This window comes from Methylobacterium sp. C25, assembly GCF_021352225.1.
Lineage (GTDB): Bacteria > Pseudomonadota > Alphaproteobacteria > Rhizobiales > Beijerinckiaceae > Methylobacterium.
The window spans coordinates 56,000-111,838 of sequence record NZ_JAAUVI010000012.1; the positions used below are offsets into that span (position 1 = coordinate 56,000).

Annotated in this window: 54 protein-coding genes and 3 pseudogenes (2 of these 57 only partly in view); 32 read left to right on the forward strand and 25 right to left on the reverse strand. The window is 66.2% G+C overall.

The genetic code is table 11. The features are described 5' to 3' along the window. On the reverse strand, window positions 1-549 hold the 5' portion of the coding sequence (locus tag HCU64_RS21330; RefSeq protein ID WP_233386280.1) for an SGNH/GDSL hydrolase family protein. 408 nt of this gene lie to the left of the window's left edge; only the first 549 of its 957 coding nucleotides appear in the window; the start codon lies at window positions 547-549; the stop codon falls past the left edge of the window. Window positions 550-1,275: 726 nt separating this feature from the next. On the opposite strand from HCU64_RS21330, the gene HCU64_RS21335 reads away from it, so the two are divergent. Both HCU64_RS21335 and HCU64_RS21340 read left to right on the forward strand, forming a co-directional pair. Continuing rightward, window positions 1,276-2,439, forward strand: coding sequence for a nucleoside triphosphate pyrophosphohydrolase family protein (locus HCU64_RS21335; protein ID WP_233386281.1), 1,164 nt, complete (start codon window positions 1,276-1,278; stop codon window positions 2,437-2,439). Further along, window positions 2,436-3,134, forward strand: a complete 699-nt coding sequence (locus HCU64_RS21340) for a uracil-DNA glycosylase (RefSeq protein WP_233386282.1) — start codon at window positions 2,436-2,438, stop codon at window positions 3,132-3,134. Before HCU64_RS21335 ends, HCU64_RS21340 begins: the two co-directional genes overlap by 4 nt. Here HCU64_RS21340 and HCU64_RS21345 read toward each other — a convergent pair. From HCU64_RS21345 to HCU64_RS21365, 5 genes are read right to left on the reverse strand one after another with little or no spacing between them, the layout of a single operon-like run. Further along, the gene (locus tag HCU64_RS21345) at window positions 3,107-3,877 is read right to left on the reverse strand and encodes a hypothetical protein (RefSeq protein WP_233386283.1); all 771 of its coding nucleotides are present in this window, start codon (window positions 3,875-3,877) and stop codon (window positions 3,107-3,109) included. The two genes, HCU64_RS21340 and HCU64_RS21345, sit on opposite strands and share 28 nt — an antisense overlap. Beyond that, window positions 3,849-4,535, reverse strand: a complete 687-nt coding sequence (locus HCU64_RS21350; RefSeq protein WP_233386284.1) for a C1 family peptidase — start codon at window positions 4,533-4,535, stop codon at window positions 3,849-3,851. The genes HCU64_RS21345 and HCU64_RS21350 overlap by 29 nt, the downstream gene beginning before the upstream one ends. Continuing rightward, on the reverse strand, window positions 4,532-5,503 hold the full coding sequence (locus HCU64_RS21355) for an ImmA/IrrE family metallo-endopeptidase (protein ID WP_233386286.1): 972 nt from the start codon (window positions 5,501-5,503) through the stop codon (window positions 4,532-4,534). Before HCU64_RS21355 ends, HCU64_RS21350 begins: the two co-directional genes overlap by 4 nt. A gap of 47 nt (window positions 5,504-5,550) precedes the next feature. Then, window positions 5,551-5,922, reverse strand: a complete 372-nt coding sequence (locus HCU64_RS21360; RefSeq protein ID WP_233386288.1) for a helix-turn-helix domain-containing protein — start codon at window positions 5,920-5,922, stop codon at window positions 5,551-5,553. Further along, complete coding sequence (locus HCU64_RS21365) at window positions 5,922-6,320, reverse strand: hypothetical protein (RefSeq protein WP_233386290.1); 399 nt, start codon at window positions 6,318-6,320, stop codon at window positions 5,922-5,924. Before HCU64_RS21365 ends, HCU64_RS21360 begins: the two co-directional genes overlap by 1 nt. Window positions 6,321-6,431: 111 nt before the next feature. Here HCU64_RS21365 and HCU64_RS21370 point away from each other — a divergent pair, with 111 nt between their 5' ends. Beyond that, window positions 6,432-8,657 carry a metallophosphoesterase gene (locus HCU64_RS21370; protein WP_233386291.1) on the forward strand — a complete coding sequence of 742 codons (2,226 nt, stop codon included), beginning with the start codon at window positions 6,432-6,434 and terminating at the stop codon, window positions 8,655-8,657. 402 nt (window positions 8,658-9,059) lie between these two features. On the opposite strand, the pseudogene HCU64_RS21375 reads toward HCU64_RS21370, so the two are convergent. After that, window positions 9,060-9,478 (reverse strand): annotated as a pseudogene (locus HCU64_RS21375) (hypothetical protein). 400 nt (window positions 9,479-9,878) lie between these two features. Between HCU64_RS21375 and HCU64_RS21380 the strand changes: the two are divergent. The 4 genes from HCU64_RS21380 (at window position 9,879) to HCU64_RS21395 (ending at window position 16,323) form a co-directional block, all read left to right on the forward strand. Then, window positions 9,879-10,253, forward strand: a complete 375-nt coding sequence (locus tag HCU64_RS21380) for a hypothetical protein (RefSeq protein ID WP_233386293.1) — start codon at window positions 9,879-9,881, stop codon at window positions 10,251-10,253. A gap of 154 nt (window positions 10,254-10,407) precedes the next feature. After that, window positions 10,408-11,382 carry an ArdC family protein gene (locus tag HCU64_RS21385; protein WP_233386295.1) on the forward strand — a complete coding sequence of 325 codons (975 nt, stop codon included), beginning with the start codon at window positions 10,408-10,410 and terminating at the stop codon, window positions 11,380-11,382. Window positions 11,383-11,981: 599 nt separating this feature from the next. Then, complete coding sequence (locus HCU64_RS25470) at window positions 11,982-13,775, forward strand: tetratricopeptide repeat protein (RefSeq protein ID WP_233386296.1); 1,794 nt, start codon at window positions 11,982-11,984, stop codon at window positions 13,773-13,775. Window positions 13,776-14,178: 403 nt separating this feature from the next. Further along, entirely contained in the window at window positions 14,179-16,323 is a 2,145-nt protein-coding gene (locus tag HCU64_RS21395; protein ID WP_233386297.1) for a ParB/RepB/Spo0J family partition protein, read from the forward strand. 5 nt (window positions 16,324-16,328) lie between these two features. Here the strand turns inward: HCU64_RS21395 and HCU64_RS21400 are convergent, their stop codons facing one another. Continuing rightward, window positions 16,329-16,802 carry a MucR family transcriptional regulator gene (locus HCU64_RS21400; RefSeq protein WP_233386298.1) on the reverse strand — a complete coding sequence of 158 codons (474 nt, stop codon included), beginning with the start codon at window positions 16,800-16,802 and terminating at the stop codon, window positions 16,329-16,331. Window positions 16,803-17,177: 375 nt separating this feature from the next. On the opposite strand from HCU64_RS21400, the gene HCU64_RS21405 reads away from it, so the two are divergent. Further along, window positions 17,178-17,345, forward strand: a complete 168-nt coding sequence (locus HCU64_RS21405; protein ID WP_233386299.1) for a hypothetical protein — start codon at window positions 17,178-17,180, stop codon at window positions 17,343-17,345. Window positions 17,346-17,419: 74 nt separating this feature from the next. On the opposite strand, the gene HCU64_RS21410 is transcribed toward HCU64_RS21405, so the two are convergent. The 3 genes from HCU64_RS21410 to HCU64_RS21420 are packed head-to-tail and all read right to left on the reverse strand — an operon-like array spanning window position 17,420 to window position 18,098. Further along, a complete protein-coding gene (locus tag HCU64_RS21410) occupies window positions 17,420-17,674 on the reverse strand; it encodes a hypothetical protein (protein ID WP_233386300.1) in 255 nt (84 codons plus the stop codon). A gap of 11 nt (window positions 17,675-17,685) precedes the next feature. Continuing rightward, window positions 17,686-17,862, reverse strand: coding sequence for a type II toxin-antitoxin system MqsA family antitoxin (locus tag HCU64_RS21415; protein ID WP_325170008.1), 177 nt, complete (start codon window positions 17,860-17,862; stop codon window positions 17,686-17,688). Then, window positions 17,838-18,098 carry a hypothetical protein gene (locus HCU64_RS21420; protein WP_233386301.1) on the reverse strand — a complete coding sequence of 87 codons (261 nt, stop codon included), beginning with the start codon at window positions 18,096-18,098 and terminating at the stop codon, window positions 17,838-17,840. Before HCU64_RS21420 ends, HCU64_RS21415 begins: the two co-directional genes overlap by 25 nt. Window positions 18,099-18,803: 705 nt before the next feature. Here HCU64_RS21420 and HCU64_RS21425 point away from each other — a divergent pair. The 14 genes and pseudogenes from HCU64_RS21425 to HCU64_RS21490 all read left to right on the forward strand — a co-directional run bounded on the left by HCU64_RS21425 (window position 18,804) and on the right by HCU64_RS21490 (window position 37,631). Beyond that, window positions 18,804-19,124 carry a DUF736 domain-containing protein gene (locus HCU64_RS21425; protein WP_233386302.1) on the forward strand — a complete coding sequence of 107 codons (321 nt, stop codon included), beginning with the start codon at window positions 18,804-18,806 and terminating at the stop codon, window positions 19,122-19,124. A gap of 252 nt (window positions 19,125-19,376) precedes the next feature. Beyond that, window positions 19,377-23,741: a strawberry notch family protein gene (locus HCU64_RS21430; RefSeq protein ID WP_233386303.1), complete on the forward strand. Its 4,365-nt coding sequence runs from the start codon at window positions 19,377-19,379 to the stop codon at window positions 23,739-23,741. Continuing rightward, on the forward strand, window positions 23,741-24,814 hold the full coding sequence (locus HCU64_RS21435) for a DUF7146 domain-containing protein (RefSeq protein WP_233386305.1): 1,074 nt from the start codon (window positions 23,741-23,743) through the stop codon (window positions 24,812-24,814). Before HCU64_RS21430 ends, HCU64_RS21435 begins: the two co-directional genes overlap by 1 nt. Before the next feature lie 346 nt (window positions 24,815-25,160). Further along, complete coding sequence (locus tag HCU64_RS21440; protein WP_233386307.1) at window positions 25,161-26,105, forward strand: DUF2493 domain-containing protein; 945 nt, start codon at window positions 25,161-25,163, stop codon at window positions 26,103-26,105. Window positions 26,106-26,736: 631 nt separating this feature from the next. Continuing rightward, on the forward strand, window positions 26,737-27,957 hold the full coding sequence (gene repA, locus HCU64_RS21445; RefSeq protein WP_233386308.1) for a plasmid partitioning protein RepA: 1,221 nt from the start codon (window positions 26,737-26,739) through the stop codon (window positions 27,955-27,957). Then, the gene (gene repB, locus HCU64_RS21450; protein WP_233386309.1) at window positions 27,954-29,009 is read left to right on the forward strand and encodes a plasmid partitioning protein RepB; all 1,056 of its coding nucleotides are present in this window, start codon (window positions 27,954-27,956) and stop codon (window positions 29,007-29,009) included. The genes repA and repB overlap by 4 nt, the downstream gene beginning before the upstream one ends. 190 nt (window positions 29,010-29,199) lie before the next feature. Next, on the forward strand, window positions 29,200-30,474 hold the full coding sequence (gene repC / locus HCU64_RS21455) for a plasmid replication protein RepC (protein WP_233386310.1): 1,275 nt from the start codon (window positions 29,200-29,202) through the stop codon (window positions 30,472-30,474). A gap of 542 nt (window positions 30,475-31,016) precedes the next feature. Then, entirely contained in the window at window positions 31,017-31,202 is a 186-nt protein-coding gene (locus tag HCU64_RS21460) for a hypothetical protein (protein WP_233386311.1), read from the forward strand. Between the two features lie 242 nt (window positions 31,203-31,444). Then, window positions 31,445-32,197, forward strand: a complete 753-nt coding sequence (locus tag HCU64_RS21465) for a ParA family protein (protein ID WP_233386312.1) — start codon at window positions 31,445-31,447, stop codon at window positions 32,195-32,197. After that, on the forward strand, window positions 32,194-33,201 hold the full coding sequence (locus HCU64_RS21470) for a ParB/RepB/Spo0J family partition protein (RefSeq protein WP_233386313.1): 1,008 nt from the start codon (window positions 32,194-32,196) through the stop codon (window positions 33,199-33,201). The genes HCU64_RS21465 and HCU64_RS21470 overlap by 4 nt, the downstream gene beginning before the upstream one ends. 400 nt (window positions 33,202-33,601) lie before the next feature. After that, a complete protein-coding gene (locus HCU64_RS21475; RefSeq protein WP_233386314.1) occupies window positions 33,602-34,150 on the forward strand; it encodes a plasmid mobilization protein in 549 nt (182 codons plus the stop codon). A gap of 167 nt (window positions 34,151-34,317) precedes the next feature. Further along, complete coding sequence (locus HCU64_RS21480) at window positions 34,318-35,196, forward strand: relaxase/mobilization nuclease domain-containing protein (protein ID WP_233386316.1); 879 nt, start codon at window positions 34,318-34,320, stop codon at window positions 35,194-35,196. Between the two features lie 512 nt (window positions 35,197-35,708). After that, a pseudogene (locus HCU64_RS21485) lies at window positions 35,709-36,386 on the forward strand (2,3-bisphosphoglycerate-dependent phosphoglycerate mutase). Between the two features lie 147 nt (window positions 36,387-36,533). Continuing rightward, complete coding sequence (locus HCU64_RS21490; protein WP_043765941.1) at window positions 36,534-37,631, forward strand: YeiH family protein; 1,098 nt, start codon at window positions 36,534-36,536, stop codon at window positions 37,629-37,631. A gap of 26 nt (window positions 37,632-37,657) precedes the next feature. Here the strand turns inward: HCU64_RS21490 and HCU64_RS21495 are convergent, their stop codons facing one another. Beyond that, window positions 37,658-38,809: a TDT family transporter gene (locus HCU64_RS21495; protein WP_012752395.1), complete on the reverse strand. Its 1,152-nt coding sequence runs from the start codon at window positions 38,807-38,809 to the stop codon at window positions 37,658-37,660. 214 nt (window positions 38,810-39,023) lie between these two features. Here HCU64_RS21495 and HCU64_RS21500 point away from each other — a divergent pair, with 214 nt between their 5' ends. The 6 genes from HCU64_RS21500 to HCU64_RS21520 all read left to right on the forward strand — a co-directional run bounded on the left by HCU64_RS21500 (window position 39,024) and on the right by HCU64_RS21520 (window position 43,655). After that, on the forward strand, window positions 39,024-39,257 hold the full coding sequence (locus tag HCU64_RS21500; RefSeq protein WP_012752396.1) for a hypothetical protein: 234 nt from the start codon (window positions 39,024-39,026) through the stop codon (window positions 39,255-39,257). Window positions 39,258-39,335: 78 nt separating this feature from the next. Further along, window positions 39,336-39,470: a hypothetical protein gene (locus HCU64_RS25325; RefSeq protein ID WP_012752397.1), complete on the forward strand. Its 135-nt coding sequence runs from the start codon at window positions 39,336-39,338 to the stop codon at window positions 39,468-39,470. Window positions 39,471-39,748: 278 nt separating this feature from the next. Next, window positions 39,749-40,972, forward strand: coding sequence for a molybdopterin-dependent oxidoreductase (locus HCU64_RS21505; RefSeq protein ID WP_233386318.1), 1,224 nt, complete (start codon window positions 39,749-39,751; stop codon window positions 40,970-40,972). Window positions 40,973-40,983: 11 nt separating this feature from the next. Next, window positions 40,984-41,322 (forward strand): c-type cytochrome, encoded by a 339-nt coding sequence (locus HCU64_RS21510; RefSeq protein ID WP_012752399.1) that lies wholly within the window; start codon window positions 40,984-40,986, stop codon window positions 41,320-41,322. A gap of 185 nt (window positions 41,323-41,507) precedes the next feature. Continuing rightward, a complete protein-coding gene (locus tag HCU64_RS21515) occupies window positions 41,508-42,491 on the forward strand; it encodes a beta-propeller fold lactonase family protein (protein ID WP_012752400.1) in 984 nt (327 codons plus the stop codon). 78 nt (window positions 42,492-42,569) lie between these two features. Then, window positions 42,570-43,655, forward strand: coding sequence for a molybdopterin-dependent oxidoreductase (locus tag HCU64_RS21520; protein ID WP_012752401.1), 1,086 nt, complete (start codon window positions 42,570-42,572; stop codon window positions 43,653-43,655). A 3-nt stretch (window positions 43,656-43,658) separates the two neighbouring features. On the opposite strand, the gene HCU64_RS21525 is transcribed toward HCU64_RS21520, so the two are convergent. From HCU64_RS21525 to HCU64_RS21550, 6 genes are all read right to left on the reverse strand, one after another. Further along, entirely contained in the window at window positions 43,659-44,030 is a 372-nt protein-coding gene (locus HCU64_RS21525) for a YidH family protein (RefSeq protein WP_012752402.1), read from the reverse strand. After that, window positions 44,027-44,917, reverse strand: a complete 891-nt coding sequence (locus HCU64_RS21530) for a LysR family transcriptional regulator (RefSeq protein WP_012752403.1) — start codon at window positions 44,915-44,917, stop codon at window positions 44,027-44,029. Before HCU64_RS21530 ends, HCU64_RS21525 begins: the two co-directional genes overlap by 4 nt. After that, the gene (locus tag HCU64_RS21535; RefSeq protein ID WP_056382354.1) at window positions 44,914-45,705 is read right to left on the reverse strand and encodes an SGNH/GDSL hydrolase family protein; all 792 of its coding nucleotides are present in this window, start codon (window positions 45,703-45,705) and stop codon (window positions 44,914-44,916) included. The genes HCU64_RS21530 and HCU64_RS21535 overlap by 4 nt, the downstream gene beginning before the upstream one ends. A gap of 112 nt (window positions 45,706-45,817) precedes the next feature. Beyond that, window positions 45,818-46,621 carry an anti-sigma factor family protein gene (locus HCU64_RS21540; RefSeq protein WP_012752405.1) on the reverse strand — a complete coding sequence of 268 codons (804 nt, stop codon included), beginning with the start codon at window positions 46,619-46,621 and terminating at the stop codon, window positions 45,818-45,820. Continuing rightward, entirely contained in the window at window positions 46,618-47,127 is a 510-nt protein-coding gene (locus tag HCU64_RS21545; protein WP_012752406.1) for an RNA polymerase sigma factor, read from the reverse strand. Before HCU64_RS21545 ends, HCU64_RS21540 begins: the two co-directional genes overlap by 4 nt. Window positions 47,128-47,170: 43 nt before the next feature. After that, window positions 47,171-47,566, reverse strand: coding sequence for a COG4315 family predicted lipoprotein (locus HCU64_RS21550; RefSeq protein WP_012752407.1), 396 nt, complete (start codon window positions 47,564-47,566; stop codon window positions 47,171-47,173). Between the two features lie 182 nt (window positions 47,567-47,748). On the opposite strand from HCU64_RS21550, the gene copM reads away from it, so the two are divergent. The 3 genes from copM (at window position 47,749) to HCU64_RS21565 (ending at window position 50,269) form a co-directional block, all read left to right on the forward strand. Then, complete coding sequence (gene copM, locus HCU64_RS21555; protein WP_012752408.1) at window positions 47,749-48,204, forward strand: CopM family metallochaperone; 456 nt, start codon at window positions 47,749-47,751, stop codon at window positions 48,202-48,204. Then, on the forward strand, window positions 48,201-49,637 hold the full coding sequence (locus tag HCU64_RS21560; RefSeq protein WP_012752409.1) for a YncE family protein: 1,437 nt from the start codon (window positions 48,201-48,203) through the stop codon (window positions 49,635-49,637). Before copM ends, HCU64_RS21560 begins: the two co-directional genes overlap by 4 nt. A 275-nt stretch (window positions 49,638-49,912) precedes the next feature. After that, window positions 49,913-50,269, forward strand: coding sequence for a hypothetical protein (locus HCU64_RS21565; RefSeq protein ID WP_233386320.1), 357 nt, complete (start codon window positions 49,913-49,915; stop codon window positions 50,267-50,269). A 201-nt stretch (window positions 50,270-50,470) separates the two neighbouring features. Here HCU64_RS21565 and HCU64_RS21570 read toward each other — a convergent pair whose 3' ends face one another. The 4 genes and pseudogenes from HCU64_RS21570 to HCU64_RS21585 form a co-directional block, all read right to left on the reverse strand. Next, a complete protein-coding gene (locus HCU64_RS21570; protein ID WP_233386322.1) occupies window positions 50,471-50,764 on the reverse strand; it encodes a hypothetical protein in 294 nt (97 codons plus the stop codon). A gap of 171 nt (window positions 50,765-50,935) precedes the next feature. Next, window positions 50,936-52,046: pseudogene (locus HCU64_RS21575) on the reverse strand (IS3 family transposase). A gap of 46 nt (window positions 52,047-52,092) precedes the next feature. After that, window positions 52,093-52,311 carry a hypothetical protein gene (locus HCU64_RS21580; RefSeq protein ID WP_233386324.1) on the reverse strand — a complete coding sequence of 73 codons (219 nt, stop codon included), beginning with the start codon at window positions 52,309-52,311 and terminating at the stop codon, window positions 52,093-52,095. 3 nt (window positions 52,312-52,314) lie between these two features. Continuing rightward, window positions 52,315-52,878, reverse strand: coding sequence for a LexA family protein (locus HCU64_RS21585; protein ID WP_233386325.1), 564 nt, complete (start codon window positions 52,876-52,878; stop codon window positions 52,315-52,317). A 176-nt stretch (window positions 52,879-53,054) separates the two neighbouring features. On the opposite strand from HCU64_RS21585, the gene HCU64_RS21590 reads away from it, so the two are divergent. Beyond that, window positions 53,055-54,722 (forward strand): hypothetical protein, encoded by a 1,668-nt coding sequence (locus tag HCU64_RS21590; RefSeq protein ID WP_233386326.1) that lies wholly within the window; start codon window positions 53,055-53,057, stop codon window positions 54,720-54,722. 18 nt (window positions 54,723-54,740) lie between these two features. Here the strand turns inward: HCU64_RS21590 and HCU64_RS21595 are convergent, their stop codons facing one another. The 3 genes from HCU64_RS21595 to HCU64_RS21605 form a co-directional block, all read right to left on the reverse strand. Continuing rightward, the gene (locus HCU64_RS21595) at window positions 54,741-55,034 is read right to left on the reverse strand and encodes a type II toxin-antitoxin system RelE/ParE family toxin (protein ID WP_233386327.1); all 294 of its coding nucleotides are present in this window, start codon (window positions 55,032-55,034) and stop codon (window positions 54,741-54,743) included. Further along, a complete protein-coding gene (locus tag HCU64_RS21600; protein WP_233386328.1) occupies window positions 55,027-55,302 on the reverse strand; it encodes a type II toxin-antitoxin system ParD family antitoxin in 276 nt (91 codons plus the stop codon). Before HCU64_RS21600 ends, HCU64_RS21595 begins: the two co-directional genes overlap by 8 nt. A 79-nt stretch (window positions 55,303-55,381) precedes the next feature. Continuing rightward, window positions 55,382-55,839, reverse strand: the 3' portion of a protein-coding gene (locus HCU64_RS21605; protein WP_233386329.1) for a tyrosine-type recombinase/integrase. It continues 106 nt past the right edge of the window; the window shows 458 of its 564 coding nt (coding positions 107-564); its start codon lies beyond the right edge, outside the window — the gene reads right to left on this strand; the stop codon is at window positions 55,382-55,384.

The window sequence follows — 55,839 nt, forward strand, 5'->3', positions numbered from 1 at the left end:
ACGCAGGGCGAACAGACTGAAGTAGCAAGCCTCGACCATGCCAAGTGCCTTCTCGAACCGATCCTTGTTCAGGCCTGGATGACGCCCGTCGTTGAAGTCGAGGAAGATGCAGAACTGGTTGCCGGCGATGTCGTTGCTACCGGCCGAGAACAGGATGGCGTCGGGCTTGCCGTTCGGCCAGTTCGAGGCGGCGCGGAGCTGCGCGATCAGCCGCTCCTGCTTGGGAAGCGACATCTCCTCCGTGGCCGCGTCGCCGCGATGGGCAAGGTTCAGGATTGTCGGCGGCATCGGCCCGATCCGTCGCAACTGCGCGATCACGTCCGTGTCCACCAGGGGGAGGCCGTTGCCCGTGAGCGGGTAGTCGAACCAGGAGTCGCCTTGCGCCAGCAGGACGAGGGGGCGGTTGCGAACGGAGACGCTCAGGGTGTGAGTGCTCTCGTGCGCTGCCTGCAACCGGGCGACGTTGGCCTTGTGAACCGCCACCCGCTTTTCGATGTCGGCATCGATCTGCCGCTCGACGTCGGGCAGGCCGAAAGTCAGCTCGTCCATGGATCGGAACCTCCGACGGCAGCTTTTGTCGAGCCTCATCCAGAGTATTCGCCGGCGCCAACATCCGCGCAAGTGGAGTTCCTGAAATTGCCGGAGGTGCGCCCGCGAGACGGGTCTTGCTTAGCAATGCCGGGCTGCAGTTCCGAGAAGTATCCGCCTCCGGGCTACGATGCATCGGTGCGATGGAGGGCGCGCCTGCGCGATGGAGGTTTCGGGCGGGCCGCTCGTTCCGAGCGGACGGCTCTATGCGCTCGCGCGCACCAAACCCGCTAGCGCGGTTTCGTCCGATCGCGGTGACGATCCTCCCGCGGCATCGCGGCACCATCGGGCTTCACCGACGCCCGACACCGCAGACGAAGCCAGCCGGATAAATGCCGCGGTGATGGTAGCCTTGCACAGCGATTCAGCCTCAGACATCGATCTCCGAACCGTCCGTCCGGTGATCCAGAACGTAATCAGGGGATCGAGTTCGACGGCGATCCCGCCCGCCTGTTCCTGGAATACGATCCTTTCGTCTGACTGGTGAGGGCAAAGGTGTGCCGTGCCCGGCGGCACCACCTGATTGCCACAGGTTGCGTCTTACCGGATCGGCAGGAGACGTTGACGCCCGGCCGATGTGTCTGCCAACGTCGAGGCTGGCGAAGGCAACGGTTGCCCGGGGCGAATAGGTAACAGCGTCGGCGATGTCTGGGCCGGAAAAACCGTGACCAAGCGAGCGTTTGTTGCATGACCGATGAGGCCTTCGCTCCCCTCACCATCGCGGACTACGCGGCTCAGGCGGCGCTCACCGACCAGCACAGTGACGGCGGTTCCCTGGCCTTCCCGCTGCTCGGTCTCTTCGGCGAGGCAGGGAGCCTCCTTAGCGAGGTCAAGAAAAAGCAGCGCGATCGTGCCTCTTACCGTGGCTACGCGGGCGCTGTCGTCGAGGAGCTCGGCGATGTCCTATGGTATCTGGCAGCGGTGGCGTCCCGTGTGAACGTTCGTTTGACCGACGTCTTCGTCGAGGCTGCATCCACGATCGGCGCTAGCGGCACGATCACGCTGGCTGCATTGCAGCCCGATATCATGCCACGGGCGAATGAGCCGACGATCGCTTTCGAGCGCACGCTGCTGAAGCTGGCGGGCGAAATCGGGCTCCTCGTGATGGATGTCCAAGAGCGAGGCACGGAGAAGTGCGATAACCTTCCAAGCAGCCGTTTGGCGGTCATCGCACGGACGCTTATCCAAGCGGCCAACGAGGCCGGTGTTACGCTTGAGGCGGCAGCGGTCAAGAACCTCGCCAAGATCGCCGACCGCTGGCCGCGCGAGCGGCACTATCCGGCACCTCTCGACGCGATTGCCGAGCCAGAGGAACGCCTACCACGCAGGCTCACCGTCGAGATCTTCGAGCGGCAGGTTCGAGGGCGGACCTTCGTCTTCCAGCGCTGCAACGGCATCAACATCGGAGATCGGCTGACCGACAACGCGATGGCCGCCGACGACTACCGATTCCACGATGCCTTCCACTACGCCTACGTTGCCGTGCTGGGCTGGTCGCCAGTCACCCGCGCGCTCTTCCGCTTGAAGAGAAAATCCGCCCCGAAGGTCGATGAGGCGCAGGATGGCGCCCGCGCGACGCTGATCGAGGAGGGGATCACCACCTGGATCTTCGGGCAGGCGATTGAACTCGACCTGTTTGCCGGTATGAAGCCGGGCGACCTGCCGTTCGACCTGCTGAAGCACGTCCGGCAGTTCGTGGCGGGCTACGAGGCCGAACGATGCCCGTTATGGCTTTGGGAAGAAGCCATCCTTCAAGGCTATGCGGCGTTCCGCTTTCTGCGCGAGCACCGACGCGGACGTCTCATTCTCGACCTGGACGAGCATCAAATGACAATCGAGCCGCTTTCGTGAAAACGCCTCGCGCCTTTGCCGACGCTCTCGCCGACACGGCGCTTAAGTCGGTGTTCAACCCCTATCGCGATCACTGCGTTCTCCACGACCGCGATGACGGTGCGCACGTCCGCAAGCGCAATCTGGTTCATTGCCTGGAAGCGGCGATCGAGGCGAAGGTCGACACGATCTGGATCGCCCGTGATCTCGGCTATCGCGGTGGTCGCCGAACCGGCGTGCCACTCACCGACGAGGTTCACCTGACGTCCGCGAGCGCGCTCCTCGGCGGGATCGTGCTCGACCGCGCTACGCGAGGCCCCGTCGTCGCCGAGCGCACGGCCGCGGTCGTTTGGCGGGTTCTCACGCAAATCGAGGCGCCGGCCGTCCTCTGGAACATCTTCCCGCTGCATCCACACGAGCCGGACGATTCTCTTTCCAACCGTTGCCACACTCGCGCGGAGCGAGACGCCACTTGGCCCTTTCTGACCGCGCTCATTGCGATGATCGCGCCGCGTCGGATCGTGGCGATCGGGCGCGATGCCGGCTTGGCACTCTCCCGGATCGAAATCCCGGTGATGACGGTCCGCCACCCGAGCTATGGCGGGCAATCGGAATTCATCGCTGGCGTGCATGCGATCTACGGGTTGGATAAAGACGATCCCGCTCCGGAGCTACCCTTTCTGGCATCTCAGGCCGCGAGCGGGGCGATGGCCTGATCGAACTGCGCGAGGAGAGCCTTAATCTCCCCGCGCGTGGCGCCTCCAGGCTGGTCGATCTTCGCGTGGGTCGACACTACGGTCAGTGGACCGACTTCCAGCCCGGTCTCGCGGGCAACGAAGGCCATCAGGCGCCCCAAGCCGATCAGATTTCCGAGCAGCTTCTCGACATAATAATGGTTCCGGTACTGAGCCGTCAGCGTCACCTTGCGCGGTGAACCAGGAACGATCTTGAAGCTCATAAAGCTCAGGCACTGACCGCCGTAGACGGAGTTGTCGACGTCGCGGATGGGATCGAACAACGAGAGCTCGAACTTGTTGAGCGCCCGCACGCTGTCGTCGTTCATCCGCTCGACGATGTCCCAGAGCTGGTTTGGCGGAGCGCCAGCAGTTCCCTGGTAGGCGATCATCCGCTCGAAATAGTAGCCGGACCACCGACCGCCGCGGCGCACTTTCGGCAAGACCCGATCATTGAACACGTCGAAGAACGCTGGCGCGCCGTGCCGCAGGTACAGCGAAGCCGGAAAGATCGTGTTCGCGACCGTATCGATCGGTTTTGCCCGGTCGGTGAGGAAGCCGTTTACGACCGCCACGCCCGGATGCGCGATCGTCGATGCCGCCGTCGGATCGTCGATGTCTACGATCACGTTATAGGCTTCGTGGTCGCGCGCGGCGTCAACGGCGCGCACCGCTTCGCGCCACGCGCTCGCGCAGTCAGGCTGCGAGGGGACGGGCAGATACATCGACATCCTCCGTAAGCAGCGCGGCCGCGAACAGGCGCGGCGCGATGAACCCTTCGGTCAGCCAGCCATGGCCGCCGATGCCCCATCCTGGTCCCCAGCTGTTGCGCACGAGGATTGCCCGCGCGCCCTGAACCTTGCCGTGACCGACCGCGACCACGGCGTGTCGCCGTGCCAGCTCGGGCGTTTCGCCAGGCGCCGGCTGAATCACCCCTTCAGGCGTAGGCATGTAGAAGGATCGCGACAACGTCAGCAGCAGGATGACCGGCTGCTCTGTGTCGAGCTCGGCAACGATCACATCGACTGCGTGAGCATGAGGGGCACTGGCCCGGCCGTACCGCGGACCGACGGCCGCTGGCGGTGACCACAGCGTGGGATCGGCAGGAGGTGCCGCGAGATACGGCCACCCGGACTCCTCCGGTTGCCCCTCCTGACGCAGTGTCGCCAGCATCGCTGACAGCGTCGCGCCATGGTCCGGCAATCGTCCGGCGCGTCGTTGCGCATGGTAGAAGGCAAACTCACAAGACAGCGGCGACCACCCCGGCCGCAACGCGGCGTGCGCGTCGCTTGCTGCGAAGGCAAGGCAGGTCGGGCGCGAACCCTGGTTGCGAGCCAATCCGAATTCGGAACGCAAGTCCTTGAGGATGGTCACGGAGGTCATGCGGCTTCGAGCAGCCTCCGCCGCTCGGCCCGCGAGAGGCCTTCCTCCTCCGGTCCCGTCAGATCGAAGTCAAGCTGCAACCGGGACAGCGGCGGATCGGGTTCCCAGGGCCGGCGCTCGTCGAGCTGCAACGATCCGCGGCCGCCGTCCTCGGGCGCCGCGGTCACGCAACGGATGACCGGGCCGCCGATACCATCGCCATCAATAGCTTCCGTTGCGTCGCGGACAACCGCGAAACCGCTCGCCGCGAGCTGCTCGATGTTCCAGAGATAGCCGCCCCCGCTATGCTCCTTGAGGCGGAGCACGAAGAGGTCGTTCCGGCTCCCATCAATGCGAGTGCCGGCGTCGCGCTCAGTCAGCAGCCAGACATCGCCCCGATAATCCTGGGGTCGATAGTCCTGCAGCAACGCGACCTTCAGTTCGCGCGGCTGCGTCTGCTGAAGCTCGCGTGCCAAGGTTGCCGTGATTATCCGATGGCGCACGAGCGTCCAGCATGTCGCCTCGTAGCTAGCACCGAGCCGCATAGCGAGCTGATACACCCGGTTTGGTCGCCGAAAGTCGTCCACCGTCCAGCCCTGGCGCGCGGCGTGCCATTGGATCAGCCAGCGTGGCATCATGAATCCAACCGCGAAGGCGTCGGCCTCGACTTCCTGGAAGTCTTCCGCTGGTGCACCTGCCATCGGCATGCGCCGCAGGATGCTCTCGTCGTCGAGGCTCGGCAGATGTTTCATAGCGTAGTGGCCGAGTTCGTGCGCGGCGGTGAACCGCTGGATTGCCATCGACCGCTGCGTCGTGACGAGAATGCCCGGCGCGGGATCGCTGAGATAGGCGCCGAGCAACCCTTGCAGAGGGCGCAGCAGCAACGGCAGATCGAGCGCCTGGATCGCGCCGAAAACGTCGACGGATCCTCCACGCGCCTCGACCATGACACGCATGTCGAGCGTTTGATGGAGGCGCGCGGCCGCCATGGTCCCGGCCCGCACTGCGCCAGCATAATCGGCGGCGGCCATGCGCGTCAGCCCCGAGCGGTTTGCGCGCGCGTCCGCAGATAGTCCGCGAAGCGGCCGAGCTCGTCACGATCCTGCATCGACAGCGCGGCGGCCCGACGGGCAAGATGAGCGACATCGACGGGCAAAGCCGCCGCCTCGTCCTCTCCCGTGAAGAATGCGGCCGGCTGCCGATAGAGCTTAGCCAAGCGCGTCAGCTCGATCGCTTCCACCCGCCGCTGGCCATTCTCGATGTCGGTCAGTGCGGTGCGCGGGATCTTGAGATAAGTCGCGACCTCCTCCTGCTTCAGGCCGAGATATTTGCGGGCTTCGCGCAGCCGTTCGCCGAGCCGGCGACGCTCGGCGTCGTCATCGTCTTGCTGGATCGCGGCCTGGGTCATCACTTGCCTCCTGTGCGCTTCTTCCAACAGGCCTCAATCTTCGGCAGCAGATGCGCCACCGCCTGGTCGACCGAGCCATAGCCGCCTGTCCGCACCACGCTGTCCGGGAGCTCGATGCCGAGGATCGGCTCGACGACGCATAGGATCGACACCACCACCAAAGAGTCGATCTGGAACGACGAGCTTCCGATCGCCGTCAATGTTGGCGGCAAAGCGACACCTTTGATCGAGGCCTCGCCCTTGACCACCTCGATCAACTCGCTGCGCAAATCCTTCGCGACCGCTGCCGAAGGGAACGGTGCGACGGTCGGAGCCGAAATGGGTGGCGCGAGCGTAGCGGTGGTCATGGCGTCCCTTTCAAGCACTTGCAACCAACGTAATGTCGGATTTGCCGACATTCAAGGACGTACCAGCAGACCGCTTGCTTTGGTGCTTCTGGCTGGTCGCTTCGCCCGACACGGTCACCGGTTGAGTGTGTTCAGCAGCGGCGCGGCTGGCTAAACAGGAATATGGCTGATCGCGCGACCTTCCTTCACATCACCGATGCTCATGTGTCCGCATCCGGCGCCCCGTTCGAACGGGATGACCGGAAGGTCGAAGTCGGGGGCCTCCTTACCGCTACCCGCCAAGGGCTGCTCGAGCTTCTGTTCCGACGCTTGGCCGAGCGGTTGACCAGAGACAGCCGCACGCTCGACGGCGTGTTCTTCTCTGGTGACGCGCAGAGCAAAGGCGCAGCGGGTGGTCATGAACTCGTCTTCAAGCTGATCGCAGAACATCTCGGCGTTGCGGCCGACCACATCGTCTCTGTCCCAGGCAATCACGACGTGCCGCGCGACGCCGATCCCGGCACCGCCGAACGCTACAAGGATTTCGTCCGCGTCTGGAGCGCTGCGGGCTGCGTCGTGCCGTGGCTCGACGGCATCGACGGCTGGCCGGCAATCGCGGAGCCGGAACGGCATCGGCTGGTCGCCGCCGACCGTAGCTGGGCGGTGTTCCCGATCAACACCAGCAACTGGTCGCACGTCAGCTCAGTCCTGCCCGAGCCGCTGCGGGGCCATTGGAACACGATCCCCGAGATGCTTGCGCCCGGCGATGCGACCGTGGCGGCGCAGTTGCGGTCACAGCTCCAGGCTCTGGCTCGGTACGACATGGCCCGCGTATCGGAGCACCAGCTTGAGGCCTTGCGAGCGCTCGTCGCATCGACGCCTCAGCCGGATCGCGGCCGCCAGTTGCGTATCGCGGTGATGCACCACCATCTCCGCTCGCCCAGCTTGCGAGAGGAGTTGAAGCCTTTCGCAGATATGTCGAACCTCGAACAGGTCCGCGCTTTCCTGCGCGGAAGCGGCATCGGCATGGTCATCCACGGGCACAAGCACGAGCATGCCGCCTATTTTGACCACATCTACGCCGGCGATGCCGATGACATGCATCGCATTCTCGTCATCTCCGGCGCGACCTTCGAGGTCGGACGCGAGACGGACGCGGTCCGGCTCATCACGCTCGACGGCCTCCCGCACACGCCCGAGGTGAAGATCGAAGCGATCCCGCTTCCGCGATCGGGCACCGAAGACCTGCGGCCGGCACCAACCATCCGCCGGCTCTGGACGACGGGCGTCCGCCCCGCTGAGACCGTCCTTGTCTCGCCCGGCGCGCCTGTGATCGTCGAGGGAGCGGACCTCGATGAGGTCTACGCGCGCGCGCTCGCCATCGCCGGGACGAACGCGAAGCGGGGCACCCTGATCGTCCACCTCGATCTGCCCGACGACGACGGCAAGACGCTGCCGTTGCCCAGCGCCTATGCCGTTCCAGACGACCTGCAAGGTGATGAGCGACAAGCTTGGCTGCGCGAACTTGTTGAGTGGTGGCAGCTCGACCGATCGCAGCTGGAACCGCGCATTCCCTACCTCCACGGGGCACGTCTGCGGCGATACGGCGGCAAGATCGACCAGATCGCGCGCATCATCGCGCTCCTCAGGACGAAGCCCAGCACCAGGGCAATCGCCGTTCTCGTTGACCCATTCCGTGACTTTGCGCCGAACGGCGCGGGCGAGGAGTTTGCATCCTTCTGCCTCATCGAGTTTCGTCGAAGGGACGCCGACGCCGGCCGCATCGCCGTCGATGCGATCGCCTTCTACCGGGCGCAGGAATTCGAACGCTGGTGGCCGATCAACATCGCCGAACTGCGCTTCCTGCAACGAGAGATTTGCGAAGAGCTCGGCTATCGTCCAGGGCGGATCACCACCATCGCCGCTGACGCTCGAACGATCTCCCGATCGCCCACGCAGGTCGCGATGCCGATCGTCGATCGATGGCTTGACCAAGCGCCCGAGCGGCTTCACCTCCTCGCTGACGCCCTCGTGCACAAGGCCGCGCGGGGCGACGCCCAGGCGAGTGCCATTCGCGAATGGCGGCGCTCGCTGGCAGAACTGCGTACGGCGACCAATGGGTTCAATTCCGATGGCATTCCCGTCGCGATCGAAGGGCTTCTCACGCTTGCTGCCTACATCGAGGCGACCGCGACGGTTGGCGATGCGGAGCTTCCAATCCTGGCTCGAAACCTGGGTGACCTCGCCCGAGTCAACGAGACGTTCGAACATTCGACGCGCTCCCGTGCCGCGTTCAACCGATGGTCGCCCGTGGCGCAGAGTCTCGTGACGGCGTTGGAGCGCATGACCGACACACGCTTGCCCGACAATCGTTCAAATGCCGCCGGGGGAGGGGACGGAGCTGCATGAATCCGACAAAAGCGCCCTGCCCTTCTGCATCGGTGGCCGCACAAAACAGATTATTTCCTGGGCAAAGCCAAATATTCGATAAAAATTATCCTTTCCTGAGCGTTGGAGGATTGATAGGATGGACTATAGTTCCATAGGCTATTATGCGAACATCGCCTGTGGGCCAATAATAAAGATGGCATCCCCTGGCAAAGTTCAAAAGGGTCCCCTCTCCTACTGAGGTTGACGGAGGGCGTACTCGATGGGGGTTGATGACGATGAACGGTATGGCACAGGCTCGTCCGGTGCCGTAGTGTCGGCACTTCCCTGCGGGACCGGGCTCTACGCGTTGCGCGCGCCGACCTCCTTTGGGTAATGATGCCGCGCGCGGTGGCGCACCTGAAACCGTGCGCGTCGCCGCCCCTACCGGATTGGGTAGGGGCCGAGGAATAGGTCGCCGAGCGTGCGGCGCCGCAGATAGGTCAGCCGCTGCAGGTGTTGGGGCCGGTCGTGGATCAGATGACAGCGCTGGCACCATGCCGCGAAATCCCGGCCGCCGTTGCGGCTGGTGTCGTGCCCGCGGTGGCAGGTCGCCAGGATCGGCTGGGTCAGCCGCGCCCCGGCCAGGGCAGCCAGCCCGGCGATCGCCGCAGCGGCAGGCCGCGGCGGTTGCGCCAGACCTCGGCATAGGCGTCGTACCATGTCCCCGCGTCGAGGCAGACGATGACCTGCCCATGCGGCCGGCCGCAGGTCTCTCAGCGCCCGCCGGCCCGCCCGAAGCGGATCGCGGCCGAGAGCTGCGGCCAGTCGATCGGGTAGAAGTGGCGGTGTTGGGGGCGGATCGGCCACGCTAGCCCGGCCGGACAGCGCGCGAATCCCCCTTCGGCGGCCGTCCAAGAGCAAGAGGAGGGCGAGAGCCCCGTGACTGGGGAATGCCGGAGAGAGCCGCCGGCGCCCGATGCTTCCCGCGCGCAGGCACCCCGATCGAGCGGGCCGCATCGACAGGCGAGGGCCAAGGCCATGGCGACGAAACCCCGAAAATCCCATCTCGTTCGCCAGGACGTGCCCCGCTTTCAGCTGGGAATCGAGGCGCGCTGGCGGGCCTAGTATCGTCAGGCGCAGTACGAGCGGGCGCTGATCGGCATCCAGCCCGATCTGTTTGGCGCACTCGCCGTCGAGGTGTTCCGCCCCTCGCTGAGGGTGACGGCACCCGAGACCTGGACTCCGGGATACGAGGTGGAGATGTTCCACGCTCTGCCGCCGGGAGAACAGGCGCTGCGGCTCGCGGCCGATCCGCAGACGCCGTTCGCCCGCACGACGCGCGGCAGACCAACCGAGGCCGAGAAGGCGGCCCTGATCGCGAGCGCCGCGAACTGGCTGCGCGTCGGACAGCCGGTGCGGATCGCCGGCGCGCCGCTGACCCTCGATGGCGACGCCGGACAGCGCATCGGCCGCACCGGCGTCGTCTGGCGCCTGTGCAGCCCGGTCTTCGCCGATCAGGTCGATGTCAATCTCGACCTGATCGCCGCCGAGCGCTCGGAAAAGGTCGTGTTCGTCGAGCTGTGCGACGTCGAGCCCATCGAGGTGGCCGCCTTGCACGCCACACGACCACGGTAGCCTGGCCGTGAGGTGCGGGTTTCCGATCGATGGCGGCGAACTGAGACCAGGACCGGGGGCGCCCGGCCCATCCCAGAGTCGGAGGAAGGCAGGGGCTTTGTGACGGGAAGATCGATCGGAGAGAGGCTCCGGCGCCCGTCGCGAAGGTTTTCCGATGGCCAGACACGCAGCCGCCCGCCGAGCTCCGACCGAGCGGGTCAACCTCTACCGGGAGATCGCCGAACTCATCATCGCCCAGCTCGAGGCCGGCTGCGTGCCCTGGGTCCAGCCCTGGAGTGTCGGGCCCGGTACCGCCGCAGTGGCCATGCCTCGCAACGCGGCCACGGCCCGCGCTTATTCCGGCATCAACGTCATGCTGCTCTGGGCCGCCGGCATTGAGGCCGGCTACTCGACCCAGCGCTGGCTGACCTTCCGCCAAGCCCTTGGCCTCGGGGGCTGCGTGCGCAGGGGCGAGCGCGGCACCGCGGTCGTCTACGCCGACCGCTTCATGCCCGAGGACGAGCGCAAGCGTGCCGACCGTGACGGCGACAAAGCTCGGCAGATCGCCTTCCTGAAGCGCTTCACGGTGTTCAACGTCGCCCAGGTCGAGGGCCTGCCTGAGGCTTTCACCGCCCCGCCGCCCCCGCCGCGGGAAGAACTCGTCGTGCCGCGTTTCCGCGCCCTGATGGAGGCCTCCGGGGTCGCCATCCGGATCGGCGGCGGCATGGCCTTCTACCGTCCGGCCGACGACGTGGTCGTGCTGCCCCCGCCGGAAGCCTTCCACGAGCCGGTGAATTTCCATCGGACCGCGGCCCATGAGCTGTCGCACGCGACGGGTCATGGTTCGCGCCTCGCTCGGGAGATGAAGGGCCCGCGCGGCGGCGTTTGCTACGCCCGCGAGGAACTCGTCGCGGAAATCTCCGCCGCCTTCGTCTGCGCCAGCCTCGGCATCGTGCCGACGGTGCGCCACGCCGACTACATCGGCTCCTGGCTCGATGTCCTGCGTGGGGACGAGCGGGCGATCGTGCGCGCTGCCTCGCAGGCCAGCAAGGCCGCCGACTGGCTGCTCGGTCGCCTGCCGGACGCTGAGCCGCCTGCCTCGGCCGAGGACGGCGACGACGCGCCACCTGCCGCGGCGGAGGCGGGGTGATGCGCTTCCGCCGCACGCCCCGACCCGAACGCTACCGAGAGACCTCGCGCAACCGCGCGGCCTTCCTGCGTAGGCAGCGCCTCGAACGCGAGGCCCTGCCGCTCTTCGCGGAGACGATCGCCGCCGATCAGCACGGCGACGAGGAGGAGATGGTGGTGGTGCTATCTGACCACGGCGCCCGATCTGCAAGGCTCGGTTCCGGATGGCGGGGTTGGGTGGATTTGCGACGGTCTGCTTTGGGGCGGCGAACGTGTTGAAGCGGACGTTGCTGCCTCAACCGCTCCCGACCCTTCTCGGAAGCTCAGAAGGTCCACTCACAGGCGGGCGGATTGACCGTGGCTGGCCGAAGCCGCTGGTCCGCCTCCGAGAAGGAATCGTGAGGAAGCGGACTCTCGCAGCTACACGCGAAAGTCCTGTAAGTTCGTTCGCTGACCCCACGCGATGCGGTCACCGCTTACCTTGGGCCTCGCCGCATGGAGTAATGCCGTTCCAGATGTTGTGATAGAGGCTCGACACCTGCCGAGCGTCGCCATTTGTGATTGTGCTAGGGCTTTGGTTCGTTAGGATAGTACTCGAATTGCCAAGTCGGGGGGGCATCGGTGGCTCGTGGATCGCTCGTTGGCGCACAAGCTTATTCTTGGCGGCTTTCTGGACTTTATGCGGTCGGCGGGTTGATTTTTATCTGCCTCCAGATCCACTGGATGCTGTGGTATTATTTTGATCTAGAATTCGATGCTCAAAAGATCTTGGCTGAGACAGCCACTGGCGGTCTCGTTGGCATCGCTTACGCTGCGCTGCCGACCCTCAACCAACGATATCTTCGGATGAGCTTGCGACGTGTCGTGGCTCAACCGCGCACCCTCGTAATCATGGTAACCGCGATCAGCGCAATCCTGATCGTCGGCGTCACTCTCAATCGAACCCGGATCAGATGGCCTGCTGGGCAAGCGGAGGTCTGGATCGACGATACGCAGCTAACCTCGGAGAAATGGACTGACGCCACCTCGAACTCGCTTTCTGTGTTGGGGAACTTCCTCCGGCCGAAAATACTGAGGGTCGGCGACTTCTCCCAGACCGTGGACTTTCGACCCTTTGTGCCGCTGACCTATGACGTGCCGGAATTCGCGATCTTCTCAACGCGTGGGGAATACAGGCACATCACAAGATTGCTGGCGTTAGCATTTTATCAATTGATTGAAAATCATTTCCTGTCTGAGGCTCGAACCCGTCTCGCGACCGACGAGGGCAAGAAATATATTGACTTGGCCGCGGTGCGTCCGATCGTGGAGCTCTGCTTCAACGGCATCGATGTAGCACGAAGCGGTGACACATTGCTCGGCGCCCTCCATCAGAACCGACGGGCCTCGCCCTGGATCCCGCTCCTTCAAGCGTGTTTGCACTACGCCCACGGTGAATTCGGCGCAGCCGTGGTTGACCTGAGCGCAGCGCCGAAAGTCTCGCCCCCGCCGCTTCGCAACACGGCCGTGTTTTTCGGCGCGGTCAATCAACTCCGCGACTACATCCTGAGGTCGAACCGCGGCGACGTCATCGACCCATCTCTCCTCGAGTCGGCTATTGCCGGTTTTAGGGAAGCGGCGGCGATGGCGGAAAGCCTCGATGATCCCTATTTCAAGGAAATTGCGCGGGGGAGCGCCAACATTTTTCGTGGAATATCCTTCGTGTACAAGCACGACAATGATGCCGCGTTCGAGGCGTTCGAGGTCGCCGCGAAAAGTTCCTATCCCGAGATCCAAGCTCGTTCCCTGAGCGATCTCGGCTACGTCGCTTTACTACGGGGTAGTCTTGCGGACGCGAGGACTTCCTTCACGAGGGCGCTGGAGGTCGATAGGAAATTTCCATACGCCCGAACGAACCTTGGATACCTGCTCCTTGCTGAGGGGCGCTACGACGAGGCGCGCGATCTTTTCATTAAGCTGACGAACGATGACGAACTAAGGAAGGAGAGTCTGCGCGATGTCATCCTTTCTGAGCTGGCCGTCGCGCACATAGAAGCCGAGAAGGGAGGAGTCTCGGCGCCGAACCCTGCTGCCTACGACGCGCCGCTGAAGGAGTTGGGCATCTTCGACTACGTGGGCACTGCGCCCCCGCTACTGCGCCTCGTCCAGATCAGACTCGCGCTGGCGGACAGGATTTACATGAGCCATGACTACTATGGACTCGAGATGTTCGCCCTAGCCATGTATGCGCGTGCCAACGCGGAGGCGCGAACGATGCCCGGCAATGCCGAAGCGATGGCGGCCGCCGACCGGGCCGTAGCGTCGTTTCGAACCGTCTCGCGGACTGTGGACCCACGATGCTTCATCTTTCATGTGCGCGACGGGTTTTTTGGACCTGTCGGCGCCCTTACCTCGGAGTTGCGCGCAAAGGGATAAGCCGACCTGCCCGCGTCGACCTCCGAACCATTTCGCCAGCCATAATATTGGCGTTCAGAGTGGCGAGCGAGAGTATTTACAACCTGAATGGGCGCTGATCCGAAGGCCCGCTTCCGAGCAAGTCGCCAACTTCTGCTTCCCATCGCCGGAAGAAAATGCCGGACGGTCGATGAATGGCTGCTTTCGGGAAGCTCTTACGGCTATCGGCACGACTGACGTGGTGCTTCCCGCCGCTTGAGCATCGGATCACGCCGTAACGATGATCCGACGCGTCAATGAGTTGAGACGGCACTTGACGAGGTCGTCCGGTGGAGCCCCGGAGAGGAAGAGAGCGGAGCGCCGCTTCGCGACGGATCTGAAGGTCGAGAGAGAGGCTCTCGGCCCCCGTCGCGGAGACATGACGATGGTCAATGCGGTTCAGAAGATCACCCTCGCCCCGGCCCGGCTGATCCCCTTCAACAAGCTCGTGCTGAGCCAGGCCAACGTCCGGCGGGTGAAGGCCGGCGCCTCGGTCGAGGAACTCGCCGAGTCGATCGCCCGGCGCGGCCTAATCCAGAGCCTGCACGTCCGGCCGGTGCTGGATGGTGAGGACCGGGAGACGGGGATGTACGAGATCCCGGCCGGCGGGCGCCGCTACCGGGCCCTGGAACTGCTGGTGAAGCAGAAGCGGCTGGTGAAGACGGCGCCCGTGCCCTGCATCGTGTCGGAGGCCGGCAGCGGCATCCTGATCGACGAGATCTCGCTGGCCGAGAACGTCGAGCGGAGGCCACTCCATCCGCTCGACCAGTTCCGCGCCTTCCAGGCCTTGCGCGGGAAGGGCATGACCGAGGAGGCGGTCGCGGCCGCCTTCTTCGTACCGGTCAACGTGGTCAAGCAGCGCCTGCGCCTCGCCGCGGTCGCGGCGGCGCTCCTCGACGTCTACGCCGTCGACGGCATGACGCTGGAGCAGCTGATGGCCTTCACCATCACCGAAGACCACGCCCGCCAGGAGCAGGTCTGGGAGGCGGTCCGCAACAGCTGGTCGAAGGAGCCCTACCAGATCCGGCGCCTGCTCACCGAGAGGACGGTGGCGCCGACCGACAAGCGGGCGCTGTTCGTCGGGATCGAGGCCTACGCGGAGGCGGGCGGGACCGTGCTGCGCGATCTGTTCCAGGAGGATCAGGGCGGCTGGCTGCAGGATGTCGCTCTCATCGACCGGCTCGTGGAGGAGAAGCTGAAGCGCGAGGCCGAGGCGATCGCGGCCGAGGGCTGGAAGTGGATCGAGGTGGCGCTGAGCTTCCCCTACGGGCATCAGTTCGGCCTGCGGGCCCTCGCAGGCGAGCCCGTCGCGCTGACTGAAGAGGAGCGCGCGGCTATCGATGCCCTCACCACCGAGCAGGAGCGCCTGATCGCCGAGCACGAGGCGGACGACGAGATGCCGGAGGCGGTCGACGACCGGCTCGGCGAGATCGAGGCGGCGCTGGAGGAACTCGGTGACCGCCCGCTGCGCTACGATCCGGCCGAGATCGCCCGCGCCGGTGCCTTCGTCTGCATCGGCCATGACGGCCGCCTCCGGGCCGAGCGCGGCTACGTGCGGCCCGAGGACGAGGCGCCGGTCGTGGGCGAGCCGGATGGAGAGGACGGGACTGACGGCACCGGGGACGCCTCGGATCGTGACCCGTCCGTCACGGGGCCGGCGGTGCAGCGAGCGGTGATCACCATCGGCGGCTCACCGGTCGCGGCCGAGCCTGATGAAGAGGACGGCATCCGCCCCCTGCCCGAGCGGCTGATGGCGGAACTGACCGCGCACCGCACGCTGGCGCTGCGCGACGCTGTCGGCAACGATCCACAGGTCGCTCTGACGGTGTTGCTGCACAAGCTGGTGCTCGACACTTTCCGGCATCGCTCGGGGCAGGGTTGCCTGGAGGCCTCCGTCCGGGAGGTCTACCTCGTCGCCCAGGCGGACAACCTGAAGGACAGCGCCTGCGCCCGGGCGGTGGCCGAGCGGCATGCGGGCTGGAAGGTCGAGTTGCCGCAGGACGACGAGGTGCTGTGGGACTGGCTCGCCGGTCTCGACGAGCCGAGCCGCTTGGCGCTGCTGGCGCACTGCGTCAGCTATGGCGTCAACGCGCTGCACGAGAAGCCGAATCCCTACGGTGGCGCGGGCGTGTCCGAGCAGGGGCTACGGCAGCGCCTCACCCAGGCCGACCGGCTGGCGCGGGCGACCGGCCTCGACATGGCGGCAGCCGGCTGGCGGCCGACGGTGGGCAACTATCTCGGCCGGGTGACCAAGGCGCGCATTTTGGAAGCGGTGCGCGAGGGGGCGGGCGAACAGGCGGCCCAGCTCATCGACCATCTCAAGAAGGGCGAGATGGCCAGGGAGGCGGAGCGGCTGCTCGCCGAGACCGGCTGGCTCCCCGAGCCATTGCGCCATGCTGCCGATGGTGCGCCGGCCCCAGCTGAGGAGCGCGACGCCGAGGCCGACGAACTGCCGCCCTTCCTCGCCGCCGATACCGAGGTGGACGAGGCCGGCCCGGTGGGCGACGCTCACGCCATCGCCGCGGAATAGGCGGCCTACGCCACCGGCTGCTTATCGCGACCGCGCCGCTTGGGTGCGGTCGCCTCAGCGGAGGCGGCCTCGGGCTCCGGCGCGTCGACGTGCTTCCGGCCGAGACCGAACGAGCGTGCCAGCGCGGAGCGCTGCTCCGAATAGACCTGCGCGGTCATCGGGTAATCGGCCGGCAGGCCCCACTTGGCGCGGTAGGCCTCCGGAGTCAGGCCGCGAAGCGTCAGGTGGCGCCGCGGCGTCTTGTACGGCTTGCCGTCCTCGAAGCTCACCAGCGCCTCGTGTGGGATCGAGCGGCGGATCTGAGCGGGCATCAGCTTCGATGCGGCGGGCTCCGCGGTCGGCACTGGCTCGCCGAGGCCGACAAGCGCGGCTCGAACCGCGGCGATTAGGCCGGGCAGTTCGACTGGCGGCAGGCTGTTGCGCGACACATAGGCCGCTACGATCCCGACCGTCAGGGCAAGCGTCTCATCCGTTCCCATCTCGACCCGATTGCTCCGGCACTTCGGCTACGTCACGAGAGGACGCGCGGCGGCCGGCCAGGTCGATGCCACGGGCGGCCAATGCTTGAGGAAACCTCGGTCGTGTGGTCTCGCCAAGACAAGGCGTGTGCTGGAACGGCAAGGTTTCGACGACAGGTCCAACCTCACCTCGGCCGAGCACGTGACCACCCCGCTCTCATCGGCGCTGACCCTTGGTCACGCCCGCGGCCTTCCACGATCAACCCTCGGGGGGTCCGCTCCGCATGCGCGGGCGGCCGCTCCCGGCTTCGCCTCCCGCGGTGATCGCGGCCGCGTCCGGACACATCGGGCGCCCGTCGAGCGGGGATGGCCCCGCCGCAGGACGGGAGCCGGACTATGGCGCACGATCTCACCCTCGCCCGCAGCCACGCCTACCACCTCGCCCGCACCCTGATGGTGTGCATCCTCCTGTTCCAGTCCGACAGCGGCTACGGCGTCATGCCCTCCGACGAATTCGACGGCGATCCCGCCAGCGTCATCCTGGAATTCGATCCCTTCGCCTGACCACTGAGGTGACAGGGGCCGCCGGCGACGGCCCCTTCCCCCTTTGCGAACCCGCCAGACGCGGAAGACCTGGCTCAGTTCGTCCCGGGCTCCGGCGGAATGCCGGCGAGATCCTCGACCGCGGCCTTCAGCCGATAACGCCGCTCGGCGCTGTCCTGGAACCACATCTCGATCGCGACCAGGTCGAGGGTGTCGATATAGGCGGAGGTCGGTACCGCGCAGCCGGAGGCGCGGATCGCGCGGATGTTGTGCTGGTAGCGCCGGACCCGCTCGGCCATCGGCAGGTCCGGGCCGTGCTGCAACAGCTTGTCCTTGGGCCAATTCGGCATCGGACCTCTCCCTACCGGAGTTCGTCGGCGAGTTCGGAGTGCCGGTCGAAAACCTGGATGAGTTGGACCGTCGGGCCGCCCGGCTGCACCAGCCCCCACTCGTACTTATCGAAGGCGGTCGCGCCGACCTGCAGCAACGCACCCTCTTGCCGCTGGCACAGCTTCAGCTTCGTCCGAACCCGGCGGATTGTCGCCGGCGTTGGTACGCCGTCGACCTTTCCTTGAGGATACGCAGGGCGGTCTCGACCACGCTCATGTCGTTGCGGAAATGCACCCCCTCCCCTCTCCCGTCCGGGTAGTAGCCCGGCAGTGCGGCCAAGAGAGTCTCGTCCTTGTAGGCGACCATGAACCGACGGAAGCCACGCGTCAGCACCAATCCGGTCTCCGGCGACGGCATGGTGTCGGGCAGCGCGTCCGGCGGCATCCTCATCGCTCCTTGAACGACATGACCCGGTTCTCCGTGACCACGTCGGCCTGGCCCGCCATTCATACGATCAGCCCGGCGGCGAGGACACGATGGACCACCCGTCGGACTCGGCGGTGGGCGATGGTGACCATCGACATCACGATCGTCGTCCACCTGAGGCCCGCGGATCGTGGCGGCAATGCCGTACCGGTCGACGCCGAGAGGGCTATCGCATCGCACAGGACCGATGATCGCAGACCGACCGTCTCCATTTTTGCCTCGGCTCGTTCTGGGCCCATTGAGGTGGTAGAGCAACGTTTCAGCCGCCGGCCTCGCGGCGGGGACGACGGCGGTGGACCGCATCCGGCAGGACCTTGAGCGACTGCAGCTTCCGTCATGCGTGGCGTAGAGCCGACCATCGCCAAGGTTCGTCCGTGGTAGCCCTGCCGAACTGCCCGCGAATCGCGCGGCCTCTCACATGGCCTGATCTGGCCGGGGACGGCTGACGCCTCGACCGGCTAGCCGCAACCGCGGCCGTTCGGGTTTCTTCCCCTGCTGCGCTGACGCTCCGCATTCCTCGCGAGGCAACAAACCCGCCCGTCCGCCGTCCTGCGCTGACGCTGCGGCCTGCAAGCAGGTGCGGCGCCGGCCGCCTCCGGCCTCACCGATCGCCATCGAGGCCGCGGCGGTCGCGGGCTCGGGAACAGGACACGGAGACATCCCATGGCGACCATCGGCACCTTCACCAAGATCGAGGACGGCTTCATCGGCGACATCGTCACCCTCTCGGTCCAGGCCCGCAATGTCCGCATCCTGCAGGACGGACGCGTGACGGCCGAGAACGCACCGAGCCACCGCGTCTACGTCGGACGTGCCGAGATCGGGGCGGCCTGGACCAAGCGCTCCGGTGAGGGCCGCGACTACCTCAGCCTCAAGCTGGACGATCCGAGCTTCACCGCGCCGATCTACGCCAACCTCTTCGACGACGAGGAGGGCGAGGGCTACTCGCTGATCTGGTCCCGGCCCAGCGGCCGGCGGGACTGAGTTCCTCGGCGATACCCCGCCCGGTCGTACCGGGCGGGGCCAGATCGCTCCGGTCCGCCTCCCCCTGCGGCGGCGGCCCCTTGGGCCAATGGTGTCCGGGCGTTCCGCCATCGCACGAAGTGGTGGCTCGTCTCTCGCCGGCCGTGTCGCGGCGAGGAGAGGCAGAGGAGGCCGTGACGGGATCGAGCCTGAGCGGTCGGAAGAGAGAGCGCCGCCTGGGCCCGGTCCGTCCCGCTCTCCCGAGATCCGTCCATGACCGCCCTCCCCGCCCCCGTCACCGCGAGTCTTGCCGCGACCGTCCTGCCGCGTGTCCCTGCCGATCCGGCCGCCGCGATCCTCGCCGCCGCCCGGTTGCTGCTGCCCCGCCTGGAGCGTGGCGAGCGCGTCGACACAGCGATCCTGCGCAACGCGATGGAGGCCGCCTTCGGTGCCTCCGACGCGACCGGCGCCTGGAACTGGAAGGACGCCTACGAGGCCGGCGAGGCTGCCGCCGTTCTGCTCCTGCGCAAGTATGGCAGGGCCCTGTTTCGAACGGCCCCCTCCCCCGCTGCGCGCCTGTCCCTGCTCGCGAAGATCGCCGGCCTGCTGCCCGCGCACACGCGCCGATCCGAGGAGGCGCAGCGCCTGCAGCAGTTCTCGACCCCCCTCCCCCTTGGACTGGCGGTGCTGACCGCGGCGGCGATCACCCCGGCCGACCACGTGCTCGAACCCTCGGCCGGCACCGGATCGATCGCCGTCCTGGCCGAGATCGCGGGTAGCGCCCTCACCCTCAACGAACTGGCCGCGACCCGGGCAGGCCTGCTCTCCGCCCTGTTCCCGGCCGCCCCTGTGACGCGCTTCGACGCTGCGCAGATCCACGACCACCTCGATCCCGGGATCGTTCCGAGCGTGGTGCTGATGAACCCGCCGTTCTCGGTGCTGGCCAACGTGTCGGGCCGCACGGCCGATGCCACGCTCCGTCACATCGGCTCGGCTCTGGCGCGTCTGGCGCCCGGCGGCCGGCTGGTGGCCGTCACCGGAGCTGGCTTCTCGCCCGAGGCACCCGCCTGGCGCGAGGCCTTCATCCGATTGCAGGAGCACGGCAGCGTCGTCTTCACCGCCGCGGTCGATGGTGCGGTCTACGCGCGCCACGGCACCACCGTCGAGACGCGGCTGACCGTGATCGACAAGCGTCCGGCCAACGATCCGTCCGTCTTCTCGGCCTCGCGCGGCACCGCGCCGGACATCGCCACCCTGCTCGCCTGGATCGCCCAGGGCCTGCCGCCCCGGCTGCCCGTGACGCTGCCGCCCAGCCCACCGGCTTCACCTTCCGGTGGCGGCAGGGCTCCTGCGTCCTACAGCCCCAGCCGCGCCGTCGTCCGGAGCATGGCACCGGCAAGCGGCCGAGCCGAGCCCGAAGGCGTTGAACTGGCCTACGAGACGATGGAGTGGACACCGGATGAGGGTGCGCGGCTGAGCGAGGCGCTGTACGAGCCCTACGTGCTCCAGGCGATCCGCATCCCGGAAGCCAAGCCACATCCGACCAAGCTCGTGCAGTCGGCCGCGATGGCCTCCGTTGCCCCGCCCAAGCCCGCGCACCGGCCGATGCTGCCGGCGCGCGTGATCACCGACGGCCTGCTCTCCGACGCCCAGCTCGAGACGGTGATCTATGCCGGCGAGGCCCACGCCGCCCACCTCGCCGGTGCCTGGACCGTCGACGACACCTTCGACGCCGTCGCCGCGGCGCCCGATGACGCCGAGAGCGCCATGCGCTTCCGCCGCGGCTTCATGCTCGGCGACGGCACCGGCTCGGGCAAGGGCCGCCAGGTCGCCGGCATCCTGCTCGACAACTGGCTCTCCGGCCGGCGCAGGGCGGTCTGGGTGTCGAAATCCGACACCCTGATCGAGGACGCCCAGCGCGACTGGTCGGCACTGGGCATGGAGCGCCTGCTCGTCACGCCACTGTCGCGCTTTGCGCAAGGGATGCCGATCACCCTGCCCGAGGGCATCCTGTTCACCACCTACGCCACCCTGCGCTCGGACGAGCGCGGCACGAAGGCCTCGCGGGTCCGCCAGATCGTGGAGTGGTGTGGGGCCGGCTTCGACGGGGTGATCGTCTTCGACGAGAGCCACGCCATGCAGAACGCCGCGGGCGAGAAGGGCGAGCGCGGCGATGTGGCCGCCTCCCAGCAGGGGCGTGCGGGATTGCGCCTGCAGCACGCCCTCCCCGACGCCCGCGTCGTCTATGTCTCGGCCACCGGAGCCACCACGGTCCACAACCTCGCCTACGCCCAGCGCCTCGGCTTGTGGGGCGGGGCCGACTTCCCCTTCGCCACCCGGGCGGAATTCGTCGAGGCGATCGAGGCCGGCGGCGTCGCCGCGATGGAGGTGCTGGCGCGGGATCTCAGGGCCCTCGGTCTCTACACCGCCCGCTCGCTGTCCTACGACGGCGTGGTCTACGACCTCGTCGAGCACGCGCTGACGCCGGAACAGATCGCGATCTACGACGCCTATGCCGGCGCCTTCGCGGTCATCCATAACCATCTCGACGCGGCGATGCGGGCGGCCAACGTCACCGGCGCGTCCGGCACGCTGAACCGGCAGGCTAGGTCCGCGGCGCGCTCGGCCTTCGAGGCGACCAAGCAGCGCTTCTTCGGTCATCTCCTCACCAGCATGAAGACGCCGACGCTGATCCGGTCGGTCGAGGCGGATCTCGCGGCGGGCCACGCCGCGGTGATCCAGATCGTCTCGACCGGCGAGGCCCTGACCGAGCGTCGCCTCGCCGAGATCCCATCCGTGGAGTGGGGCGATCTCCGTATCGACGTGACGCCGCGGGAATACGTGCTCTCCTATCTCCAGCACGCCTTCCCGGTGCAGCTCTACGAGCCGTTCAGCGACGCCGACGGCAACCTCTCCTCCCGGCCGGTCAGCCGCGACGGCCAGCCGGTGCTCTGCCGCGAGGCGGTGGCAAGACGCGACGCTCTGATCGAGCGACTCGCCGCGCTCGACCCCGTGCCGGGGGCGCTCGACGCGATCGTGCAGCACTTCGGCACGCAGGCCGTCGCCGAGGTGACGGGCCGATCGCGGCGGATCGTGCGGAAGCGGGGGACGGACGGTGTCGAGCGGTTCGCGGTCGAGACCCGGGCCGGTGGCGCCAATCTCGCCGAGACCGCGGCCTTCATGGACGACATGAAGCGCATCCTGGTGTTCTCGGACGCGGGAGGCACAGGGCGCTCGTACCATGCCGAGCTGTCGGCGAAGAACCGGCGCCTGCGCGTGCATTACCTGCTCGAGCCCGGCTGGAAGGCCGATGCGGCGATCCAGGGCCTCGGGCGCACCAACCGCACGAACCAGGCCCAGCCGCCGCTGTTCAGGCCGGTCGCCACCGACGTGAAGGCCGAGAAGCGCTTCCTCTCGACCATTGCGCGGCGCCTCGACACGCTCGGCGCGATCACCCGGGGTTCCCGGCAGACCGGCGGCCAGGGCCTGTTCCGGCCGGAGGACAATCTGGAGAGCGTCTATGCCCGCGACGCGCTGCGCCAGCTCTACGGGCTTCTCGTGCTCGGCCGGATCGAGGGCTGCCCGCTTGGCACCTTCGAGGCCGCGACCGGTCTGTCGCTCACGGGCGAGACCGGCGGGCTGCTCGACGAGCTGCCTCCGATCACCACCTTCCTCAACCGGCTGCTGGCGCTGACCATCGCGCTGCAGGGCGTGCTGTTCACCGCCTTCGAGAGGCTGCTCGCGGCCCGGATCGAGGGCGCCATCGCCGGCGGCAGCTACGACGTCGGGCTGGAGACGTTGCAGGGCGAGAGCTTCGCCGTCACCGACGCCCGTGTGATCCACGTCCATCCCGGCACCGGCGCCGAGACGCGTCTGCTCACGATCATTCGACGCGAGCGCAACAGGCCGTTGACGCTGGCCGAGGCGCTCGACCTGTCGCGCGAGCGCGGTGGCCGGCTGCTCCTGAATCAGCGCTCCGGTCGCGCCGCGGTGCAGGTGCCGACGCTCGGCATCATGCTCGACGACGGTTCGATCGAGCGCCGCGTGCGCCTGATCCGGCCGATGGAGTCGCAAGGTTTGCCCGAGGCGCTGATGGCGGAGACGCACTGGGTCGAGGCCGAGCGCGACGCCTTCGCCGCGGCCTGGGAGGCGGAACTCGCCGAGGTGCCGGCCTACACGGACTCGACGATCCATGTCGTCACCGGGCTGCTGCTGCCGATCTGGAAGCGTCTGCCCTCCGAATCGACCCGGGTCTACCGGCTCCAGACGGATGCCGGCGAGCGCATCGTCGGGCGCCGGGTCTCGCCCGCCTGGGCCGCCGCCACGCTGGCGAGCGAGGCTGGGATCACCCTGTCGGCCGAGGACGCGCATGCCGCGCTGGTCGGGGGCCGCGCCGTGCTCGACCTCGCGGACGGGCTCCAGCTCCGTCGGGTGCGGGTGATGAATGCCCATCGCATCGAGCTCGTCGGCTTCGCCGAGCCGATGCGTGATCGCTTGCGCGCGCACGGCCTCTTTGGCGAGATCATCGCCTGGAAGCTCCGCTTCTTCGTGCCGGCCGCCGCGAGCGGCGTGGCGGTGCTGAGCCGGCTCATCGATGCTCACGCGATCGTCCGCGTCGTCGATCGGGAGGCGGCGTGATGGCCCGCGTCGAGATCGCCGAGCTGGCGGCGTGCCTGGCCGAGAACGCCGAGGCCGTGTGTCGCCGTTACCTCCCGAACGGGCGTCGCCAGGGCCGCTATTGGCGGGTCGGCGATGTCCATGACAGTACCGGTTCCTCGCTCTACGTGCGTCTAACCGGACCGGTCTCGGGCCGGGGCCGGCGCGGCAAGTGGACGGATGCGGCCACCGGCGAGCACGGCGACCTGATCGACCTGATCCGGCTCAACCGCGGCCACGCGGACTGGCGAGAGACCTTGGACGAGGTGCGGGACTTCCTGCGCCTGCCGCAGTCGATTGCGCTCGAACCGGCGCCGCGCCGGGACAGTGGCCCGGAAGCGGACCGCGCCGCGTCGGAGGCCGCCCGCCGCCTGTTCCGGATGGGCCGGGCCCTGACGGGCACGCCAGCAGCCACCTACCTCACCGGCCGCGGACTCGGCTTCGCGTTCGGGGCGCCGGCGTTGCGATACCATCCGGGCTGCTACCATCGCCTCGCCGACGGCACGACGGTCCAGCACCCGGCGCTGCTCGCTGTCGTGACCGATCCGGTCGGGCGCATCACCGGCGTTGCCCGAACTTGGTTGGCGCGGGACGGGCACGGTAAGGCGGACCTTGCCGATCCCCGCCGATCGATCGGTGGCCTGCTCGGCAACGGTGTACGCTTCGCAGGCTCCGTTCCGGACACACTGGTAACCGGCGAGGGGTTGGAGAGCGTGCTGTCGGTCCACCGCCTGCTGCCGGCGATCCCCGCGATGGCCGGACTGTCGGCCAATCACCTCGCTGCCCTCGTCCTCCCGTCCGGCCTGCGGCGCCTGTACGTCGCTCGTGACAACGATGCGGAGGGCCTGCGGGCGTTCGAGCGGCTGAAGCACCGGGCGGAGGCGGCCGGTGTTCCGGAGGTGTGGGAACTCGTGCCGGCGGCGGACGACTTCAACACCGACCTCACGGCTCATGGTCCCGACGCCCTGGCGATGCATCTCGCGCCCCAGCTCGCTCGGGACGACGCGATGCGCCTGCCCGGCTTCGGAGTCACACAGGCTGGAGCCGCGGCCTGATCCCCTGGTCTCGAGGGCCGACGCCGATCGAAGGAGTTCGGCCGTCGGGTCGGAGGGAGCCGGCGCAGCGGCCTTCTCGAGAGGGCGACCGATACCGGGTCGGGTGGAGCCCGCAACGGCCTTCCGGCCGACGATTTTCCGCCGCCGCCCCCGGGCGGCTTTGCATCGCGAGACAAAATCGCCGCCTGCGGCCGTCCTCCGCTGCCGCTGCGGCCCTCGCGGGCCCGTCGCCTGCGATGCGACGGGGCCCCCTCCCCGCTCCGATGCGCGCCCCGTCTCGCCCCGGTCTGCCGTCGCCACGAAGGCCGCGGCGGTCGCGGCTTCCCGGATCCCGAAAGGCGATGCCATGCTTGATCGGCTCGACATTCCTTCATTCCTCACCACGGATCGCGACGGCGCAGGTCAGAGTGGCCACCTCCTGGAGGAACTGCTGACGCATCACTACCGCCCCTTCGAGCAGGAGGCCGACCCACGCCCCCTGCCCGAGGCCGGGGCCGTCGAGGGCGCGATGCTCGGGGCGATGAATGCGCTCGCCGACCTGCTCACCGACACCCGGCTGGAGGATGACGCGGCCGATCTGCTCTGGGGCTTCGTCAACCTCTTCCATCGCCGCGTGGACACTCTTGAGCGCAAGCTCGATGACAACGAGGTCGCGCAGAAGCGCGCGCAGGGCGAGCAGGACGGCTCCGAGGTGCGCTCGGTCGACCTGGAGCGGCTGATCGCCTTGGGCTTGAGCCTGACCGAGCGACGCAATGCCTTCGAGTTCGCCCGCGACGCCGCCGCCGCTGTCTACCGGGTCCAGACCGGCTCGCTCTGGCGCCCCCGGTCGGGCTCGCAGGTCAGCCACCGCACGATGACGGCGGCGATGATCGACTCACGCGACTTCCTCGCTGCCAAGCGCCGGGCGGAGACCGAGATCTTGGTGCCGCCGGGCCCGCGCATCGCCTTCACCGGCGGTCAGGACTACCAGGAGGTGGACCGGATCTGGACCGTGCTCGATCGGGTGAAGGCCAAGCATCCGACCATGGTGCTCATGCACGGCGGAAGTCCGAAGGGTGCGGAGCTGATCGCGGCGAAGTGGGCGGATGCCCGCAAGGTGCCGCAGGTTGCGTTCAGGCCGGATTGGACGAAGCACGGCAAGGCGGCGCCGTTCCGGCGCAACGACGCGATGATCGAGGCCATGCCGATCGGCGTGGTGCAGTTCCCCGGTGGCGGGATCAGCGACAATCTCGCCGACAAAGCGCTGTCGCGGGGCATTCCAGTCCAGCGGGGCGTTAAAGCCAGCGTTTAAAGTGGAGAAGGCCGCCGATTGCCGACAAGATAGCACCATGGCGATTGAAGGCTGAAATATATTAGCGCTCCAGCTAAAAACATATCGTGACCGACTTGATCTGTTGCACTGAGATCAAGCGCGGCTCTGGGAAACGCACACTGATCGACGTTGGAGGGCTTCATTATCGACCTCGCAAAGCATCATTATCATGATAGCCACTCCGCATCCCAAACATCATCATGTGCGGCGACCGCAATGCAATCCATTGCGCGGCAGAACAGAAGCACAAGTTGCCATAGGGGTGGATTTTCCGAGAAGAAGACAACGCACGGTTTGTCAGACGAACGTCCGACGCCAGCGTGAAGATCGATTTCGAAACAGCTTCGAACGTACACCAGAGCGCTTCGGGCTCGTCTGGATCAGCGGCATTAAGGCCAAGGTTGGCCACGTCCAGCTGTGCCACTCTCGGATGCCGTTCGTGTGGGGACATGCTGGAGGCTCGTGCATAAAAATCTCGGTCCGCTGATCGGCCGAATGCGCGATCCAGCTACCCTTTCGACTCGACACCCTTGGCCGAATCGTCGTTCTTGCCTAACACTTACAGTTTCTCGGTTCGATTGGCCGATTTTCTGAAAACGTGTTTGAGGCGATGAACCAGCGTGCGGTCGTAGCATCACCAGCAGAGCGGGCTATCGAGGCGCCGGGCGCTTTGATCGGCCAAGATGCCGCGACTCTGCGTAGCCGTCTGCAGTCGATCAGTTCGGGTCTTTTCCCGCCGGACGCAGCGAAGACGCTTCGGCGGTTCGCCGCAAGCGAAGCCGCCAAAATTCTCGGGGTTACGGTCCAGCGCCTCAGCCAGCTCGAAGGCGACGAGGCCGTTCCCGATCCCGAGATCTCGAACACGGGGCGCCGCTCCTACAGTCTCGATGACATACACGCGATCCGGCTGCACCTCGACAAGGTGACGAAAACCGACCGCCGTTACGATCCCTGCCGCGAGGATGGTGAGCACCTACAGGTCATCTCGGTCGTCAACTTCAAAGGTGGGTCCGGCAAAACCACCACGGCGGCACACCTCGCTCAGTCGCTGGCACTGCGCGGATACCGGGTGCTCGCGATCGATCTCGACCCGCAGGCCAGTCTGTCCGCCCTGCTGGGGGTGCAGCCCGAGATCGACGTCGCGCCGAACCAGACGCTCTACGCTGCCATCCGGTATGACAACGAGCGCCGGGCACTGAGCGAGGTCATCCGCAAGACCTACTTCGCCGGTCTCGATCTTATCCCGGCCAACCTCGAACTGCAGGACTTCGAGTTCGACACGCCGCGGGCGTTGACCAGCCGCAAGCCGGGCGAGCCGCTGTTTTTCGAAAGGATGGCGCGGGCGCTCGACGAGGTCGAGGCCGATTACGACGTCGTGGTCGTCGATTGCCCGCCGCAGCTCGGCTACCTGACGCTGTCCGCGCTCAGCGCTGCGACGGCGCTGCTGGTCACCGTGCACCCGCAGATGCTGGACGTCGCCTCAATGAGCCAGTTCCTCGCGATGGTCGAAGACCTGCTGTCCGTTATTTCGGAGCAGGGCGCCACGCTGAGCTACGACTGGATCAGCTACCTCATCACGCGTTACGAGCCGCAGGACGGCCCGCAGACGCAGGTCGTCGGCATGCTCCGCGATCTGTTCGGCGATCGCGTCCTGACGAGCCCGATGCTGAAATCGTCGGCCGTGTCCGATGCCGGGCTTTCCAAGCAGACCCTCTACGAAATGGGCCGCACCGGGGTCACCCGCTCGACCTATGATCGCGCACTGGAGGCGCTCGACCTGGTCAACGGGGAGATTGAAACCAAGATGCAGCGCGGGTGGGGCCGGGCATGAGCAGAAAGGCGAACCTCAGCGCCCTGCTCGCCGGCAAGACTGCGCCCGCTTCCGCTCCGCAAACGGAGGCTGCCGCAGAGAACTTGGCAGCTGCCAAGACAGCTCCTGCCCCGGCCGAAAAGGGCGACTTGGCAGCTGCCAAGAAAGCGCCGCCGGACTGGTCCGCGCGTCCGCGGAGTGGTGCGATCCGCGGCATGGAAGCGACCCTGCGCACGCTCGCGGTTGGCCCAACGGGAGCCGAGGACGGCACGTCGGTCGTCGAACTCGATCCGACCCTTCTCGATCCGTCCATGGTGGTTGATCGCGTCGCCGACCCCGGCGATCCGTCGTTCGCAGCACTCGTCGACAGCATGCGTGACGGTGGCCAGCAGGTCCCGATTCTGGTGCGCAGACATCCGCAGGCCGCCGGCCGGTACCAGATCGCCTATGGGCACCGCCGCTGGCGCGCCGCGGCCGAACTCGGCTGGCCGGTCCGAGCGGTCATCAGGCCCCTGACGGATGACGAGCTCGTCGTCGCGCAAGGCAAGGAGAACCTCGAACGGCGCGATCTCAGCTACATCGAGAGGGCGCTGTTCGCCGCTCGCATGGAAGCCCAAGGGTTCAAGCGCGAGACGATCTGGTCGGCGATGGGTACCGTCGAATCCGAGATCAGCCGGTACGTCGCCATCGTCGCGAACGTGCCTGAGCATCTTATCGCGGCGATCGGACCGGCCCCCAAGATCGGGCGCCCGCGCTGGGTCGCATTCAGCGATCGGCTCAAGGCGGTCGGCGCCGGCCTCGCCGAAGCCGCCGTGGCCGAGCTTGGCTTCGCGGAGAAGGCGACGGACGACCGATTCGCTGCCGTGTTCGCAGCGCTGAGCGGGAAGGCGGCGGTGAAGGCACCCAAGCCGCAGGTCTGGAAGGATCCCCAAGGCCGCAAGGTCGCGCGCGTCGAGCGCAGCGGCGGCCGCTTCATTCTGTCGATCGACGAGACGATGGAGCCCGATCTCGGCTCCGCGCTTCTCGACCGGCTCCCCGAGATCCTCGCCGCCCTCAAGGCCGGCAAGGCTTAACCCCGCCCGTCGCCCGAACCGAAAGGAGACCGACCCCCCGGAATAAGAAAAGGCCCCCGAACCGCGTCCGGAAGGCCCTCTCTGTCGTCTGAGCAACCACAGAGAATCATACCTCCCGGCACATCGTCAAGCGATTTGACGCCGACCCGTTTCGGCGAACGCCCCATCTTTGCCCGGCCTCGGCCACGCCATGATCGATCACATCACGACGCCCTTCGGGCGGCGATCGCTGACGGCTGCGCAGATTCAGGCGCAGGCGAATGCTGCCGCATGCCCGCCCGAGACCACCACGGACAAATGGGCCGTGGTCCGCCACGTCTCGACCGCCCGCTGCGAACTGGGCCTGGCGGACCGCGCCATCGCGATCCTGTCGGCTCTGGTCAGCTTCTATCCGGAGACGACGCTACAGGCCGGAGAGGGCGCTCAGCTGGTCGTGTTCCCGTCGAACGCCCAGATCCGGCTTCGGGCGCATGGCATCGCCGAAACGACCCTGCGGTATCATCTCGGGGCGCTTGTCGAGGCCGGCATCCTCATCCGCCGCGATAGCCCGAACGGGAAGCGTTACGCCCGGAAAACGCAGGGGGGCGAGATCGCGGACGCCTTCGGCTTCGACCTGACGCCGCTGGTCGCCCGCGCGGCCGAGTTCGCGGCGATTGCGGACCGGATCGCTGCAGCGGAACGCGCCGAACGCCTCGCCAAGGAGCGTGTCAGCCTGATGCGGCGTGATCTCCGCAAGCTGATCGCCTGGGCAGCCGAGGCCGGCGCGCCTGGCCCATGGGACGACCTGTCGGTACAGCTCGATGCGCTGATCGACGGCTTCCCCCGCCGGCCGTCGGGCGAGGCCCTGGCGGCCATGGACGCCGCACTCGGCGCCTTGTTGATCGAAACCCACAAGCATCTGGATGTTGGTGCAGAATCCACGATTCACGTTGGCAATGCCAGCGAAACGCGACGGCACCATCAGAATTCAAAACCAGACCCCTCTAGAATCGGAAAAGCATCCGAGGGGAGCCCAGAAGAACTCGCCGCGCCACAGGCAGGGCCGGGCAGGGCGGGATCGACGTACCCGCTCCCCATGGTGTTGGAGGCTTGCCCCGACATCGTCGATTACGCCCGGGGTGGCGTCAGGACCTGGGGCGACCTGGTCGATGCCGCCGATCTGGTTCGCGCCATGCTCGGGATAAGCCCCACCGCATGGCAGGAGGCCCGGGACGTCATGGGGGCAGAGACGGCAGCGGTGACGGTTGCGGCAATCCTGCAGCGAACCGAGCATATTCGAAGCCCCGGCGGCTATCTGCGGTCGCTGGTCGAGCGAAAGCGGAAAGAGTTGTTCAGCCTCGGCCCTGTGCTGCAGGCCCTGTTGCGAGCCCGGGCACCAGCCGGAATGCATGCCGGCAGGGAGAAGTTCAGTGCTCCAAGAGCGTTGGGCGCTTCTAGCGTGGTCCTGCGGGGAGGTGGCGGGTAGGTTTCAATAACGGGCAACGCTCGATTCTAACAGAAACCTGCCTCATGGACATTGAAATGAACGTGGCGACGCCTAAGGGTGACTCCTCTGCCAGATAGAATCGCACGGGCCTGCGGCAATCCAGTCTTGCTTTTGGCTTGGCCTCGTTTTGTCCGTGAGTGACCGGCTTTAGGTAGCTTCCCTTTCAGCGCATCGGCATCAACCTAATGAGCCGTAACAGCAGGAGCGCGTTCGTCCGGCTATGGCCGTACGACCAGGCTCTACTCGGGGCTGGTGGCCCCTCCCCGAACCGCGTCGCGTTTCGACCGCTCACGCGGTGACGATCCTTCGCGCGGGAGCCACATCCTGAACCGGGGGGCTGCTCAGTCCGCCCAGGATACCGGTCCGGATCAGCCCGCTTCAAGGACGAGCGGTTCCCCCAAAATGCTGGCGCATTTCGGCTCCCCCACTCGCCGGCTCCGCCGGTCGCTGCCGCGCTCCTTGACCCGGCCCGACACGACCCCGTGCGCGCTCTCGTCTTCACATGACGAGAGGAACACGAGATGTCGCACGTCGACCACATCGCGGAACTGCGCGCCGAACTCGCCCACTGCCTGCTGACCAAGCGCGAACGCGCCCAGCTCGAAGCGGAGTTGAGGAAGGCTCTGGCGGCTCGGGCTTCGAGCGACAGGCGGATCCCGACACCATCCATGCCAGGCACAGAGCTCAACGGCGCCGCACGCTTTTGAGCGTCGACACAGGAGGCGGTGCGTCCGCCTCCTGGCCTCCTGCGTGATCGGCCCGATACGTGTGCGGGCAACGCCTGAGCACGTTGCGACCGGCCGGTCCATGTTTGCCCGGACAAACACCTGCGATTTTTACCAGCCTGTCTCGCGTGCGCAGCCGCCGATAGATTCGCTTCGAGCCGCCGACGATCGTGAGTCATCGCGAGCGTCGACTACTGGAACGACGACGCAAGCCGGACGATGCCATGAAAGTGCTTGTAGTCAACAATCAGAAGGGCGGGGTCGGCAAAAGCACGATCGCCGTTCACCTCGCTTGGTATTTCGCAGAGCTTGGCCAGCGGGTTCTGTTCGTGGACCTCGACCCCCAGCGCAACGGCACCTCGACCCTCGATGCCCATACCGGAGCGCTGCCGGCCTCCGCACTGTTCCTCGATACGGTGCAGATCGAGCCACTCTCGGAACCGAGCATTCGCGTCGTCCCGGGTGATCCGAAGCTGCAGGGCATCAACGACGTCGAGGCCAAGGTCATCAATCGGTACAAAGCGAATCTGATCGCGGCCGCCAACGGCTTCGACGTAGCGGTGATCGATACCCCGCCAACCTTCAGCGTGCGCAACCTCGCGGCCCTCATCGGCGCCCACTACGTTCTCGCCCCGATCGACCTCGACGAATACGCGATCGACGGTATCGAAGCGCTCCTCAAGAACGTCACTGGCGTAAGACAGCGCTTCAATCCCGAACTCATCTTCCTCGGATTAATGCCGAACCGACTGCAGGCGACCTCGCCGCGCCAGCGCGCGAATCTCGAAACACTCGTGCGCAACGTCGGCCCCCGCTACTTGTTCGACGGCGTCATCCTGCAACGCTCGGCCTTCGGCGAAGCCCTGTCCGAGAAGAAGCCTGTCTGGGCCCTGACCAAGACCTCGGCACGGGAAGCCGGCCGCGAGATCCGAGCGGTGTTCGCGAAGGTGGCGGCCCGGATGGAGATCGCGGCATGAGCTACGCCCGGAAGGTCGAGGGCCTGTCGAACCTGTTCGAGGGCCTCGACGACGTCGCGGGCGCCGTCGCCGCGACCGGCACACCTCTCGAAATCGCGCTCGACGCCATTGAGGAAGACCCCAACCAACCCCGCATCCGCTTCTCGGAACTCGAACTCGCTGAACTCGCGGCCTCGATCGTCGAGCGCGGCGTCCGACAGGCCATCACCGTCACGCCGAGAGGGGAGGGGGGTCGTCACCGCATCCTGTACGGTGCCCGCCGGTTCCGGGCCGCGCAACGCGCGGGCCTCTCGACGATTCCGGCCGTCATTCGAGCATCATCGCCCGACGACGCTTACGATCAGATGATCGAGAACATCCAGCGGGACGATTTGACCTCGGCGGAGATCGCGGCGTTCGTGTCGCGCCGCATGGCGCTCGGCGAGAAGCAGGTCGAGATCGGGCGTCGCCTGGGCAAGGACCGCTCTTTCGTCGCCATGCATGCGGCCGTGGCTCAGATGCCGGACGCACTCCGGGCCATGCTCGAGACCTCGCCCATCCGCGGCGTGTACGAACTCTATCAAGGTTGGCGCAGCCACCCCGAACCGGTCCTCGCCTTCTGTCGATCGCGGGACCAGTTCACGCGCGCCGAGGCGAATGCCTTCGTCGAGAGCCTGAAAGATACCTCAGCGGCTGATCCGGTGAGCGCTGCCTCATCGGGCGCTGCGCGACCGTTTCCTTCGCCGATCGACCTTCGCGCCGAGCATTCACCGGCGCATCCTCGTACAATTGGCGCGAAACGTGGTCTCGATCGCCCTGGCGCTCTTGCTTCGACCCCGAAGGCGCCCGGTGCGGAAGCCACAGTCTTCGTCCGCGTCGACCAGCGCGAGGGACGGCTCCTGCTCGACCGTCAGGCCGATCTGGGTGCCGACCATGCCCGTGTCCGCTATGACGATGGAGCGATTGCCGAGGTCGCCGTGAACGACCTTCGCCTCGTGGCGGTGCGCGATCGGCGGTCCTCGTGAGCCGCTTCCTGCGTGTTTGCCCGGGCAACACCGCTCCTCTGTCTGGCGCCCGCTTCCTGGCCGCATCTGCCTTCCCGTCCCGGAACCGAGCCGCTTTTCCACCCGCAGGGCGAAGCGGAACGCGGAGCAGCCGGAGGCCGAACGCGCTTCCCCATAGCGCCGTAGAGAGGCCGGAGGCTGTGTGTAAAGCGGCTTCCGTTCGCGAAGCCTGCGAAGCGATGGGGCTCGTCCCGAACCGTGGCGACATTGGCGACCCGCATCCTCGACATCGCCGTCGGCTTCATCGGACCTGCAGTGCGCTCACCTCGATGGAAGGCGCTATGAGGGGTGTGCAAGGTCTAGTGCAGGATAGGCTTGCCGCCAGCATTGTATTACAGAAGTTGTCGCCCATCGAGGCCCCATGGCGACGGTAACATTCCGGGTTCCGGACGAGGTCGCCACGCGCTTTGCGGCCCGGGCGCATCGCGAGGGCGGGAAGTCGGCATTTCTCCGTCGGCTGGTGGACGAGGCTGTTGGTGCGCGCCAAGCGGCGTCGGCAAGCGGTGCCGGCTCGGTACTACCCTCGATCGCGGCGGCGCTCGGACCCTCGACGAAGGTGACCTTGCGTCTGCGTGCGGAGGAGATCGACCGCATCGTCGGGCTCGCCGAGGCGCGGGGGATGAGCCGGACCCAGTGGATCACCTCCCTGGTGCGGGCTCGGCTCGGCGTGGAGCACCCACAGACCGGTGACGAGCGTGTGGCGCTGCGGGCGATCGCCCGCGAGCTCAACCGCATCGGCGGCAACGTCAATCAGATCGCCCGCGCGGCGAACACCGATGCCCGGTCGAACCGGCCCGTATCGCTTGATGTCGGTCTGCTGGCGGAGATGACGGTGGCCGTCGACGGCCTCGCGAGCGCGCTCCGCCAAGCACTCGGACGCAGCGCCGGCTATTGGGATACCGAAACGTGAGTGGGGCGAAGGCGGGCGACTTGCCGCCGATCTCCTACGTGTGGCAGACGCCGATCCGTCGTCCCAAGCGACAACCCTGGGACATGCCGGGTCCCAGCGGCGGGAAGGCGCTCACCCCTGCGATGAGAGGCCGGCTCGAGCGGATCGTCGCGCGTGTGCCCGAGGTGATGGTCAAGATCACCGGACGCACGAAGGGCGTCGAGCATCTCTGCTCCCATCTCGCCTACATCACGCGCAACGGCGATCTGGCGGCCGAGACGGAGACCGGTGTCGTGATGGAGGGGCGTGGCGGGTTGCGCGATCTCCAGGACCGGTGGTCCGAGGATGTTGTCCTCGACACGCGGCGGGCTAACCGGACGCTGTCGGTCAACATGATCCTGTCGATGCCGCCGGGAACGGATGGGACGAAGGTCCTCGACTCGGTCCGGGCTTTCGCGATCGACACGTTCGAGGGACGGCATGATTACGCCTTCGTGCTTCATCAGGACGACGTGCATCCGCATGTCCATCTGACCGTGCGCGCGGCGGGTTATGACGGGCGCCGCCTCAATCCGCGCAAAGCCGACCTGCACCAGTGGCGCGAACAGTTCGCGCAAGAGCTTCGGTCGCGCGGGGTCGCAGCGGAGGCGACCCCACGGCGTACACGCGGCAAGGTGCGCAAGGCCGATCGGGGAAAGGTCCGGGCCATCAAGGAGCGCGGCGAGCAGCCTCGGGTGGAGCGCCTGGCGCGAGAAGAGGTGGTGCGGCAGTCCCAGGAGAGGGTGGAACGACCCTGGGAGGAGCGGATCCGGGAGCGGCAGGCCAACATCCGGGCTCACTACCTTGCTTTCGCCGAAGAGATCGGTCGCTCAGCCGATCCGGCCGACCGGGCCTTGAGTCTGCGTATTCATTGCTTCGTAGAGGACATGCCGCCGCTGGATACGCGCCGACACACCCTGCGCGAGGAACTCGCGCACATGAGCGCGCTTAGGCGGTCACAGCGTGAATCACTCCTACGGGATGATGGCCGAAGAGGCCTGGAACCGGGGGAGGATCGATCGCGCTGAGATGTAACAGTGCCGGATAGCGTCTTAGAAGCCTTATCAAACCGAAGCGATGTTAATGATATCAACGTGTTATCGAACGGCTGCGGGGGTTTTGATAGAGCTTCTTACACAAGGTGTGAATGGAACGTCCGGGACGGATGGATGTGCGACTGTTCGCTTCTGAGCGAGAGTTCGGAGAAGCAGGCGCCGCAGTTGCGCCCTCTCGCGACCCCTTTCACTCCATCGTGGGCAGCTTGCGTAACGTCCGGTGGGGAGCGTTTTCCGAACATGAGCGAGTAGCAGTTTCGGACTTGATTTACGGCACAGCCAAGCTGCTGATTCGCGGGGCTAATTCAACAGTCCGAAACTCGTGATTTGTGTCCTGCCTGCTTTGGGTGGGAAGCAGCTTGGCTGCTTTCAGTCGCATGACGTTCTTAAGCGGACCTAGGATGACCCGCCGTCTCTGGATGGACGGTCCAACCCATCGCATGGTCGAAGTTCGTTAAAGTCGGATGCCGACTTCATCAGAGGCGATGCGACCGGCGCGAAAGTGCTCTGCCTCGGGAGGCAGCGTGATTCACGATTGCAAAGGCCCGGTCACGCGATGTCTCGTGCTAGTCCGGCATGGCCAGCGCGTAGCCAACCGATCCGGCCTGTTCACGGGATTGCTGGACTCGCCCTTGACCGAGCAGGGCCGGATGGAAGCCGAGACAGCCGGGCGGCGTTTGGCCGAGCGCCGCTGGCGCTTTTCCGCTGCCTTCACCTCGACGCTGACGCGGGCCGTCGTGAGCGGCCGGCTGATCCTCGATGCGCTCGGGCAACCAGGATTGGTCCCCCAACGCTTCGCCGCGCTCGTCGAGCGAGACTACGGCGACCTCAGCGGGCTCGACAAGATCGCCGCCGTTGCGCGCTGGGGGGCGGAGCGGATCGAGACCTGGAGCCGCTCCTACGCCGAGGCGCCGCCGAACGGTGAGAGCCTGCGCGATACCGTCTCCCGCATTGTGCCATGCTACCTCCGAACCATCCAGCCGGCGGTCATGGGCGGAGACGTGCTCGTCGTCGCCCACGGTAAATGCCTGCGGGCGCTTGTGATGGCGCTCTAAGACCCCAGCCCGGCGGAGGTCGAGCACCTCGAACTCGCGACGGGCTCCGTCAGGATCTATGAGCTTGCCGCGGACACGACGATCGAAGCTCGCTGGATCGACGGGTGAATCCGCCTGTCGGCCCCCCACAATGGATCTCCACCGGCTGCAGAAGGTTCCACATTTCATCTATTTCAGTGATGGAAAGCATCTAATCATTCCGTTGGAGTGAATGAACAGGACCTGGGATCCTCCGGCATCACATCGGAGCCATCCATGTCCGCGCCCAGACTTTTCTCCCACTGTCGTTCGACGCGTGCTTTGGCCGGCACGAGAGCCATCCTTCCGGGACTCGGCCTCTGCGTGGCGGTCACCGCCGCCGCGGTCGGCTTCGAGGCCGTCGAAACGCACCTGTTCGGTCGCGCCTGGCTCGAAGCCCTGGTGCTGGCGATCCTACTCGGGAGCGCGATCCGCACCGCCTGGACCCCGTCGCAGCGTTTCTTTCCCGGCATCGCCTTCGGCGCCAAGACCGTGCTGGAGATCGCGGTCGTCCTGCTCGGGGCCTCGCTCAGCCTCACGAAGATCCTCGCCGCCGGTCCGGGCCTGCTCTTCGGCATCGCGGGCGTGGTCATTGTCGCGATCCTGTTGAGTTACGGCATCGGTCGGGCGCTCGGGCTGCATCCGCGCATGGCGATCCTCGTCGCCTGCGGTAACTCTATCTGCGGCAACTCAGCCATTGCCGCCACGGCCCCGGTAATCGGTGCCGACGGCGAGGACGTCGCAGCCTCCATCGCCTTCACCGCGGTGCTCGGCGTGCTGGTGGTGCTCGGCCTGCCGCTGCTGGTGCCGCTGCTTGGCCTGTCGCCTATGCAGTACGGCGTGCTCGCCGGCCTCACCGTCTACGCCGTGCCGCAGGTCCTCGCCGCCACCGCGCCGGTCGCGGCACTTAGCGTCCAGGTCGGGACGCTGGTCAAGCTGGTGCGCGTGTTGATGCTCGGCCCGGTCGTTCTGGCGCTCTCCCTCGGCGCAAGCCGGCTTCGCGAGGAGCCGGACGCGGCCGAACCTCGCGTCACGGCTGGGGACCGGCCGGCCGGCGGCCGTCTCGCAATCCACCGGCTCGTGCCATGGTTCATCCTGGCCTTCCTAGCGGTCGCTGCCCTGCGCTCGGCCGGACTGATCCCGGCCGTCGCCCTCAAGCCGATCTCACAGATGGCCAACCTCCTCACCATCGTCTCGATGGCGGCGCTCGGCCTCGGGGTCGACGTGCGCAGCGTCGCCAAGGCCGGCGCGCGGGTGACCCTGGCGGTAGTCGCCTCGCTCCTCGCGCTCGGCGCCGTCAGCCTCGGTCTGATCCGCGTGCTGGGCCTCGCTTGAACCGATCGGATGCGCCCGAGGCCCGGTCAGGCCCCGGCGAGGCATGGTGAGACGAAGAGCTCCCCGCGATAGGCCCCGCGCAACGTGCGCACGGACACGATCAGCCAGAGCAGGGTCAGCAAGCCGACGAGGCCCGCTCCGAGCCAGGCGAACCCGCTGAGTGCCGTCACTTCGCCGATCCGCAGGGTGGCCAGGGCATAGACGCCGAGCGGGAAGATGTAGCCCCACCAGCCGAGGTTGAACGGAACGCCGGCGCGCAGGTAGCGCACCGTAACAGCGAGCGAGAGCAGGAACCACCAAGCCCCATAGCCCCAGAGAATCAGTGCGCCGATGAGGCCCACGATCCTGAGGATGTCCGGAGCTCCGGCAAAACCGCCCGCCGCGAGGATCGGGCCACCGGCCTGCCCCAGCACGAGCAGGCCGAGCGCCCCGGTTCCGAGCGGACCGAGGGAGAGCCAGCTCGATGCCGCCATCTCTCGCGGCGGCAGGTTGTGCAGCGCCATGCGCAGCACCAGGATCGCCAGGATACTCAGCGCCAGCGGGACCGAGACGCCCCACAGCACGAAGCTCGTGACGATGACGGCGAGCTGCTGGCTCTCGCCGCTCAGGGCCGGGGCGAGCAGGCCGCCGGAGACGGCGACGACCTCGGCGGTCACTACCGGCAGCAGCCAGACGGCCGTCATCTGGTCGATGCGGTGCTCCTGACGGGTGAACATCAGATAGGGAATCGCGACGGCACAGATCAGAGCGAGCGCCACGTCGATCCACCACAGCGGCAGGGCGATGCGGACGGTATCGGCGCCGAGATACGGTGGACCGAAGATCAGCAGCCCGTTCAGCAGCGTCGCCAGCGCCATCGGGATCGCCCCGAAAAACATTGACACCGTCGAGTGTCCGAAGATCCGTCGGGCGCCATCGAAGTAGAAGATCCAGCGCGCGCCGTAGACCAGGCAGAAAGTTGCGAAGAGCACGACGGAGGCGAGCCAGAGCCCGAGCGGGACAGGGGCCAGCAGGGCATGCGTCGCCGGCAGACGGTCGAGGGCCAAGGCGACCACGCCAGTGCCCATCACCACTGTGAACCAGTTCGGCGTAAATTGCCGGATCACGTCCCGCGGATGCTGGAGGCGCGAGAGCGGCTTTAGGCCTGTGCTGATCGCCAGCAGACTGGATTCGGACACGGGGCGTTCTCGGGCTTCGGAGGGTCAACGCACCGGCTCTAGCACGCCCCCGCATCGCGCGCCGCCGCGATAGATAGCAGCTCGCAAGTGGCGGCTAATCATCAAAACAATCGATTAAAACTAGCTATGCAAACCGTTAGTACGAATGGTTTCCGGCCGCTACCTTCTTGTCATCACGAACCGACGTGACGACCCCACCAGAAGGATATCGACCATGACCCGTACGATCGCCGCCCTCGCCCTCACCGCGTCCGCCCTTGTCGGCATGACGGGCCTCTCGCAGGCCCAGGGCCTCCGCGCTCCGCAGGCCCGCTCCATCACCAGCCCATCCGCACCGATCTACGGCGACGCCGATGGCGCCAACGCCAAGAACCCGGCACTCCCGGCCTACGCCCGTGGCCGCGGCCAGGAGACCGGCGGCCCGGCGCGGGAACTGATCGGTCGCTGACAGCGCCCCGTTGGCCGCCGGGCATCAGTCCGGCGGCGCGTGAAGCCTTCGACCACCCGAATGGCAGGGAGATCCATCATGACCCGACCCACCTTCGAGACCACCGACGAGGCCCGGCAGGGCGAGACCAGCGGTCATATGCGCTGGGTCCTGTTCTGGACGGTCGCCCTGACTGTCGCCGCCGTCGGCACCGCCTGGCTGACGATCACCTGATCCGGCCGCCCGCCATTGATTGAAGATCGGAAATCTTCGGATGATCGCAATCGGAGATCGTTCAAATTTCTAACGATCATTGGATGGAATAATCGTCTCGCCGTAGCATCTCCTTCATGGGGAAGTCGCCTCTTTGCCGGGATGACATGGATCGACGACCCGAGTTTCCGGCGGCGAGACCGGACCGTCCCGACCGACGCCAATGCCGTCCGCCGACGGCGACACCGAGATCTAGCGACCGGCCGACGCGGTCCAACAAACGATTCCAGGGAGACATCATGCGTCATCTGCACGAACCGTTGAACCGCCGCCTCGTCCTGGGTGGACTCGGGCTCGGCAGCCTCGGCGCCGCACTGCCGGCCTGGGCCGCGGGCTCGGTGAAGCTGCCTCTGCCGGGCGGCCCGGACGAGCGGGCGCTGACCACCGCCTTTCCGGGCAAGGGCGAGATGATCCTGCAGCGTACTCATCCTCCGCTGCTGGAGACGCCGTTTTCGGTGTTCGACGAGGGCGTGTTCACCCCTAACGACCGCTTCTACGTGCGCTGGCACTGGGCCTCGATCCCGACCGAGGTGGATGCCGACACCTTCCGGCTCAAGGTCCACGGCCATGTGGAGAAGGAACTCTCGCTCTCCCTCGACGCCATCGCCGGCCTGCCGCGCTTCGAGATCGCCGCGGTCAACCAGTGCTCGGGCAATTCGCGCGGGCTGTTCGAGCCGCGAGTGCCCGGCGCGCAATGGGCTAACGGCTCGATGGGCAACGCCAAATGGACCGGCGTACGCCTCAAGGATGTGCTCGAACAGGCCGGGGTGAAGGCCGGTGCCGTGCAGGTGCGCTTCGACGGCCTCGACGCGCCGGTGGTCGACGACGCGCCCGACTTCAAGAAATCGCTCGATCTCGATCACGCAAGCAATGGCGAGGTGATGATCGCCTACGCGATGAATGGCGAGCAATTGCCGCTGCTTAACGGCTTCCCGCTCCGGCTCGTGGTGCCGGGCTGGTACTCGACTTATTGGGTGAAGATGCTGTCCGACATCGAGGTGCTGGACAAGCCCGACGAACAATATTGGATGAAGACCGCCTATCGCATCCCCGATGTGCCGGGCGCTAACATCAAGCCCGGCCAGACCGGCTTCAAGACAGTGCCGATCAACAGGATGGTGCCGCGCTCGTTCGTCACCAATCTGCAGGACGGCGCCAGGGTGGCGGCCGGAACGCCGGTGGCCATCCGCGGCATCGCCTTCGGCGGCGATTGTGGGGTGAAGACGGTCGAGGTCTCTGGAGACGGCGGAGCGACGTGGGTCCCGGCGCAACTCGGGGCGGACGAGGGCCCCTACAGCTTCCGCCGCTTCGACGGCAGCCTGCCGGCGCTTGCTGCCGGGACCCATACGGTCAAGGTCCGCTGCACAAACACCAAGGGCGTCGCGCAAGGCATGGACCGGGTCTGGAACGCCAACGGCTTCATGCAGAACGGCATCGAGACCGTGTCCTTCCAGGCCACTTGAGGAGAACAGCCATGAACACGATCCGCCCTGCGGCCCTCATCACCGCGCTCATCCTGTCTCCCTTGGTGGCGCTCGCGGCGCCTGCTCCCGAGCCGATGCGCTTCAGCTCGCAATCGATCGAATTTCCGACGTCCGACCGGATCTTTCCGGACGGGCCGGGAGCCGAGGCGGTCAATAACAATTGCCTCGCCTGCCACTCGGCCGGGATGGTGCTGACCCAGCCCAAGCTCACGAAGGCGCAGTGGACCGAGACCGTGAACAAGATGGTCCACGTCTACAAAGCGCCGGTCGATCAGGCCGATGTGCAGACCATCGTCGACTACCTCACGGCGTTGAAGCCCACGCCCTGAACCCTCGAATCCCGAGGCCGCCGTGCTTTTTTCGTCGGCCTCGGGGAATAGACCGCCCTCGCTGGCATCTCCCTAAGGCGATGCACGGCCTGACCGGTCCCGCACGACGCAATCCGATTTCGAACTCGCCCGCACGGCCGGCCCCAGGCCGCCGAACGAGGGCGCATGCCCGAGAGACACGCTTCATGACTGACGTCCGCACCAGCCTCCGCGCCCTCCTCGCCGGAGCTGCCTTGCTCCTCACCCAGAACCAACCTGGATTCGCCGCCGGCTTCGACGGCGCAATCAAGAACAACGCGCTCGCCCTGAACGCCGCCGGCACGGTCGCCGCGGTGTCGAACAGCGAGGAGAGCGCCGTCATCGTCTACGACGTCGCCAAGGGCACGGTGCTGCGCCGCCTCGACGGCTTCGTCACGCCGCGCAACATCGTGTTCGCGCCGGACGGCGCCCGCTTCTACGTCTCCGACAGCGGCACGGGCCGGATCACGGTCTACGAGACCGGCACCGGCAAAGAAGCCGGCGTTCTTGCCGCGGGCCCCGGTGCGTTCGGCACGGTGCTCTCGGCCGACGGGACAAAGCTCTACGTCAACAACGAGGCCGCGAGCACGCTGACCGTGTTCGACACCAAGACCATGCTCGCAGACGCCGTGATCCCCGGCTTCGCTCAGCCGCGCCAGGGCGTGAAGCTGTCGCCGGACGGCAAGACCGTGTTCGTGACGAACTTCCTCGGCGACAAGATCACGTTGGTCGACACCGCCACCAACAAGATCACCGGCGAGATCGTCGGGTTCGAAAAGCTGCGCGCCATCTCGATCACCAAGGACGGCAAGACGCTGTTTGCCGCCAACAGCGGCCGCAACACCATCGGCGTGGTCGATGTCGCCGCCCGCAAGGTCACCTCTGAAGTCGCGGTGGGCAAGGACCCCTACGGGGCCGCGCTGACCCCGGACGGGCGCTTCGTCTATTCGGGCAACCTCAAGGACAACTCCTTGTCGGTGATCGACACCGGCAGCCTCAAGGTCGTCGCCACGGTGACCGGGCTGAACGAGCCGCGCCAGGCGATCGCGTTCTCGGCCGACAACGCCCACGCGTACGTCCTCAACCGCGACCTCAGCGTGGCCGTGGTCGACCGCGCGAAGAACGCGGTGGTTTCGACGATGAAGCCGTGAAGCGTCGCGCGCCGGGTGCCTTTCGGCGCCCGGCGCGTTCTCGATCTCGACACGTCGCGAACGCAGGACAAAGACCCCATGCTCGGCCTGTTCCAGCGCAAGGACCGCCTCATCGTCCACGGAAAGGCGCCCTACAACGCCGAGCCGCCGCTCGATCGCCTGCGGGCCGCCTTCCTGACTGATCAAGCCGACTTCTACGTCCGCAGCCACGGCGACATCCCGGACCTCGACGCCGACGGCTACCGCCTGACCGTCGACGGAATGGTCGCGACGCCCCTCGACCTCTCCCTCGCCGATCTCAAAGAACGCTTCGCGCCCGTCACCGTCACGGCGGTGATGCAATGCGCCGGCAACCGCCGGGCCGACATGCTGGCCGTGGCGCCGGTCTCCGGCGACCCGTGGGCGCCCGGTGCCATCGGTAATGCGGAATGGACCGGCGTGCGGCTCGCCGACGTGCTGCGCGAGGCCGGCATCGATGCGGATGATGAGCGCCACGTCGCCTTCGAGAGCCACGACCGGATCGCGGACACGGACACGCGCTTCGGTGCCTCGATCCCGCTCGCCAAGGCGCTGGCCCCCGAGACGCTGCTCGCTTTCGCGATGAACGGCGAGCCTCTCGCCCCCGAGCACGGCCATCCGTTGCGCGTGGTCGTTCCGGGATTTGCCGGTATCCGCAGCCCGAAGTGGCTCGCCCGCATCTCGGTTCAGGACCGGCCTTCCGACAACCCGATGCAGGCCGACGACTACAAGCTGTTTCCGCCCAACGTGACGGCCGGGACCGCCGACCCGGCCCACGGCATGACCATCGAGGCGATGCCGTTGAACAGCGCGATCTGCGAGCCCGCCCGCGGCGCGGCGTTGAAGGCCGGCCGGCACGCGATCCGCGGCTACGCCATCGCCAGCGACCGCGCGGTCGCCCGCGTCGACGTCTCGACGGATGGCGGCCGCAGCTGGGCGCAGGCCCGGATCGAGCGCGATGCCGACGCGCCCTACGCCTGGACGTTCTGGGAGATCGAGCGCGAGCTGACCACCGGCGAGCACGAGCTCGCGGTGCGGGCCTGGGATTCCGCCGGCCAGACCCAGCCGGCCGCCCCCGACGACACCTGGAACTACAAGGGCTACCTCAGCGCCGCCTGGCACCGGGTGCGAGTGACGGTGGCCTGACCCTCACGCCCAGAGCAGTGCGGTGGCCGCGAGACCCGAGATCGCGATGAGCAGGGCCGCAATCCCGACGGTGAGGAGGCGCGGCATCATCGGGATCTCGGCATGGGTGAGCCGTGCCCGGATCGCCCGGTCCCGCCACACGGCACCGGCGAACGAGGCAAGCGCGCAGGCGATCAAGGTCAGCGACAGCACCTTCAGCGGCCAGACCGCGAGCACCTCCCGGAGGAAGCGCTGCGCGGCGAGGCCGACGCCGAGGAACGCGAGCCCGGTGCGAAGCCACGCCACGAAGGTGCGTTCGGCCGCCAGAACCGTCCGATCCTCGGCGAGCCTCACCCGCGGGTCGTCGGGGGGCACGGGTTTCGCGGGCTCGCTCATCCGGCATTCGCTGCCGCGATCAGGTGAAGCAGCGCGTCGGCGGCCCGGCTGCGGTAGCGCTCCTTGTGGCGCAGCACCCGGAACGGCCGGCTCGGCAAGTCGAACGCCGCCCGCACCAGGGTCCCGGCCCGAAGCGATGCGGCGACCACGGTTTCGGACAGTACGGCGGCCCCGCCCCCGGCCTCGACGGCAGCGCGGACCGCCTCGTTAGAGGGCAGTTCGAGCGTGACCCGAAGCTGGGCGGCTGCGAGGCCGGCCGCACCCAGGGCCGCCTCGAAGGCCGAGCGGGTTCCCGATCCCGCCTCGCGCAGCACCCAATCGACCCCGGCGAGGTTTTCGGGTTCGAGGTCGGTCGCCTCGGCGAAGGCATGGCCAGGGGCGACGACGAGGACCAGTTGGTCCTGGGCGATGGTCGTACTTGCGAGCGTCGGATCGTCCAGCGCCCCCTCAACAAAGCCGAGTTCGGCCTGCCCCGCGCGCACCGCATCGGCGGCCTCGGTGGTGTTGCCCACCCCCAACCGGATGGCAATCTCGGGGTAGGCCCGGCGGAAGGCGACGAGGTGGCGCGGCAGCCAGTCGCTGGCGATGGTCTGGCTGGCGTAGAGGGCCAGCGTCCCGCGTCGCATGCCGCTGAGGTCGGCGAGCACCAGTTCGGCAGCTTCGGCACGGGCGAGCACGGCGCGGGCCTCGACGAGGAACACGCGCCCCGCCTCGGTCAGCTCGATCCCGCGGCCGACCCGGTGGAACAGCTTGGTCGCGTGCCGCCCCTCGATATTGGCGATCGCCGCGCTGACCGCCGACTGCACGAGGTTCAACGCCTCGGCAGCCCGGGTCACGTGCTGCCGCTCGGCCACCGCCACGAAGATGCGGAGCTGGTCGAGGGTCACGGCTGGCGGGCGGCTGCGACGAACAGATCTCCGATCGTCCGGTAACCGGCATCCGAGGGGTGCAGGTCGTGGCCGGGCGTGCAGAACAGCGTCAGCGCACAGAGCCGGGCGACGGGATTGCCAGTCCGGTTGAAGGTGGGAAAGACGAGGACCGTGCGGGCGCCGGCATCGGCGGCGGCGGCTATGATCACGCGGTTGAGGTCCTCAACGAAGCGGTCGCCCCCCTGATCCGCGGCGGCGAGCCAGTTGTAGTAGGTCCCGACGAGGATGCGCGCCCTGGGCGCCGCCTCCCGCAACTGCCCGAGGATGAGCTTGAGGTTGGCCTCGGTTCCCTTGAGCGCCGTCGGCCAGCGGGTCGCAATGCAATCGGCACCCTGGTCGGCGCAGGCCGTCTGGACGGCGCGCAGGTCGTTGATGCCGATGTCGAGGGTGATCGTACCCACGCCTTCAGGATGAGCGCCGAGATACGCGGTCGCCGCAGCGAGCTGGGCCCCCTGGTAGGGGATGTGCAGGGGCAGCGGTGTGGTGCCGAAGGGCTTCCCGGTGGTGGCGAAGCCGCAGGGACCGGCGATGAACGAGGTCGTCGATTCGCCGGGGCAGCCGAGATTGACCACTGTCAGGCCGGCCGCGGATCGCTTCAGATCGGCGGCGAGAATGTCGACGTAGCCGGTGTCGAAGCTCTCGGGCCGCACCGCACCGTTCGCGATTTGACCCTTCAGCTTGTCGATCTGCAGGCCGTAGGCCAGCGAGTCTCCAAGCGCGAGGTAGGTCGGGGCCGGCTCGGCCACGACCGACGTCGGCCCCCCGAGCCCCACAAGAAGGCAGAACAATGCGCCCGCCAAGCCACGGACGCGGTGTCGTCGAACGGCGGTCTTCATCGTGTCCCCCTATGTCCCGATCCTATCGCCGGTCCGGCGCGAGGCCGCGCACCTGCGCGTCGACGGCCTGGGCGACCGTCAACAGCCGCGCCTCGTCGGTGCGGCCGGTGACGACGTAGGACATGCCGCCATCGACCCACGAGAAGGCGGCGACGTCGCCCTCGCGGGCGAAGCGGAAGAGCGTGCGCCCGTCGCCGTCACCGACGCGGCTGTAGAGCGTCAGCCGGGTTCCGCGGTCGTCGTCGTACATCAGCATCGCGGCGGATTCGGAACCCGCCGGTAGCAGCCGGCCACCCATCAGGCGGAAGCCGTACGCCGTGAGGTCGGGGGTGGTTACGGCGTGGCCGAGGCGCTTGGAGAGCCACGCGACGAGATGGGGCTTTTCGTCTGCGCGCACCTCGACCGGATGCACCGCCTCGACCACGAAGGTGCGGAAGGCTGCGACCGCGTCCTGCGTCGCCGGTGCCTCCACCACCATCGCCGTCGCGGGCCCGCCGTGCAGGGCATAGCCGACCCAGCCGCCGGCACCGCCGAGTGCGAGGCAGAGCACGGCTGCCGCCGCCATGGGAAACCACCCCACGCCGACGAGCCGATGTCGCGGGCGGATATTGGCCACCCGGAGCCGCGCCGGGATCGCCTCCTCGGCGATCGGCGCGAGGCGGGCACGCAGGCGCTCGCGCAGGGCGCGATCCGCCGAGATCTCGGCCGCACGTGCGGGGTTGCCGGCGAGCCATGCCTCGACCAGCGCTTGCCGCTCCGGTTCGAGACGACCGTCGATCAGGCCGTGCAGGTCGTCCTCGCCGACCGGGCGTGGATCCCCGCTCATTTCACCCTCCTCAAGAGGCCAGTCCGGCCAGTTTCCAGGAAACTTCGCATCCGTGTCCGCGCCCGGCTCAACCGCGACATCACCGTGCCCAGCGGTACCCCAAGCACCTGGGCCGCCTCGGCATAAGACAGATCCTCCACCGCAACGAGCAGCAGCACCGAGCGCTGATCCTCGGGCAGGGTATCGAGCCCGACGAGTACGTCGCGGGCCCCCATCGAGGCCTCCGGGTCAGCGCCCGGATCGGGCACCAAATCGAGTGCTTCCGCGCCAACATCGACGCCGCGTCGGCCCCGGCGCCGGACGGCGCCGAGGAACAGGTTGCGCTCGATCGTGAACAGCCACGCCCGCAGGTCGCCGTCGCGGCGGCGCCCGGACCAGGCGGACAATGCCCGCTCCAGCGTGTCCTGGACGAGGTCGTCGGCTGCCTCGCGGTCCCGCAACAGCGCGACGGCGTAGCGCCGCAACGCCGGGATCTGCGGTTCGATGAGGGCGGCGATCTCGTCCAACGACGTTTCCCGGTCAGAGGGGGCCGAGCCCGGCATTCAGCGATTATGGCTTGGCGATGTGCCACGCGCCGTTGAGGAATCCGTCGCCGGTGATGTCGCCCGGCTTGGTGTCCTTGGCGAATGTGTAGAGCGGCTTGCCCTTGTAGGCCCACTGCATCGTGCCGTCGTCCCGTGTCACCATCGTCCAGTCGCCACTGGCAGCCGAGCCGGAGGCGGCCATCAGTGCCGGCCAGTTGGCGGCGCAGGGGCCGTTGCACATCGACTTGCCGCCCATGTCCTTGTCGAAGGTGTATAGGGTCATGCTCTTGGAATCGACGAGCGCCGGCCCCTTGGCGGTCTCGGCGGTCATGGCGGGCGCGGTCATGGCGGGCGCGGCCTGGGCGGCCACGGCCGAGAAGGCGAAGGCCGCAAAGGCGGCGCGGATCAGCATGGTGCGCATGAGTGAGGTCTCCGGCGGTCGACCATGACCGCATTGGGAGAGATGCCGAACGGGCGCGTCTATTCCACTGACATTTGGAAAAGATCGATCACATCGGCAGGGCCGCCAATTCGTCCCCGGCCATGGAATAAAACCGTTTCCCCGGCATCTCTCCCCTCGACAACGAACAGGGAGGACGGCTCATGCGCGGAGCATTGGGATTTGCGCTCACGGCCGCCGTGATGGCCGGCGGCCTCGTCGGGGGCCGGATGATGATGCCCCCGACGCTGGCCGCCGCCGAGCCGCCGGCCGTCGTCTCCGCGTCCTTCGACGCGATGATGGCGCAGTCGATGACGCGGATGCATGACGACATGATGGTCCCGCCCTCGGGCGATCCGGACCGCGACTTCGCCGCGATGATGATCCCCCACCACGACGGCGCGATCGCGATGGCCCAGGCAGAGCTGCTCTACGGCAAGGATCCGGTCCTGCGCCGCCTCGCGCAGGGGATCATCGTCGAACAGGGCCAGGAGATCGCAGTGATGCGACGGGCGCTCGCCGATCTCCCTCCCGCGCCGGAATCGTCCGCCGCAGCCACCCACCTTCACCACCATGGCACGGCCCCTGCCGCCGAGATGCCTTCGGAGATCTGCCGATGAAGACCGCCCTGACCGTCCTCGCCCTCGCGTTGCTCTCCGGCTCGGCTCTCGCCGGGCAGGCCCCGGGCGCAGCCTCCGCACCGGACGTGCCGGTCAGCGGCAGGGACCGGTTCTACACCTCGGACCAGTTCTCCAACACGGTCTCGGTGGTCGATCCCGCCGCCAACGTCCTGCTCGGCGTGATCCGGCTCGGCGACCCGACGCCGATGAACCTGAGCCCGCTCTATCGCGGGCAGCTTCTGGTCCACGGCATGGGCTTCTCGCCCGACCACAGGACCTTGCTCGCGGTCTCGATCGGCTCGAACTCCGTGAGCTTCATCGACACGGCGACCAACACGGTCCGCCACACCGCCTATGTCGGGCGCGCGCCGCACGAGGCCTTCTTCACGCCGGACGGCCGGGAGGTCTGGGTGAGCGTGCGCGGCGAGGACTACATCGCCGTACTCGATGCCGCGACCGCCAAGGAGACGCGCCGGATCACCGTGCCGAACGGGCCCGGCATGACGATCTTCTCGCCGGACGGCGCCTACGGCTATGTCTGCTCCAGCTTCAGCCCCGAGACGGTGGTGATCGACACGAAGACCCACACCATCGTCGGGCGCGTGAAGCAGGAGAGCCCGTTCTGCCCCGACATCGCCGCGACACCGGACGGCAAGCAGGTGTGGTTGACCCTCAAGGATGTCGGCAGGACCCAGGTGTTTTCGGCGCGTCCGCCCTTCGCGCCTCTGAAGACCATCGAGACCGGGCCGATCACCAACCACGTCAACATCGTCTCGACCAAGGCCGGCCAGTTCGCCTACGTGACGATCGGCGGCCTGAACCAGGTCAAGGTGTTCCGCACCGAGGACTTCACCCAGGTCGCCACCATCCCGACCGGCGCCCTGCCGCACGGGCTCTGGCCCTCGGGCGACGGCAGCCGCGTCTATGTCGGCCTGGAGAACGCCGACAAGGCGGCGGTGATCGACACCGCATCGAACACCGTGATCGCCGAGGTGCCGATCGGCCAGGGACCGCAGGGCGTGGCCTACGTCCCGAACGCCGTGCCGGAGGGGGACGGAAAGCAGAACCTCCAGCCGCTGGGCGCCGCCGGCAAGACCAGCGTGCTGACGCTCGCGGGCACCGATGGCAAGCCGGCGACGCAAGTGACCCTCTTCGACCAAGGCGTGTTGCAGACGCTGCAGGCCGCGGTCACGGGACTACCCGCGAAGATGCCGTTCGTGCTGGCGCTGGCCGCCGATCCGAAGGGGGCCGCCGGCCTGGAGCCGCTCGCCGCCTTCATGACCAACCCGGCCGGCGCGGCCATCGTCAACGCGATCGGCCCGATCCGCCAGATCACCCGCACGGATGCCGGCGCGAGCCGGCGCTACCTCGTGGTGGTCTCAGGCAAGCCCGGTGAACTCGGAGGCGTCTTCCAGATGCAGACTGTGGATTGAACGGGCGGCCTCACGAGCGCGGGAAGCGGGAATCCGAGAGCATGCGTTCGCAGCGCGCGTCCGGCTGCGACGTCTGCTTTCGAGGCCGCCATTGGCTTGCTTCTATGACCGAGTAGGGTCGGAAGCGGAAGCCTGCGCCCCCCTCCAAGCGGACATATCTCTTGAGTTTCGCCGAGTCGGCACACCGATACAGCGCTACGAAACGCCGCCACCGAAGGCCGATGGAACGATCGGGCATCGGACCTGTTGGTGACGCGTAGACCATGGGTACCTCCATGAGCATCGGCACGCGCGTATTCCGCTTCGTCCTCGGGGCCGTCCTGATGGGATTGGTCTTGATGGGAGTGGGGCTTTTCAGCCCCGGCCTGAGCTGGGCTGTCATCGGTACTGGTGCGGGCGTGTTTGGCCTGATGACCGCCTTCTATGAAGTACTCAATGCAATCCCGGTAATTCGGCACGTTGTTAACGGAACTCTCGTTAGCCTTGCAGATGTTTTAGCCGCAATACTGTTCGGCGTTTTTGCATGGTTTCAGGGATTTGATTTTGGTTCTGCTTTTTTTCTTTTCATCGTAGCCAGCATTCTTGTGTACATAATTTATGTGTTTAACACTAGAACTGACTCTTTTGCGTAAAAATCCGATCAGAACTTCTCTATTAGTCGCTCTCACGATTTTGAATCGTGAGTATTATTTAATTTTACTTACAAACTGTCAGCTTTAGATCCGCAGTGCATAATAACTAAATGGTTTGTCAGTTTAAAGACAGCGACGTCGAAGACATGATTTCATATATCGAGAAATTTGTTGCCGACCACGTTTAGCCTCACGGACTTTCTAACGGCGCGAAATTTCCTTTAGAACAAAGCTTGCCTCATCAAATATGCTGAGCATCTTCCGATCGTTTGTCATGATGCCGTCGAAATATGTTCCATAGGCTGCAAAGTTCACATCGACCATATCGTTTCTTACCCGCTCTGGCTTGGTTTGCAGCTGTCCTCCACCTTCAACCCACCGGAGGACGAGGATAACCGAGCAAAGGGCAAAGCGGAAAATGAAGGTGTTGGGCATTTCATTGCCAGATGGCAGGCGAATGCCATGCGGATGCTCTTTCATGAGATCCGTCGTCATCAGTAATGTCGTTCTGAGTATTTTCTGTATGATTGAGGCTGTATATTCGTTGCCAGTACGTATCACTTCAACTTCTGCCTTGATAAATACCTCCCGTACGACATCTCGGAACGTCTCCTGAAGTGTCGAGGCGTCACGGAGCATCTGACCTTGCCCCCTGTTTGCCCTCGTTCATAACCAGAGTCCGTTCTGGTTGTGATCCTGTCCGGACCGGGTTGCAAACGCGTTCGGGGTGAGCCCGCCGAGGCTCGTGTGAGGCGGCAGGTGTTGTAGTCCACCCGCCACGCCCCAATGATGGTCCGAGCCGCCGGCAGGCTGCGGAATAGATGCTCGTTCAGGCATTCGTCGCGCAAGCGGCCGTTGAAGCTTTCGACGAAGCCGTTCTGCTGCGGCTTGCCGGGCGCTATGTAGTGCCACGCGACCGCACGCTCCTCCTGCCAGCGTAGGATGGCGTGCGAGGTCAGTTCGGTGCCGTTGTCCGAGACGATCATCAGCGGCTTGCCGCGGAACGCGATGATCCGGTCGAGTTCCCGAGAGACGCGACGGCCCGACAGCGAGGTGTCGACGATCAGCGCCAAACACTCACGCGTGCAGTCGTCGACCACGACCAGGATGCGGAAGCGCCGCCCGTCGTCCAGCGTGTCGGAGACAAAGTCGAGGCTCCAGCGCTGATTCGGCTCCTGCGGCACGGCGGCCGGAGCCCGCGTGCCCAGTGCCCGTTTGCGGCCGCCGCGCCTGCGCACCGACAGCCGCTCCTCCCTGTAGAGCCGGAAGAGCTTCTTGTGATTCAGTGCAAGGCCCTCCCGCCGCAACAGGATCAGAAGCCGCCTGTAGCCGAACCGGCGACGCTCGCCGGCCAGGCTGCGCAGGCGCGCCCGCACAATCGCCTCGTCACCGCGGGTCGAGACATAGCGATACGTCTTCGGCTCCAGGCCGATCAGCCCGCAGGCACGCCGCTGCGAGTAGCTCTTCTCCTCAATCGCCCAGGTCACGGCCGTTCTCCGTGCGCCGGGCGTCAGAAGTTTTTTCCCAGCGCCTCACGCAGCGTCGCCACGTCGAGCATCGCTTCGGCCAGGAGCTTCTTGAGCTTGCGGTTCTCCTCGTCGAGCGCCTTCAGCCGCCGCGCGTCCGACACCTCCATGCCACCGAAGCGCGAGCGCCACGTGTAGAACGTCGCGTCGCTGATCCCGTGACGGCGGCAGATCTCAGCCACCGCCAGCCCAAGCTGCTGCTCCTTCAGGATGCCGATGATCTGCTCCTCGCTGAACCGGCTCTTCTTCATCGTCCGTCTCCTGTTCGACGGACCCTAGTTTCAGAACGAGGGCGTTTCAGGGGGCAAGGTCACAAGGCGCTTGGATCAGCTCCGCGATCCGCAGATCACATTCGGCAATCACGGCGCGCTCGTAATCGCCAAAAACGCCCTGAGACAGAAACTCCGTCCGGACATCGTTCAAGGCTTTCACAGGATTGCGCCGCTCCATGCTGGTGAGGGCTGCCGTCAGTCTCACCATCTGCCGGGCGGTCTTGGCTGGGGTGCTTAGCTGCATGGTCTAGAACACCCGCGAGCTGCCGGTGACGACGCCCCACACCTGAAAGTCCGCCTCGGCGGGCACCTCGATGTCGGGGAAGGCGGGGTTCTCCGGATGCAGGACGATCCGGTCGTCCCGGACCTGGTAGGTCTTGAGCGTGAAATCCCCGTTGAGGCAGGCGACGACGATCCGGCCGTGCCGGGCCTCAACGGCTTTGTTGACCACGGCGATGTCGCCATGGTGCAGGCCGACGCCGATCATGCTGTCCCCGTGGACGCGCACCAGGAACACGGACGACAGGCCGATGCCGTGCAGCTCGTTGAGATCGAGCGGCCTGTCCAGGCTGTCCTCGGCCGGGGAGGGGAAGCCGCAGGCCACGGAGGCGGTCACAAGCGGCGCAGAAGCGATCAGGCGGGCTTCGCCCGACAGGAAGGCCCCAATACCGCTCATGTTGCCGCCACGGGCCTCAGCGGCCCGTCTGGCGGCGAGGGCGATGTCTACCGGTAGGCGCACGACGGTGGTACGCTCGCCCCTGGGGCGTCCGGCATTGGGGCGCGGGCCGCCGCGTCGGTTGATGGTCGGCATGGCCGCGTCTTTCGTTTGGTTTCTGTTACAGAAATCAAACAGCGGAATGCGCTGCGCCGCAATCCTGTTCCGGCTGTCAATGCCCAAGCTTCAGGCAGGGGTGTGGTTTTCGGGGATAACGGCGTTTTGTACGGAAGAGACTTCTGGTGAATAGGCATCAGGCTTAGAATAGCAACATGACCCTGACACTGTTCGCCTCAGAAGTTGCCCGCTTCTTTGCTAGCTCGGAACCGGAGGTTTTGTGTGTAACTGGCAAGTGGGGCGTGGGAAAAACCTACGGCTGGAACAGCAATCTTCACTTAGCTCAAACAGCTAAGAAAGTTACTTTACATAAATATGCCTACGTATCGCTATTCGGTCGCAACTCACTTAATGATGTCCGGAGCGCGATCGTAGAACAGACGGTGGACAGCCGCGTTCCGGGTAAAGTCCCCGATCTCTCATCTCTGGAAACGACCCTTTCGAGCCTGACAAATCTAACCCGGAACGCCGGTATAATAGGCCGGATTATTCCTCAGGCTAAAAAGTACATCGAGAGCAGTCAGCGCCTTCTATTCGTCCTCACAAGGGAGCAGATTGTATGTCTGGATGACTTGGAGCGGGCCGGATCGGGCCTAGGCACTAAGGACATAATTGGTATGGTTTCCCAGCTGCGTGAAGAGAAACGCTGCAAGGTTGTCATCCTGCTCAACGAAGAGATGCTGAGCGAAGGCAATAAATCTGATTTTCAGGCACAGCTCGAAAAAGTAGCCGACACTGTTTTAAAGTTCGAGCCTTCGCCTACGGAAGCAGCCGAGTTTGGCCTTAAGCAGGGCATGCCATATTACGAATATCTCAAAGAGAATTGCACAAAACTCAAAATCCTGAATATTCGCGTCATAAAAAGAGCGGAAAAGTTCGCCGAGCGCCTGAACACCATTTTACATGGTCTCGATGCGAGGGTGCTCAAACAGGCAGTTCACACGGCGACAATCGCCTGCCTTTCCAAATTCCAGCCCGAAAACACCCCAAGCTTGGATGAAATACGTCAATTCAACAGCTACGAAACGCTTGCGGCAAGAATGGGTTCAACAGACAGTAAAATATCGCCGTCATTCATGCTCTTACGGGACTATGAATATAACAACACAGATGAGTTTGACGAAGCTGTCATTAGCGGTGTCGAAAACGGCTTTTTCGATGAACATTTAGTCCAGTCGAAGGGCCAGCTGGTCAATCAGAACTTAGCTGCATCTGATAAAACAACGTGCCATAAATCCGCATGGGACATCTATTATAATTCGTTTGAGGATGACGGCATAGAAATCGTCGCCAGCCTTGAGCAATCACTTTTGAACAATATCAGCGTCATCGATCCGCCCAATATAAATAGCATTGTGCGACTACTAAAATCGATTGGAGAGAATGCCAAGGCAGGGGAGCTGCTGACTTATTACGTGTCGAACAAATCAGGTGGCAAGGAGTTTTGGGACTTAACCAACTTTCATCTAGGGTTTGGGGGATGGGACGCTGATCTTGTCAGCGCATTTAAAACGAAATTCGATAGTTTTCCAATTACGGTTGACCCCTACTCTCTGCTTGAGAAGTTCGCCGAGCGTGAGGCTTGGAATACAGCCGACGAAGAAGTTCTTGCCAAACTGACGCCCGATGACTTTTACACAATTTTCAAGACGCTTCGAGGCACGCAACTCAGGACAGCGATTTCAGGGGCTCTCTTCTTTCGGAGGGTCAGCAACCCCACTCCGCATATGCAGACGATCAACGCAAATGTTCAGAGTGCTTTGGATCGCATAGCGCAGGAAAACCCTGTGAATGCTCGCCGCGTACAGATGTATCTGTCCTAGAACGAGGAGGGCGGTAGCTCACTCAAAATCGTCCGTACCGATGTCGCGGTAGCCGCTCAACACTCTGACCAACTCGATGCCATCCTTGGCGGGCAGGTAATACAGGACGTAATTGCCAACCGGGAAGCTGCGCAGCGCGTCGGCAAGCTCGGGCCGAGCCCGGCCCGCGCCGGGATTGTCGGACAGCATGTTCAGCGCCCGGTCAATCCGGTCAAGCATGCTGTCGGCCGCCGCTTCGTTGTCGTCGGCGATGTAGTCCCAGACATCGAGGAGGTCGAGCCGGGCGCGGGGCCGCCGGACGATGTTAGCCACGCGTCGGGACTTTACTGGCACCGCCGCGCCGGGCTCGCGCCTCGGCTTTGACAGCCGCCATGTCGTGCGGTTCCGCCGGGCCGCTGTCGAGCCCTTCCCGGATTTCCTTCCGCAGGGCCTCCAGCTTGGCGGCCCGCATCTGTTCGCGCTCTTCCATCAACCGCAAACCGTCGCGCATGACCTCGCTGGCGGAGGCATAGCGCCCGCTGTTCACCAGCCCCCGCACGAACTGCTCGTAATGCTCTCCCAGCGTGTAGCTCGAAGCCATTGCCTTCCTCCTTTATGCTGCAAAGTATCATTTTATGATATTTGCGCCAAAGGATTTCTGACGTGCGACGCGCAAGGGATCACCACATCCGGGCGGCGATCTCACGTTCCTCAGCTCCCATGGCGTCGGCGTAAATCGCCGTGGTGGCGATATCGGCGTGGCCGAGCCAGCGTTGCAGCAGGTTGAGGGGCACGCCCGGGCGCAGAGCGTGGACACCGAACCCGTGCCGTAGACCCTTGGGGGATGCGTGCGGGCCGCTGATCCCGGCCGCCGCCATGATCGCCTTGACGTAGCGCCACGCCGTCGTGCGGCCCCACGGCCAAAGCCGCCCGGCCGGGGATAGCAAGCGGCCGAGCTGGGCCAGCACTTCATCGGGCACTGGCACCTCGCGAACCTCAGGTCGGCCGCGCTTCTTCAGGGATCGGATTGCTACGCTGCCGGCAGGATCGAGGTCGCCAGCAACCACGTCCAGCGCCTCGGAGAGCCGGCAGCCGGTCCATGCCAGCAGATGGCAGAACGCACGCAGCTCCGGCGCAG

Excerpts from the sequence above, each read along its gene's own strand:
- HCU64_RS21335 (WP_233386281.1), top strand. The coding sequence starts at position 1,276 with ATGACCGATGAGGCCTTCGCTCCCCTCACCATCGCGGACTACGCGGCT.
- HCU64_RS21345 (WP_233386283.1), bottom strand. The coding sequence starts at position 3,877 with ATGTATCTGCCCGTCCCCTCGCAGCCTGACTGCGCGAGCGCGTGGCGC.
- HCU64_RS21350 (WP_233386284.1), bottom strand. The coding sequence starts at position 4,535 with ATGACCTCCGTGACCATCCTCAAGGACTTGCGTTCCGAATTCGGATTG.
- HCU64_RS21355 (WP_233386286.1), bottom strand. The coding sequence starts at position 5,503 with ATGGCGGCCGCGCGCCTCCATCAAACGCTCGACATGCGTGTCATGGTC.
- HCU64_RS21360 (WP_233386288.1), bottom strand. The coding sequence starts at position 5,922 with ATGACCCAGGCCGCGATCCAGCAAGACGATGACGACGCCGAGCGTCGC.
- HCU64_RS21365 (WP_233386290.1), bottom strand. The coding sequence starts at position 6,320 with ATGTCGGCAAATCCGACATTACGTTGGTTGCAAGTGCTTGAAAGGGAC.
- HCU64_RS21370 (WP_233386291.1), top strand. The coding sequence starts at position 6,432 with ATGGCTGATCGCGCGACCTTCCTTCACATCACCGATGCTCATGTGTCC.
- HCU64_RS21380 (WP_233386293.1), top strand. The coding sequence starts at position 9,879 with ATGTTCCACGCTCTGCCGCCGGGAGAACAGGCGCTGCGGCTCGCGGCC.
- HCU64_RS21385 (WP_233386295.1), top strand. The coding sequence starts at position 10,408 with ATGGCCAGACACGCAGCCGCCCGCCGAGCTCCGACCGAGCGGGTCAAC.
- HCU64_RS21395 (WP_233386297.1), top strand. The coding sequence starts at position 14,179 with ATGGTCAATGCGGTTCAGAAGATCACCCTCGCCCCGGCCCGGCTGATC.
- HCU64_RS21400 (WP_233386298.1), bottom strand. The coding sequence starts at position 16,802 with ATGGGAACGGATGAGACGCTTGCCCTGACGGTCGGGATCGTAGCGGCC.
- HCU64_RS21405 (WP_233386299.1), top strand. The coding sequence starts at position 17,178 with ATGGCGCACGATCTCACCCTCGCCCGCAGCCACGCCTACCACCTCGCC.
- HCU64_RS21410 (WP_233386300.1), bottom strand. The coding sequence starts at position 17,674 with ATGCCGAATTGGCCCAAGGACAAGCTGTTGCAGCACGGCCCGGACCTG.
- HCU64_RS21420 (WP_233386301.1), bottom strand. The coding sequence starts at position 18,098 with ATGCCGCCGGACGCGCTGCCCGACACCATGCCGTCGCCGGAGACCGGA.
- HCU64_RS21425 (WP_233386302.1), top strand. The coding sequence starts at position 18,804 with ATGGCGACCATCGGCACCTTCACCAAGATCGAGGACGGCTTCATCGGC.
- HCU64_RS21430 (WP_233386303.1), top strand. The coding sequence starts at position 19,377 with ATGACCGCCCTCCCCGCCCCCGTCACCGCGAGTCTTGCCGCGACCGTC.
- HCU64_RS21435 (WP_233386305.1), top strand. The coding sequence starts at position 23,741 with ATGGCCCGCGTCGAGATCGCCGAGCTGGCGGCGTGCCTGGCCGAGAAC.
- HCU64_RS21440 (WP_233386307.1), top strand. The coding sequence starts at position 25,161 with ATGCTTGATCGGCTCGACATTCCTTCATTCCTCACCACGGATCGCGAC.
- repA (WP_233386308.1), top strand. The coding sequence starts at position 26,737 with ATGAACCAGCGTGCGGTCGTAGCATCACCAGCAGAGCGGGCTATCGAG.
- repB (WP_233386309.1), top strand. The coding sequence starts at position 27,954 with ATGAGCAGAAAGGCGAACCTCAGCGCCCTGCTCGCCGGCAAGACTGCG.
- repC (WP_233386310.1), top strand. The coding sequence starts at position 29,200 with ATGATCGATCACATCACGACGCCCTTCGGGCGGCGATCGCTGACGGCT.
- HCU64_RS21460 (WP_233386311.1), top strand. The coding sequence starts at position 31,017 with ATGTCGCACGTCGACCACATCGCGGAACTGCGCGCCGAACTCGCCCAC.
- HCU64_RS21465 (WP_233386312.1), top strand. The coding sequence starts at position 31,445 with ATGAAAGTGCTTGTAGTCAACAATCAGAAGGGCGGGGTCGGCAAAAGC.
- HCU64_RS21470 (WP_233386313.1), top strand. The coding sequence starts at position 32,194 with ATGAGCTACGCCCGGAAGGTCGAGGGCCTGTCGAACCTGTTCGAGGGC.
- HCU64_RS21475 (WP_233386314.1), top strand. The coding sequence starts at position 33,602 with ATGGCGACGGTAACATTCCGGGTTCCGGACGAGGTCGCCACGCGCTTT.
- HCU64_RS21480 (WP_233386316.1), top strand. The coding sequence starts at position 34,318 with ATGGTCAAGATCACCGGACGCACGAAGGGCGTCGAGCATCTCTGCTCC.
- HCU64_RS21490 (WP_043765941.1), top strand. The coding sequence starts at position 36,534 with ATGTCCGCGCCCAGACTTTTCTCCCACTGTCGTTCGACGCGTGCTTTG.
- HCU64_RS21500 (WP_012752396.1), top strand. The coding sequence starts at position 39,024 with ATGACCCGTACGATCGCCGCCCTCGCCCTCACCGCGTCCGCCCTTGTC.
- HCU64_RS25325 (WP_012752397.1), top strand. The coding sequence starts at position 39,336 with ATGACCCGACCCACCTTCGAGACCACCGACGAGGCCCGGCAGGGCGAG.
- HCU64_RS21505 (WP_233386318.1), top strand. The coding sequence starts at position 39,749 with ATGCGTCATCTGCACGAACCGTTGAACCGCCGCCTCGTCCTGGGTGGA.
- HCU64_RS21510 (WP_012752399.1), top strand. The coding sequence starts at position 40,984 with ATGAACACGATCCGCCCTGCGGCCCTCATCACCGCGCTCATCCTGTCT.
- HCU64_RS21515 (WP_012752400.1), top strand. The coding sequence starts at position 41,508 with ATGACTGACGTCCGCACCAGCCTCCGCGCCCTCCTCGCCGGAGCTGCC.
- HCU64_RS21520 (WP_012752401.1), top strand. The coding sequence starts at position 42,570 with ATGCTCGGCCTGTTCCAGCGCAAGGACCGCCTCATCGTCCACGGAAAG.
- HCU64_RS21525 (WP_012752402.1), bottom strand. The coding sequence starts at position 44,030 with ATGAGCGAGCCCGCGAAACCCGTGCCCCCCGACGACCCGCGGGTGAGG.
- HCU64_RS21540 (WP_012752405.1), bottom strand. The coding sequence starts at position 46,621 with ATGAGCGGGGATCCACGCCCGGTCGGCGAGGACGACCTGCACGGCCTG.
- HCU64_RS21550 (WP_012752407.1), bottom strand. The coding sequence starts at position 47,566 with ATGCGCACCATGCTGATCCGCGCCGCCTTTGCGGCCTTCGCCTTCTCG.
- copM (WP_012752408.1), top strand. The coding sequence starts at position 47,749 with ATGCGCGGAGCATTGGGATTTGCGCTCACGGCCGCCGTGATGGCCGGC.
- HCU64_RS21560 (WP_012752409.1), top strand. The coding sequence starts at position 48,201 with ATGAAGACCGCCCTGACCGTCCTCGCCCTCGCGTTGCTCTCCGGCTCG.
- HCU64_RS21565 (WP_233386320.1), top strand. The coding sequence starts at position 49,913 with ATGAGCATCGGCACGCGCGTATTCCGCTTCGTCCTCGGGGCCGTCCTG.
- HCU64_RS21570 (WP_233386322.1), bottom strand. The coding sequence starts at position 50,764 with ATGACGACGGATCTCATGAAAGAGCATCCGCATGGCATTCGCCTGCCA.
- HCU64_RS21580 (WP_233386324.1), bottom strand. The coding sequence starts at position 52,311 with ATGCAGCTAAGCACCCCAGCCAAGACCGCCCGGCAGATGGTGAGACTG.
- HCU64_RS21585 (WP_233386325.1), bottom strand. The coding sequence starts at position 52,878 with ATGCCGACCATCAACCGACGCGGCGGCCCGCGCCCCAATGCCGGACGC.
- HCU64_RS21590 (WP_233386326.1), top strand. The coding sequence starts at position 53,055 with ATGACCCTGACACTGTTCGCCTCAGAAGTTGCCCGCTTCTTTGCTAGC.
- HCU64_RS21600 (WP_233386328.1), bottom strand. The coding sequence starts at position 55,302 with ATGGCTTCGAGCTACACGCTGGGAGAGCATTACGAGCAGTTCGTGCGG.